Origin of the sequence: Actinoallomurus sp. NBC_01490 (assembly GCF_036227085.1) — a bacterium.
GTDB classification, from domain to species: Bacteria; Actinomycetota; Actinomycetes; order Streptosporangiales; family Streptosporangiaceae; genus Actinoallomurus; species Actinoallomurus oryzae.
Map to the genome: position 1 here is coordinate 1,925,404 of NZ_CP109433.1, position 55,734 is coordinate 1,981,137.

The window sequence follows — 55,734 nt, forward strand, 5'->3', positions numbered from 1 at the left end:
ATAAGGTGCGCGAGGTCGATCCCGACGTGATCACGCTCGACATCATGATGCCCCGGCTCGACGGCTGGGTCACCGCGGTGAAGCTTCGGGAGGATCCCGGCACGCGGGGCATCAGGGTCGTGATGATCACGGCACGGGCGCAGGAGCATGACATTCGGCGGGGGCACGAGATCGGGGTGGACGCCTACGTCACCAAGCCGTTCGATCCGTCCGAGCTGATCCGTACCGTTCGTGAGCTGGCCGGTGCCGGTCCCAGCCCGGACGACGCGAATGACGCCGGTTGATCTCTTGGTCCTCTCCAGTCCACATGCTGGTCAGATAGTCTCGTACGTGTGACCCCGGGTAGCCTCGCGCACGTGAACCCGGGTGAGTTGAGCAGTGCCGTCATCGCCGCCGTACGTGACGCGGTCGCCGATGGCGACATCAGCGTGCCCATTCCGGAGAAGGCGCCGGTCGAGGCGACCGCCACGGGGGACTACGCCACGCCGCTTCCGCTACGGCTCGCCAGGGCCGCGGGGCGGTCCGCACCTGAGGTGGCGGCGGTCCTCGCCAAGCATCTCGCCAAGCGGCCGGGGGTCCGTACCGCCAGGACGACCGGCCCCGGCTTTCTCACGATCACCATGGACACGCCGCTCACCACCCGGATCGATGAGTCGTACGGTCTGATGGCCGTTCCGCCGGCCGAACGCTGGCCCACGCGGCCGCTGACCTTCGACAACCCCGGCTTCCGCGTACGGTTCGCGTACGCACGCGCCTGCGGGATCCGGCGGCACGCCGCCGACCTCGGGCTGCGTGAGGCGGAAGGTCCGCTGGACGACCCTCGCGAGCGGCTGCTGATCGGGCTCCTCGCCGACTTTCCCGGACGGGCGGAGCAGGCGGCGCGGCAGGACGACCCGCGCCCCTTCACCCGGCACCTCGAACGGATCGCCGACGCCTACCACGACGTCCATGAGCAGTGTCCCGCGCTGCCCAGGGGTGACGAGCCCATCGGCACCCGGCACACCGCGCGGCTGGGTCTGGCCCGTGCGGTGCGGATCGTGCTGGGAAACGGCCTGCGGATGCTCGGGGAAATGCCGGACGATCGCCTGTGAGCGACCACCCGCCGATGAACGACCGTCCTGTGAGCGACCGCCCGCCGATGAACGACCGTCCTGTGAGCGACCGCCCGCCGATGAACGACCGCCCGTCTGTGAGCGTTACGGAGAGATCATGAGTCGAGTGCACCCGGCCGGTCCACGGCATGCCGACGTGCTGCCCGAGGACCACCCGCTGCCCCCGCCGCGCGACCTCAACGCGCTCGCGGCCGGTGTCTGGCCGCGCAGCGCGCGGCGCGACGACGGCGCCCTGACGATCGGCGGGGTGGACGTCCGTGACCTCGCGGGGGAGTACGGCACCCCGCTCTACGTCTACGACGAAGAGGACTTCCGGTCCCGGTGCCGCGAGTTCGCCGGCGCCTTCAGCGACGGCGACGTCTACTACGCCGGCAAGGCCTTCCTGAGTACGGAGATCGCCCGCTGGGTGGCCGAAGAGGGGCTGGGCCTGGACGTCTGCACGGGGGGCGAGCTCGCGATCGCGCTGCACGCCGGGTTCCCGGTCGAGCGCATCACCTTTCACGGCAACAACAAGTCCATCGGCGAGCTCTCGCGTGCCCTCGACGCCGGTGTGGGTCACATCGTGGTCGACTCCTACGAGGAGATCGCGCGGCTGGGCTACCTCGCCAAGGAGCGGCACGTACGGCCCAAGGTGATGATCCGCGTCACCACGGGGGTCGAGGCGCACACGCACGAGTTCATCGCCACCGCGCACGACGACCAGAAGTTCGGGTTCGCCCGGGAGACCGCGCTGGAGGCGGCCCGCCGCGTCCAGGACATCGACTCGCTGGAGCTCGTCGGCCTGCACTCCCACATCGGCTCGCAGATCTTCGATACCGACGGCTTCGAACTGGCCGCCCACCGCGTCGTGGACCTCCTGGTCGCGATCCGCGACGAGCACGGCGCCGAGCTGCCCGAGCTGGACCTCGGCGGCGGTTACGGCATCGCCTACCTGGAGGGTGACGACCCTCTCGACCCCAAGCACATCGCCGACAACCTGCGCGGCATCATCGACCGTAACTGCCGGGAGCGGGGCCTGACGGTGCCGCGGCTGACCGTCGAGCCGGGCCGTACGATCGCCGGGCCCGGCGGCATCACGCTGTACGAGGTCGGCACGGTCAAGCCGCTCGACGGCCTCCGCACGTACGTCTCGGTCGACGGCGGCATGAGCGACAACATTCGCACCGCGCTGTACGGCGCGGAGTACACCAGCGTGCTCGCCTCGCGGCGCTCCGACGCGGCCCCGATGCTCAGCCGCCTCGTCGGCAAGCACTGCGAGAGCGGCGACATGGTCGTACGCGACCTGTGGCTGCCGGAGGACCTCGCCCCCGGCGACCTCGTCGCGGTGGCGGCCACCGGCGCGTACTGCCGCTCACTCGCCAACAACTACAACCACGTGCCGAAGCCGGCGGTCGCGGCCGTACGCGACGGACGGTCCCGGCTCATCCTCCGCCGCGAGACCGAGGAGGATCTGTTGCGCCTGGAGGTCTCGCCGTGACATTGAGGATCGCACTGCTCGGGTGCGGCACCGTCGGTACCGAGGTCGTGCGGCTGTTGCGTGAGCAGGCCGACGACCTCGCGGCTCGTGTCGGCGTCCCGCTGGAGCTGGCCGGGATCGCGGTGCGGCGGCTCGACAAGCGCCGTGAGAGCGTCCCGGCCGAGCTGCTCACCACCGACGCCGTGAGCCTGGTGACCAGCGACGACGTGGACATCGTGGTGGAGGTGATCGGCGGGCTCGAGCCCGCGCGCGGGCTCCTCCTGGCGGCCATGAAGGCCGGAAAGTCGGTCGTCACGGCGAACAAGGCGCTGCTGGCCGAGGACGGCGCCACGCTGTTCGGCGCGGCACGGGAGTACGGCGCCGACATCTACTACGAGGCCTCCGTCGCCGGGGCGATCCCGCTGCTGCGCCCGCTGCGCGAGTCGCTGGTCGGCGATCACGTCCACCGGGTCATGGGCATCGTCAACGGCACGACCAACTACATCCTCGACCAGATGGACACCTCCGGGGCCGGGTTCGCCGAGGCCCTGAACGAGGCGCAGGCGCTCGGCTACGCCGAGGCGGACCCGACCGCCGACGTCGAGGGCTTCGACGCGGCGGCCAAGGCCGCGATCCTGGCCCAGCTCGCCTTCCACACACGTGTCACCGCCGCCGGGGTGCACCGCGAGGGCATCGCCGACGTGACCTCCGCCGACATCGCCAGCGCCAAGGCGATGAACTGCGTGGTCAAGCTCCTGGCGATCTGCGAGCGCGTGCCGTCGGCGGAGCACCGCGCCGGTCGCGGCGTGTCGGTCCGCGTGCACCCGGTGATGATCCCGCGCTCGCATCCGCTGGCGAGCGTCCGTGAGGCGTACAACGCCGTGTTCGTGGAGGCCGAGTCGGCCGGTTCGCTGATGTTCTACGGCGCGGGCGCCGGCGGGGCGCCGACCGCGAGCGCCGTGCTCGGCGACATCGTCGCGGTCGCCCGCAACCGCGTGCACGGCACCCGCGGGCCGGCGGAGTCGACCTACGCCGAACTGCCCGTGCTCCCGATGGCCGACACGATCACCCGCTACCACGTGGCGCTGGACGTCGCCGACCGCTCCGGCGTGCTGGCCCGCGTCGCCGACGAGTTCGCCGAGAACGACGTGTCGATCCAGGCCGTGCGCCAGGAGGGGCACGGCGAAGAGGCGCAGCTCGTCATCGTCACCCACCGGGCGCCCGACGGCGCGCTGTCGGCCACCATCGAGCGCCTTCGCGACCTGGAGATCGTCCGCGCGGTCGCCAGCGTGATGCGCGTCGAGGGCGACGACTAGCGGAGTGGGACCTGGCTCACCACGGTCGGTCGTCTTCACTCCTGGCCGCCTCCGCCCGCCGGGCGGCGACGCGCTCACGTGAGCGGCGACGGTCGCGCCACCAGGCCAAGCGGTCGGCGGATTCCTGGGGGAAGACGATCTGCAGGGCGAAGACAGCGAACCCGAGTGCGCCCAGAACGCACACGACCCACGATGGCGCGCCGAACAAGCCGCAACCGATGGGGAGGCCGAATCCCGACACTGGGGGGACGAGCCCTCTAAGCGCTGTGCCCAGGCCCGTTGCCGGAGCGTCGACCTTGCCGCTCGTCGTGTCATCTCTGGCCTCGTCGGCGGTCATGGAAGAGTCACGACGCCTTCCATCAACTGTTCTGCCAGTGTCGCCCGCGCCTGTTCGGAGGCGCGCGCGAAGTTTCGATGCGCCGCGATTTGATCGTCCAGCGCCCGGAGGCTCGCGCCGATCCCGCGTTGCTCGTCGATCGGAGGAATGCTCACCATGAGCCGGCCGAGGGTCTGGCCGGTGATGAAAGGGACGGCCGTGCCGGTCGATCTGTCCTCGATCCACTCCCGCACGGTGGCCAGTGACAGGAAACCCAGCAGGTACCACGGGTCCACCGTCTCAGCGCCAATCCGGCGTAGCCGGAAGAGGTTGGCTCCGAAGAGCCAGCCGTCCTGGTTCGTTTCGACGAGTGCCGGTTCGGTCATGGCCCCTGATCGGACGCAGAGGATGTCGTACGGGGAGAGCCGGAACTTCGCGAGCTTTCGCGCGAGTTCCTCGCTGACGCATTCCGCTCCGGTGGCGACGATGCGACGGTCGCGCAGATGCCGTGGCATCACGACAGGTACCGGGCCGTCCTTGGTGCGATCGTCTGTTCCGAGCCGTGAATAGGACGGCCCGGCCTGGATCAGGCAGATGTCTTCCAGGGCGAGCCGCCGCCAGCCCGAGGGCAAACCGCTTGAGGGCCTGGTAAGGGGCAGAGTCCGCAGCTCCTCGACTCGGGAGTCGGCCGTGCTCACCCGCGATCGCATGTCAGCCAGCTCGGCGAGGCTGACCGCGGTGTCCTCCGACCGCGCGGAGCGCGCGGCCCCGCGCGTGCCCTTCAGGTAGTCCGATGGGTGCAGCGAATGACCCGTGTCGCGAAGCGCGTCCGCACCTGCCACGATCGCGCTGCCGCCGCCCGCCAACTCGATCCGCTCACCTTCGGGCAGGCGGAGCCGGTCGGTGAACAGCTTTGGAATCGACTCAACGGCTTCCCTGGACAAGACCGGGCCGGCCTGGTCCTTGCCGCTCATGGCTCTGGCATCGACGAACAGGATTCGGTGGGGGCCAGGGGCGGGGCGACGAACCACCCACAACATCACGGCGGCGTCGCTCAGCGGGAAAATGTGTGCGGGCAGCGCGACAACGGCTTCAATCGCGCCCTTCTCCACCATCTCCTTGCGGATCCGGCGTTCCTCCTCGTCGGAGCTGACACCGGCCTGAGAGGTCATCAGCACGGCGGCCCTGCCCCCGGATGTGAGTGATGAGACCGCATGTTGGACCCACGCGTAGTTGTCGTTGTGCCGCGGGGGCGGGCCGAACGGCCATTCGTTGTCCGAACGCCTTCGCGCCATCGGGCGCTGCCGGTTGAACGGCGGGTTGAGCAGTACGGCGTCGGCCGGCGAGCGATGCTCATCCGGTTCATCCCATGGCGTGTCCCTTCCTGGGCGGAGCCGGGCCGTCAAACCATGGACAGCCAGGCTCATACCGGCGAGGCGCAAAGTCTCCCGATTCGGGCTCTCACCGCCTACCGTCTGGACCTGGCGCGTTCGGCTCGCGGCGCGCAGCAGTTCTCCTCCGCGAAGGTACGGGTCGTAGACCGTGCCACCCTCGGTATCTTCGGCGATGACCAGGCCTGCCATCAGACGCGCCACTTCCTCAGGCGTGAAGTAGTCCGCGCTTCCCAGCCGCCTTTCGGTGGAAAAACGACTCAGCAGCGCGTCGAAGTCGTCGTCGCCGAGCTGGTCGCAGGCGCGGATCACTTCAATGAGGTCCTCAGCGGCGCGCGGACGCAGCCGCTCGAGGACGGAGTAAACGCCGGACGGGACGCCGCGCGACCGGAGCACCTGGTCCACGCGCTCGCTGACGTGACGGACAAGACCATCGGGGCGAAGCCGGTCCGAGTCTGTTCCGGTGACCTCCATGAGTCTCGCCCACTCGTCGCGGGCGGCAACCCGCACGAAGATGAGGCAGAGCAGAAGAGAGAGGTAGTCGGCCTGGGAACCGGCGCCCCCGCGAACACTCTCCGCCAGCGGTCCGAGCAGGTGGTCGTGGGCCAGGTCGGAACTGCCACCGCCAGCGGGCGTCGTCCGACGCGTGGGCGTCTCAGGGGCATGTACGCGCCTGTGGCGCGCCCGTCGGCCGTAAGTGGCGTCGGCCGGCTCATCGGCCGCACGATTCTTCGCAGGGATCGGACGACGGTCGAGCCACTCGAGGACGCTCGCGAGCGTGAAGTACTCGCCGTCGGCCAGGTGGAGAACCTTGGGGAAGCCTTGAAGCCTCGCCCACTTCGTGATGGTGGGTCGCTTCACCCCCGCCAGCCGGGCGAACTCGTTTCTGGAGAGCAGTCGATCAGCGTTGCCCTGTTCATCCCGCACGGGGGCTCCTTAGAGATCTCGCGGCACGGCGAGCTCGACCGTAGAGCGCGAGGAGCTGCCCCAGCAAGTGAGTACCTCAGGTACTCACACTTGCCACATCAGGTGCGCAGGTGCTCTTGGCTGGGCGATGTTCTCTTGACTGAGGTCCAGTGCCTGGTGGATCGGGAGAACAGGTCCGCCGAAGGCCGCCTCCGTGATGGCAACCCTGTTGCGGCCGTCAGTCTCTTGTCCGTTGACCGACGGTGGTTCCCATCGGTGGCTAGGATGCCGGACGATGGATGCCGGGACTGCGGCGAGATCTACCGGGCTACTGTCCGTCCTGGCGCTGCCGGTCGCGGCGCTGCGCCTCGCGGCCCGGTCGTTCGTGCCGCTGGCCCTCTGGTTCGGCGCCGGGGCGATCCCGCGTTACGTGCTGATCCAGGCGATCTCCGAGCTCGGCCACGGCAGCGAGCCGGGGCTCCGGCGCATGCTCGTCCTGGTGCTGCTCAGCGTGGTCGTGCTGATCTCGCTGGTCGTCACGATCGGGATGATGTTCACGCTGGGCCGGCGCCTCGATGTGATCAAGGACCCCGACGAGCCGTACGCCGCGGCGATCGGCCGCACGCTGTTCCCGTTCGTGCTGATCTACCTCGGCTGGAACCTCTACACCGACGACCTGCGCGAGGTGCTGCGGGCGGACGCCCAGCGGCTCGCCGACGCGGGCGACCACCTCGACATCGGCAAGATCCTCAACGTGCCGATCCCCGTGGCGCTCGTGGTGGCCGTCGTCGCGTGGGGGCTGCGCGTCCTCGCCGAACGCCGGCACGAGGCCAGGCCGGGCCGCGTCCTCGCCGTGCTCGTCGCGTTCCTGGAGGTCAACTTCACGCTCTACGCGCTGTACTCGATCGTCCAGCTCGTACGGGCGGCCCAGCGCTGGATCACCGGCCGCGTCTTCTGGCACGCGCTCACCGGCCGCCTGAGCCTGCCGGACGCCGGGCCGGTCGAACAGGCCCTCGTCCTGCCGCTGGTCTGGCTCGCCATCGCGGCCGTCGTGTACGGCCTCGAACGGCACGATCGCGAGGCGATCGAGGGAACGCCGCTGGAGCGTCTCGCCGACCGTCTCACCGGGCGCCCGCGCCGGCTCGCGGAGCTGGCCGGCCGTGGCGCGCGGGAGAAGTACGTGCCGGTGGCACACGCGGTGCGGCTGGTGTTCCGTGCGGGCGCGCCGGTGTTCGCGTGGTTCTGCCTCTGCTACGTGGCGATCGGCGCGCTCATGGACCGCGCCCAGCGCGGTGTGATCGCGCTCATCGGCACCGACCACACCGTACGGTTCTGGAACCTCGTGCTCGCGCCGGTGGAGTACGGCCACCGGCTGGTGTACGAAATCCTCCGGCTCGCCCTGCTGGCCGCGATGTTCGACCTGGTCATGCGGAGGGCCGGTGGAGGAACACCAGCTCCGGACCGCCCAGCGCCGGTGACAGGTCCCGGTGCCGGTGCCGCATGACGAGTTCGAGCGAGCCGGCCGCCCGGCTCGGCACCAGCCCCATGACGTACGCCGGCTCGTGGGTGCCGTAGTAGATCACCGTGTGCCACTCGCGCGCCGTCCAGCGGTTTCCCGCGCGGTCGCGCAGCGCGAAGTCGATGTCCGAGTCGGCGGGGTTCTTCGTGAGCGGTTCGGCCTTGAGCGTGACGAGGACGAGGGTCTCACCCGGCCGGGCCGGGGCGTCGATGCCGTCCGGGGGGAGATCTCCGGGTTTGAGCACCGCCGGTCCGTACGAGACCAGCGTCCAGCGGATCCGCTGGAAGACGGCGGGCCGTCCGGGGGCGACCGTACGGGTGTGGCCGCCGGGGACGTCCTGGCGGTAGTGCCGCCACTCCGCCCGGAACGGCAGGTAGATCGCGACCATCGTCACGGCCGGCAGGGCCAGGATCCGCGCCGCGCGTTTCACGACGGCTCCGGCAGGCCGTACCCGGTGGCCGCCGTACGGGTCAGCTCGGCGGCGTCGCCGGCGGAGATGCCGAGGTCGACGTGGACCTCGGCGCTGAAGCGCACCGGGTCGTCGCGGTAGTGGCCGAACGCCGCCTCCTCGGTGTCGCGGTCGGACAGCGCGAACCGGGCGCCCGCCAGCGCGCCCGGCGGCACATCGAAGACATAACAGCCCCGGCGCGGCATCCCGGGCTGGAGCCGTACGAACCCCAGCGTGGTCACCGGCGGCCCGAGAAGTCCGCTGGATCCCAGCTTGTCGGTCGGGTAGTAGTGGCCGTACCGCGTGTCGAGCCGGGCCGCCGCGACGAACTCCGGCGAACGCCGCGCCGCGACCGTGGCGATCACGACGAGGAAGACGCCGTTCGCCGGAATGGTCTGCGGCTTGGCGCCGTACGGGCCCTCCGGCACCCGGATGGTGCGTGCGGTGACCACCTGCTCCACCTGGACGGTGAAGCGCGGCTCGGTGACCGTCCGCCCGATCTCTCCGTTCCGCACGAACGGCCCGTACGCCCGCTCGTAGCTCCAGTGCCCGGCCTGCAGGCCCACCGCCGCGCCGGCCAGCACGAGGGTGAGCGGGATCGACCACCGCCGCTTCATCGCTTCACCGGCAGCGTGACGTTGGCGACCAGGACCGGAATGATCCGCGTGACGCGGCCCGATCGGTGCGTGAACGGGTCGCGTTCGACCCTCGTCGTGTAGCGCCGCGGCTGGTAGCCCCAGTAGCCGCGCGGGTCGAGGACGCCCGCGGCGGTGCGCCGGTAGGCGGCCAGCGCGACCTTGATGTGATCGGGCACCATCGTCGTGGCGCTCAGCTCGTACTGCACGGCGACGTACGTCGGCAGCCGCGGCTGGAGCGAGCGGAACAGCGTGTCGCCCGCGATGCCCTGCGCGTCCTTCAACGTGGGCCGGGGGCCGTTACGCGTGTTCCAGTAGAGGAAGATGCCGTGCGCGAAGACGTCGTCGTCCGCCCCGGCCATGGTGCCCGTCGTCTCCCGCGTGGGGTTGACGACCCAGGCGTTGATCACCAGTAACCGGCGGGCGGCGGCGAACTTGGTCTTCGGGACCGTCGTGACGTGCGCGCCGACGAGCCGGGTGCGGAACAGGTGCTGGTCGACCTCCTGCCCGGCGCGTACGGTCGCGGGTGTGTCGGCCGCGCGCAGGCCACCGGTCAGCCAGAGGACGCCGGCCGCCACGACGACGGTCGTAGTGGCGGAGGCGGCGACGAGCGCTCGGGGACGCACGGGGCACAATGATAGATATCCCCTGTTGATCCCAGCATGTGGAACGACGTGAGACGCGAGGCTCCGCCGCCTCTACACTCGGCGTACGGTCATCGCAGGTCAGGAGGGATCACCGTGACCAAGGCATGGCGGGGGATCATCGAGGAGTACCGTGATCGGCTTCCGGTGACGGCCGACACGCCCGTCATCACCCTGCTCGAGGGCGGCACGCCGCTGCTGCCCGCACCACGGCTGTCCCAGCTCACCGGCTGCGACGTCCATCTCAAGGTCGAGGGCGCCAACCCGACCGGCTCCTTCAAGGACCGGGGCATGACGGTGGCGATCAGCCGGGCGGCCCAGGACGGCGCCAAGGCGATCATCTGTGCCTCGACGGGCAACACCTCCGCCTCGGCCGCCGCGTACGCGGTGCGCGCCGGCATGGTGTGCGCGGTGCTGGTGCCCCAGGGCAAGATCGCGATGGGCAAGCTGGCCCAGGCGCTCGTGCACGGCGCCCGGCTCCTGCAGATCGACGGCAACTTCGACGACTGCCTGGAGCTCGCGCGCAAGCTGTCCGCCGACTACCCGGTCGCCCTGGTCAACTCGGTGAACCGCTACCGGCTCGAAGGGCAGAAGACCGCCGCGTTCGAGATCGTCGACACGCTCGGCGCCGCCCCCGACGTGCACTGCCTGCCCGTCGGCAACGCCGGGAACATCTCCGCGTACTGGATGGGATACCAGGAGGTCGACACGCGTCCGCGCATGCTCGGCTTCCAGGCCGCGGGCGCCGCGCCGATCGTGCGCGGCGAGCCGGTGCTCAGGCCGCAGACGATCGCCACCGCGATCCGCATCGGCCATCCCGCCTCGTGGGACCTTGCCGTACGCGCGCGCGACGAGTCGGGCGGTGCGATCGAGGCCGTGACCGACCGGAAGATCCTCGCCGCCTACCGCCTGCTCGCCCGCGAGGAGGGCGTCTTCGTCGAGCCCGCCTCGGCGGCCAGCGTCGCCGGCCTGCTGCAGGCCCGCGAGGAGGAGCTCGTGTCCGCCGGGCAGCGGGTCGTCTGCACGGTGACCGGCAACGGCCTGAAGGACCCCGACTGGGCGATCTCGGGCGCGCCCGCGCCGATGACCGTGCCGGTCGACGCCCACGCCGCGGCCTCGGCGCTGGAACTCACGTGATCCGTGCCGTACGGGTCCGGGTGCCGGCCACCAGCGCCAACCTCGGGCCCGGCTTCGACGCGCTCGGGCTGGCCCTCGGCCTGTACGACGACGTCGAGGTGGAGGTGGCCGGATCCGGCCTGTCGATCGAGGTCAGCGGCGAGGGGGAGGAGACCGCCGGACGCGGCGCCGACCATCTGATCGCGCGTACGTTCCGCGCGACGTACGAACGGCTCGGCGGCGAACTCACCGGGCTGCGGATCCGCTGCGTCAACCGCATCCCGCACGCACGCGGGCTCGGCTCGTCCTCGGCGGCCACGATCGCCGGCATCGTCGCCGCGCGCGCCCTGCATCCAGCGGGAGAGACGTTCACCGACGACGACGTCCTGGCGCTCGCGACGCGCATCGAGGGGCACCCCGACAACGTCGCGCCCTGCCTCGCCGGCGGCCTCACCATCTCCTGGCAGGCCCCCGGGGGAGCCCGGCTGACCAGGATGGACGTGTCGTCGCGCGTACGGCCGGTGGCGTTCGTGCCCGACGAGCGCCTCGCCACCGAACGCGCGCGCGGGCTGCTGCCGGACACCGTGCCGCACGCCGACGCCGCCGCGAACGCCGGCCGCGCGGCGCTGCTCGTCGCGGCCCTGACCGCGACCCCCGAACTCCTCCTCGACGCGACCGAGGACCGGCTGCACCAGTCCTACCGCGCGCCCGCGATGCCCGCCTCGCTCGACCTGGTCGAACGGCTGCGCGCGAAGGGCGTGGCGGCCGTGATCTCCGGGGCCGGGCCCACGGTCCTCGCGCTCACCTTCCGCGACGGCGAAGTTGATTCAATCAGCGCGGAAGTGGGTACTTCGTGGCACATACACCCGCTGGATGTGGCCCCCCATGGCGCACGCGTCCAGCCGATCCATCAGTGACACGCGACATCGACCTCTGGGGAATAGCAGTGTGCCCAGGTGATGTTAGGCTAAGTGCCGCACCAGATGCCCCGCTCGGGGGCGTGGGCTCGTCGGCCACTCCGGCTTATGCCGGCCGCGTGACGCGGATGTGGTTCCCCGGCACCGAAACCGCTCGTCGTTCATTGTTCCGGCAAAGCTTCGGACGTAACGGGATCGGGGATCAGATCCGGCGACCTGCCTCCACCATCTGGCTGTGGCCAGAACTCTTCGCCGATCAACTTCAGATCAGCAGAGCTCGACTGATCCGGCGCCCCCGCCGGCTCGCACTACCGGGTTGCCTGGCCGACGGCGGCCACACCCGCTCCCTGGGAAGGACCCTTAGTGAGCGAATCCACCGAACTCCTCACGGACGCAGCCACCACAGCGCCTGACGCCACCCCTGCCGAGCAGACGGCTCCCGCTCCGCGGCGCCGCCGTAGCGGCACGGGCCTGTCGGCCATGGTGCTCCCCGAGCTGAAGGCGCTCGCCTCCAGCCTCGGCATCAGCGGCACGGGCGGCATGCGCAAGAGCCAGCTCATCGCTGCCATCCAGGAGAAGCAGGCGCAGAACGCCGGCGGCGGTGACCAGGCGACGGCGCCCAAGGCGGCCCCGAAGACCGAGGGTGAGGCAGGTGAGGCCGCCGGCCAGGCCAAGACGGCTCCCGCCGCCACCGAGACGGAGCGCGGCGAGACCCAGCAGCCCCGGCGTGAGCGGGCGTCCCGGCGCGACGACGCCGCCCCGCAGCAGCAGGGTCAGCAGCAGGAGATCAAGACGGAGACGGCCGAGTCCGAGGGCGGCCGCGACGGCCGTGACGGCGGCCGGGAGAGCGCCGGCCGTGAGGGTGGCGGCCGTGAGGGCGGCAGTCGCGAGGGCGGCGGCCAGCGCCAGCGGCAGCGCGGCAACCGCAACCGTGATGGCCAGCGTGACGGCCAGCGCGACGAGGGTCGGGGCGGCCAGGACGGCCGTGGCGGCAACCCGGGCCAGCGCGGCGGCCAGGGCCAGCGGCAGAGCGACGACGACGGCGAGGACGGCGGCGGTCGGCGCCGGCGCGGCCGGTTCCGGGAGCGCAACCGCGGACGCGGCGGCCGGGAGCGCTACGGCGACGCCGACCCGGTGATCAACGAGGACGACGTCCTGATCCCGGTCTCCGGCATCCTCGACATTCGCGACAATTACGCTTTCGTCCGCACCACGGGTTACCTCCCTGGTCCGCAGGACGTCTACGTCTCCCTCGCCCAGGTCCGCAAGTACGGCCTGCGCAAGGGCGACGTCATCACCGGCGCCGTCCGGCAGCCGCGCGAGGGCGAGCGGCGCGAGAAGTTCAACGCGCTGGTCCGCCTCGACACGGTCAACGGCATGGAGCCCGAGCAGGCCAAGGGCCGCGTCGACTTCTCCAAGCTCACCCCGCTGTACCCGCAGGAGCGGCTGCGCCTGGAGTCCGACCCCGGCCAGCTCACCACGCGGATCATCGACCTGGTCAGCCCCATCGGCAAGGGCCAGCGCGGTCTGATCGTGTCGCCGCCGAAGGCCGGCAAGACGATGGTGCTGCAGGCGATCGCCAACGCCATCACCAAGAACAACCCCGAGTGCCACCTGATGGTCGTGCTCGTGGACGAGCGTCCCGAAGAGGTCACCGACATGCAGCGGTCGGTGAAGGGCGAGGTCATCCACTCGACCTTCGACCGGCCCGCCGACGACCACACGATGGTCGCGGAGCTGGCGATCGAACGCGCCAAGCGCCTCGTCGAGCTCGGCCACGACGTCGTCGTGCTGCTCGACTCGATCACCCGCCTCGGCCGCGCGTACAACCTGGCCGCTCCGGCCAGCGGCCGCATCCTGTCCGGTGGTGTCGACTCGACGGCGCTGTACCCGCCGAAGCGGTTCTTCGGCGCCGCCCGCAACATCGAGAACGGCGGCTCGCTGACGATCCTCGCCACCGCGCTGGTCGAGACCGGCTCGCGCATGGACGAGGTGATCTTCGAGGAGTTCAAGGGCACGGGCAACATGGAGCTGCGGCTGCGCCGCGAGCTCGCCGACAAGCGCGTGTTCCCGGCGATCGACGTCGACGGCTCCGGCACGCGTAAGGAAGAGATCCTCATGTCCGCGGAGGAGCTGCGCATCGTCTGGCAGCTGCGCCGGGTGCTGCACGCCCTGGAGATGCAGCAGGCGCTGGAGCTCCTCCTCGAGAAGATGAAGGAGACCAAGTCGAACGCCGAGTTCCTGCTCCAGGTGCAGAAGACGACGCTGAACGACTGATCCCATTCCCGTGAAGGACGCCCCGTGGGCCCGTGCCCCGGGGCGTTCTTCCTTGTCCGGGCCCTGGGGTGGGGCTAGCCCCACCTTCATGAGGCTGGGACGCTCCATGGCATGAGGGGCTCCCGTCCGTGAGGCTTGGGCCGTACGGTGGATGCGGCGCGAAAGGGACCCCGCGGTGAACAGCACGCTCGAGATGGCACCCTCCTCGCGGCGGTCCGGTCCGCTGCGGCTGGCGAGGGAATCGTTGACGTGGCGGTCGGCCGCCTACCTGCTGCTGCACTTCCCGCTGGGACTGGCGTACTTCGTCGGGCTGACCGTGCTGCTGTCGGTGTCCGCGGGCACGGTGATCGTCTGGGTGGGCGTGCTCGGGCTCGCCCTCAGCATGATCCTCTGGCGGACCGCCGCGAAGCTCGAGCGTCACCTGGCGAAGGCGGCCTTCGGCGTCGACATCCCCGACCCGCACCGTCCGCTGCCGCGGGGCGTCAACCTGTTCGCCAAGTGGAAGGCCATGGCGACCGACCCGGCGACCTGGAAGGACCTCCTCTATCTGTTCCTGGCCTTCCCGCTCGGCGTCGTCGAGTTCGCCCTGTCGGTGGCGTTGTGGTCCGCCGCCGCCGGGCTCATCGCGACGCCGCTGACGATCAACTGGAAGAACGACGGCTATCTCTATCTCACCGTCGGCGGCCACGAGATCTGGTTCGACAACACGCTGACGACCCTGCCGGCGATCCCGCTCGGTATCGCGCTGGCGTTCGTGACCATGTACGTCGTCCGGGGCGTCGGCTACGCCCACGGCGCGCTCGCGCGCTACCTGCTCGGCCCGAACGAGACCCAGGCGCTGCGGGCCCGTACGGCCCAGCTCCAGGCCAGCCGGGCGCGTGGCGTCGACGCCGCGGAGGCCGAGCGCCGCCGCATCGAACGCGACCTGCACGACGGCGCCCAGCAGCAACTCCTCGCCGTGGCGATGGACCTCGGCCGGGCCCGGGCCAAGCTGGAGACCGACCCGGCCGGCGCCCAGGAGCTGATCCAGCAGGCCCACGCCGGCGCGAAGGAGGCCATCGCGGAGCTGCGCAACCTCGCCCGCGGCATCTACCCCGCGATCCTCACCGACCGCGGCCTGGACGCCGCGATCTCCGCGGTCGCCGCACGCACCGAGGTGCCCGTGGCGGTCGAGGTCGACCTGCCCACCCGCCCGCCCGCGGCCGTCGAGAGCATCGCCTACTTCATCGTCTCCGAGGCCCTCACCAACGTCTCCAAGTACGCCCGCGCGACCCGCGCCGCCGTACGCATCAGCCGCGACCAGAACTGGATCGTGGTGGAGGTCTCCGACAACGGCGTCGGCGGCGCGGAGGCCACACCGGGCGGCGGCCTGGCGGGCCTGGCCGACCGCGCGGCCGGCATCGACGGCATCCTCACCGTCAACAGCCCTCTCGGTGGCCCCACGGTCATCCGCGCGGACCTCCCGGCGGTCTGGTAACCGGTCCCCCGGAGGCCCGCGGGCAGGCCCGCGTCTCAGCCCAGGCTCTGGCGATCGGGCTCGATGAGGGCGACGACCCGCTCCTCGGCGCGCGAGTAGGGGCCGCCGATGTACTTCGCCGCGATCCGGTCGACGACCTCCCAGGCCGCGTCGCCGTCCAGCCACTCGACGACCCTGCCGCGGATGATGACCGGCTGGAACGGGTTGCCGTCCGGTGTCAGGGAGAGCGCGATCCGCGGATCGCGCCGCAGGTTGCGGGCCTTGCGGGAGCCCGGCCCGGTGAGGATGGCGACGTGGTCGCCGTGCGTGCCGATCCAGACCGGCACGGAGTGGGGAGCGCCGTCGGGCAGGACGCTGGCGAGGTGGGCGATCGGGGTGCCGTCGAGCACGCGGCGTACGTCGGGATCGAGCATCGTGGTCATCTCCTGGGTGTGGGTCAGCGTTCGACTTCGTAGTGGAGGTGGGTGACGCCCGGGGCGGGGACGGCCTCGATGAGGCGGAGCCGTACGTGCCCGGGGAGGGTCTGGAAGAAGGGACGGCCGCCGCCGAGCAGGACCGGCACCTGGTGGAGGATCACCTCGTCGACGAGCCCCGCCTTCAGCGCCTCGGTCAGGACGCCGCCGCCCATGAGGCCGACGTCGCCGTCGCCGGCGGCCTCGCGGGCCGCCGCGACCGCGTCCTCGATGCCGGTGGTGACGAGGGTCTGCCGCTCGGACATCTCCGGGGCCGGCCGGTGGCTGAGCACGAACAGGCGGGCGTTCGGGACGGGGCTGCCGCCTCCGAAACCGTCGGAGTCGTCGTAGGTGTTGCGCCCCGCCACGACCGCGCCCACACGTCCGGCGAAGGCGTCGAAGACCCGGGCACTGGGCTCACTCAGCCTGAACCCGTCGAACACCCGGCTGGGCGTGTCGCCGTCGAAGTACCAGTCGAAGAGCGTCGCCCCGTCGCCGAGCCCGCGGCCGGCGCCGGGGTCGCGCCCGGTGATGTAACCGTCGACCGACACCGCGTGGGCGCTGAAGACCTTGCTCATGCTCGCCATCCGTTCCGAGTTCCTTCAAGAGACTCCATGACCGTAGCATCCGGAGTTCCTTGAGGGAACCCAGATTGCTAAACTGGGTTCCATGCAGCGCACGAACTTCGCGGGGATGGCGTGCTCGATCGCCCGCACGCTCGACGTCATCGGGGAGCCCTGGTCGCCGCTGATCCTGCGTGACGTGTTCGCGGGGTTCCGCCGGTTCGAGCAGATCCAGGCGGACCTCGGCATCTCGCGCAAGGTCCTCACCGAGCGGCTGAACCACCTCGTCGAGCAGGGAGTGCTCGAACGCCGGCCCTATGACCGGCGGCCGCGGTACGAGTACGTCCTGACCGATAAGGGCGCCGAGCTCGTCGACCTGCTCATGGTCATGGTCGGCTGGGGGGACCGGTGGCTCGCGGGCGAGGCCGGCCCGCCGGTCCTCTACCGCCATCACGCGTGCGGTGAGATCGGCAGCGTCGACCTGCGCTGCGCCCACTGCGGCGAGCCGATGCACGCGGGCGACGTCGACCTGCTGCCCGGTCCCGGCGCGGCGGCGGGCTGAGGCCGCGCGCGGAATTCCTCTAAGCTGGGCGACCGTGCGGGTCGTGATCGCGGAAGACGCTGTGATGCTGCGCGAAGGCCTGATCCGCCTTCTCGCCGACGAGGGCATCGAGACGGTGGCCACCTCCGGCGACGGCGCCGGGCTCCTGGCGATCGTCGAGGAGCACCGGCCGGACCTCGTCATCGTCGACGTCCGCATGCCCCCGACGTTCACCGACGAAGGGCTGCGCGCCGCCCTGAAGGTGCGCGAGCGGATGCCCGGCACGCCCATCCTCGTCTTCTCCCAGTACGTCGAGGAGCGCTACGCCACCGATCTGATCGGCGGCGGTGCCGAGGGCGTCGGTTACCTGCTGAAAGAGCGTGTCGCCGACGTCGCCGAGTTCCTCGGCGCGGTCAAGCGGGTCGCCGAGGGCGGCACGGTCATCGACCCCGAGGTCATCGCGCAGCTCCTCGGCCGCCGGCGCCGGGGCGACCGGCTGGAGGTGCTGACCCCGCGCGAACGCGAGGTGCTCGGCCTCATGGCCGAGGGCATGTCCAACGCGGCGATCGCCCGCAAGCTCGTCGTCACGGACGGCGCGGTGGAAAAGCACATCTCCAACATCTTCCTCAAGCTCGGCCTCCAGCACACGACCAGCACCCATCGCCGGGTCATGGCGGTCCTCGCCTACCTCGGCCAGGGCTGACCCCGCTCAGGAGCCGTTGAGGTAGGCCAGCACCGCGAGGACACGACGGTTGTCGTCGTCGGAAACCGGCAGGTCCAGCTTCAAGAAGATGTTCGACGTGTGCTTGGCGATGGCCCGCTCGGTCACCACGAGGCGCTGGGCGATCGCCAGGTTGGAGCGGCCCTCGGCCATCAGCGCGAGCACCTCGCGCTCGCGCGGCGTCAGGTCGCCCAGTGGCTCGTCGCGGGACTTGCGGACGAGGAGCTGGGAGATCACCTGCGGGTCCATCGCCGTGCCGCCGGCGGCCACCCGGCGCACCGCGTCGATGAACTGGTCCGCGTCGAACACCCGGTCCTTGAGCAGATAGCCGATGCCGCCGCTGCCGTCGGCCAGCAGCTCGCGGGCGTACAGCTGCTCGACGTGCTGCGACAGCACCAGCACGGGCAGGCCGGGGACCTCGCGCCGGGCCTGCAGGGCGGCCTGCAGGCCCTCGTCGGTGAACGTCGGGGGGAGGCGTACGTCGACCACGGCCACGTCCGGCTTGATCGTGAGCAGCGCGCGGTTCAGCTCCGGGCCGTTGTCGACCGCCGCCGCGATCTCGAAGTCGTACGCCTCGAGGAGCCGGACGAGGCCGTCTCGCAGCAGGAACAGATCCTCGGCGAGGACGACGCGCATCCCGGCTCCTCCAGCGTCAGGGCCGGGGCGCGGTCAGCGCGCACGGCAGTTCGATGGTCACGATCGTGGGGCCTCCCGCCGGACTGCTCAGCGCGAGGACACCGTCGAATGTACCGAGCCGCCGCTCGATTCCGCGAAGTCCGGTGCCGGCGGACATGTCCGCACCGCCCTGGCCGTCGTCGGTGATCATGATGCGGAGCATGCCGTTCTCGTGCCGGAGGTCCAGCCAGACGCGGCGCGCGCCGGAGTGCTTGGCCGCGTTGGTGAGCACCTCCGAGACGGCGAAGTAGGCCGCCGACTCGACCGGCGCGTCCAGGGTGCCGGGAAGGTCGACCTCGACCTCGGCGGTGAGGGGGAGCGCCATGGCCAGGGCGCGTACGGCGTCGCCGAGCCCGCGTTCGGCCAAAACCGGCGGGTGGATGCCGCGGACCAGGTCGCGCAGCTCGGTGAGGGCCTTGGAGGAGGACTCGCGCGCCTCGGACAGCAGCTTCTTGGCCTTCTCCGGGTCGCGTTCGAGCAGGTGCTCGACCGCGCCGAGGCTCATGCCCATGGCCACCAGCCGGGCCTGCGCGCCGTCGTGCAGGTCGCGTTCGATCCGGCGCACCTCGGCCGCCTGCGTGTCGAGCGCGTCGGAGCGGGTCTCGGTGAGGCGCTCCACACGCATCTGCAACTCGCGCTCGTGCGTGGGGCCCAGCATCGAGGCGTCCAGCCGCGCGTGCACCTTCATGATCTGCGGGGTCAGCCAGACGCCCAGGCCCGCGTACACGAATCCCATTAGGCCGGCCAGCATCGCGCTGCCGAAGCCGGTGACGTGCACGAAGGTGTACCAGTCGCCGCCGCCCGCGTGCACGATCGGGTACCAGACCCCGGCCGCCAGCACCCAGCCGTACGGGCCGTAGAAGATCAGCGTGAAGGCGAGGATCGCCAGGGTGAACCCGGCGGTGGCGTCGGTGATCATCCACAGCAGGTCCCGGTACGTCGCCGGGTCCTTCATGATCCACCGGTACCGCTCCAGCACGCCGAGCACGCCGCCCTGGAACTCCGGCTTCGGCTGGTACGGCGTCTTGATCTCCACGCCGAACCACTGGTGCGCGAGCCGCCGGCGCAGGCCCATGTACGAGCGCGCGGCGGCCGTGACGACCGGCGTCACGAACAGGCCGACGCCGACCAGGGACAACGCCATGAACACGACCGAGAAGATGAAGAACACCAGCGATCCGAGCATCGCCAGCAGGGCCAGGCCCAGTCCGCGTACGGCGGCGAGCGCCGCCCTCCCAATGTTCATCATTCCTCCCGACTCCGTCCTTATCTTGCCGTGTCGAGTCTCGCGAGCGGGACGTTCCCGGTCACTGGGCTCAGGGACCTCACGGGGGTGTCACTGGCACCACCCCCGTGAGGGGGACGAGGCCACCGCGTGAGGGGTGCTGAGCGGCTGGGGAGGGCCACCGCGAATTCCTAGCGTCTCCGTCAGAGCCCAGAGGTCAGGAGACGCTCATGACAAGCAACGTTCGCGGACGCCCCGCACCTCCGTCGTCTTTCGCCGCCCGGATCGGGGGCTGGAGCGTGCGGCACCGCAAGACGGCGATCATCGGCTGGCTGGTGTTCGTCATCGCCGCCAGCGTGATCGGCGGAATGGCCGGCCAGGTCACGATGAAGCCGTACGAGAACGCCGCGGGCGACTCCGCCCGCGCCCAGAAGATCCTCTCCGACGCCGGGATCAAGGACCCGGCCGGCGAGATGGTGATCGTGCACAGCGGTACGCCCGGAGCCTGGCGCGACGCGGCGACGGACGTCTCCGCCGCGGTACGGGCCACGGGCCGCGTCGGTGAGGTCGCGCCCACCGTCGCCTCCGCGGACGGCCGCGGCGGTCTCGTGCGGTTCACCATGACCGGCGACCCGGACACGGCGGCCGACCGGGTCCAGCCCGTCCTGGACGCCGTCGCGCGGGTGAAGGCCGCGCACCCGGAGGTGACGATCGGCCAGTTCGGCGACGCCAGCGCGGGCAAGTGGCTGAACGACGTCCTCGGCAAGGACTTCGCCCGTGCGGAGTGGACCGGGGTGCCGCTCGCCCTCGGCATCCTCCTCGTGGCGTTCGGCGCGTTGCTGGCCGCCCTGCTGCCGGTCGGGCTCGCGCTCACCGCGTTCGTCGCGGCGAACGGGCTGCTGGCCGTGGCCAGCCACGCGCTGCACCTGTTCGACACGACCAGCTCGGTGATGCTGCTCATGGGGCTCGCCGTCGGCGTCGACTACTGCCTGTTCTACATCCGCCGCGAGCGTGACGAGCGCGCCGCGGGTCACGACAAGGAGACCGCGCTGCGGATCGCCGCCGCGACCTCCGGCCGGTCGGTGCTGATCTCCGGCCTCACGGTGATGCTGGCGATGGCGGGCATGTTCCTGTCCGGGCTCCTGCTGTTCAAGGGCTTCGCGCTGGCCACGATCCTGGTCGTCTTCATCGCGATGCTCGGCTCGGTCACCGTGCTGCCGGCGCTGCTGTCGCTGCTCGGCGACAAGATCGAGCTCGGCCGCATCCCGTTCCTGGGCCGCCGCCGTGGCCGCCGCACCGCCGGCGGACGTGTGTCCGCCGCCATCCTGCGGCCCGTGCTCGCCCGTCCGGCGATCTTCGCGGTGCTGGCGGCGGGCGTCATGCTCCTCCTGGCCGCGCCGACCGCCGGCATGCACACCCAGGAGCTCGGCCTGGACCAGGAGATGCCCAAGGGCACCCCGATGCTCGAGGCCTACCAGCGGATCTCCACGACGTTCCCCGGCGGGCCGGCGCCCGCCAAGGTGGTGCTCAAGGCCACCGACATCGGCTCGCCGGAGGTCCGGAAGGCCATCACCGAGCTGAAGAGCCGGACCGGCCGGGGCGGGGAGTTCGGCACACCGGTCACCGTGACCACCCACGCACGGCAGAACGTCGCAGAGATCGCCGTGCCGCTCGCCGGCGACGGCAGGGACGCGACCTCCAGGCACGCTCTGCGGACGCTGCAGGAGCGGATCGTGCCCGAGACGGTCGGGGCCGCCGGGACCGCGTACGTGACCGGTGAGCTCGCGGACTCGGTCGACTTCAACGACCAGCTTCACGCCGACATCGCACCGGTCTTCATCTTCGTGATGGTCGTGACGTTCGTCCTGATGCTGGTCTCGTTCCGGTCCCTGACGGTCGCGATCACCTCGATCCTGCTCAACCTGCTGTCGGTCGCGGCGGCGTACGGCGTCATGGTCGCGGTCTTCCAGCACGGCTGGGGCGCGGGGCTGTTCGGTACGGACGCGGTCGGGGCGATCGAGGGCTGGATGCCGCTGTTCGTCTTCGTGGTGCTGTTCGGCCTTTCGATGGACTACCACGTGTTCGTCGTGTCGCGGATCCGGGAGGCGCGCGACCGGGGCTTGAGAACGCGTGACGCGGTGGCGCACGGGGTGCGCTCCAGCGCGGGCGTCGTCACCTCCGCGGCGGTGATCATGGTGGCCGTCTTCGCGGTCTTCGCGACGCTGTCGATGCAGGACATGAAGCAGATGGGCCTGGGCCTGGCGGTGGCCGTGCTGCTGGACGCGACCGTCGTACGGGCGGTGCTGCTGCCGTCGGTGATGGTCCTGCTCGGCGAGCGCAACTGGTACCTGCCGCGCTGGCTCGGCTGGCTGCCCCGGGTGTCCCACGGCGAGGAGCCGGTGCCGGCCCACGCCGAGGGCGGCCCGGTGCCGGTGGCGCGCTGAACGGAAGGGGGCCCGGCCGGGCGCGGGGGCGCCGGCCGGGCCCCTTCACGCGCGGGGAATGCGTGGTGGCCTCGGCATGTTGTGGTATCTGGCACACTGGTACGCGCTGCGGTACCGGTTCACATCCCCGGATCCCCCGGGCGATGACCCGGCGACCGCCTGAAGCGAGGAGAAGTAGTGAAGCCTGACATCCACCCGAACTACGGCGTCACCACCGTGACGTGCACGTGCGGGAACACCTTCCAGACCCGGAGCACCGCGGAGAACGGCGCGATCCACGCCGACGTGTGCTCGAACTGCCACCCCTTCTACACGGGCAAGCAGAAGATCCTCGACACCGGTGGCCGTGTGGCCCGGTTCGAGCGGCGGTTCGGCAAGAAGGCCACGGGCAACAAGAAGTAGCCAGACGTCTCACGCCGACCGGAGAGGCATTTCTCCGGTCGGCGTCAGCCTGTCTGCCCGTGCTCGTCCAGCGCCAAACCAGGACATGACGTGAACCTCGACGATCTGACCAGCGAATACGCCGACATCGAAAAGCGGCTCTCCGACCCGGCCGTCCATGCGGACCAGGCCGAGGCGCGCCGCCTCGGCAAGCGCTACGCGGAGCTGCGGCCGGTCGTCGAGGCGGCACGTGACCTGACGGCGGCCCGCGCCGACGCGGAGACCGCGCGTGAGCTGGCGGCGGAGGACCCGGCGTTCGCCGAGGAGGCGACCCAGCTCGACCGGCGCATCGAGGAGCTCGAGGAGACGCTGCGGCGGTTGCTCGTGCCGCGCGACCCCAATGACGACAAGGACGTCATCCTCGAGATCAAGGCCGGTGAGGGCGGTGAGGAGTCCGCGCTGTTCGCCGGCGACCTCCTGCGGATGTACCTCCGCCACGCCGAGCGCATCGGCTGGAAGACCGAGATCATCGACGCCCAGCCCTCCGATCTCGGTGGTTACAAAGACGTCACCGTGGCGGTCAAGTCACGCCCGTCCACCGAGGGTGTGTGGGCCCGCCTGAAGTATGAAGGCGGAGTGCACCGCGTCCAACGCGTCCCCGCGACCGAGTCCCAGGGCCGCATCCACACCAGTGCGGCGGGCGTGTTCGTCATGCCCGAGGCCGAGGACATCGACGTCCAGATCGACCCGAACGACCTGCGCGTCGACGTGTTCCGCTCCAGCGGCCCCGGCGGCCAGAGCGTCAACACCACCGACTCCGCGGTCCGCATCACCCACCTGCCGACCGGCATCGTCGTGTCGTGCCAGAACGAGAAGAGCCAGCTCCAGAACAAGGAGCAGGCCCTGCGCATCCTGCGGGCCCGGCTGCTCGCCGCCGCGCAGGAGGAGGCCGACGCCGCCGCGGCGGCCGAGCGCAAGAGCCAGGTGCGCACGGTCGACCGGTCCGAACGGGTCCGCACCTACAACTTCCCGGAGAACCGCATCTCCGACCATCGCGTGGGCTACAAGGCCTACAACCTCGACCACGTGCTCGACGGTGACCTGCACAATGTCATCCAGGCGCTGGTGGACGCCGACATGGAGCACAAGCTCGCCCAAGCGACCTGACCTGACAATGACGTGACATGACCCATCTGCTCTCCGACGAGATCGCTCGCGCGACGGCACGCCTGGCCGCCGCGGGGATTCCGTCGCCCCGGGCCGACGCCGAGGAGCTGGCGGCCTTCGTGCACGGCGTCAAGCGCGCCGAGCTGCACACGGTGCCGGACTCCGCGTTCGACGCGCGGTTCTGGGCGGGCATCGCCCGGCGCGAGGCCGGTGAGCCGCTCCAGCACATCACGGGCCGGGCGTTCTTCCGCTATCTGGAGCTTCGGGTGGGGCCGGGCGTGTTCGTCCCCCGGCCGGAGACCGAGGTCGTCGCCGGCTGGGCGATCGACACGCTGCGCACGATGGACGTCGGCGATCCGCTCGTCGTGGACCTCGGTACGGGCTCGGGAGCCATCGCCCTGTCCATCGCCCAGGAGGTCCCGCGAGCGCGCGTCCACGCGGTCGAGAAGGACCCCAAGGCCTATGTCCACGCGACCCGTAACATCGAGGAGCTGGACGAGCGCGGCCGGGTCCGGCTGCACCTCGGCGACTTCGCCGACGCGCTGCACGATCTCGACGGCACCGTCGACCTGGTCGTCAGCAACCCGCCGTACATCCCGATGTCGGAGTGGGAGTACGTCGCGGAGGACGTCCGCGACTTCGACCCGCCGTCCGCGCTGTGGGGAGGCGGCGACGACGGCCTCGACGCGATCCGCGTGGTCGAACGCACCGCGCGGCGGCTGCTGCGTCCCGGCGGCTGGGCCGCGGTCGAGCACAGCGACCTCCAGGGCAACCCCGTCTACTGGATCTTCGCCGAAGAGCACGGCTGGCGCGACATGCGCAACCACAAGGACCTCACCGGCCGCGACCGCTTCGTCACCGCCCGCCTGGGCACCGAATAAACGGCCTCCACGCACAACGCGCGCGGAACCAATCATGCAAATGTTTTGCTCGTGAGAGAGTAGTTACTTAACGTCATTGCACGATTACTCTCCAAGGGGCGGAAACCCGCGTGCCGATGAAGGTCAATGAGATCATCAAGCTGATAGAGAGGATGGATGGTCGATGGTTCGGATGGCGGGGAGCCACCGGCAGTTCAAGCATCCGTCAAAGCCGGGCTTAGTGACGATCGCCGGCAAACCAAGCCGTACCTTGCCGCCAGGAACCGAGCGGAGCATCCTGAGACAGGCGGGGGTGAGGAGGCCGTGATGAGCAGGTATGCGGTGGTCATCGAGCAGGCCGAAGACGGAGGATATGGGGCATATGCGCCAGATCTGCCGGGCTGTGTTGCGGTCGGAGAGACAGAAGCAGAAGTCATCGCTTTGATGCGGGACGCCGTCGAACTGCATCTTGAAGCCATGCGAGAGGCCGGCGAGCAGGTGCCGGCTCCCTCAACGGTGAGCGTCGCAGTGATCGAGGCCGCGTGACGGGCCGGGACCGGTTCGTCGCCGACGCTCGGTGAGAGTGCCCCTCACAGGCGAAGGGTCCCTCTCGTGGGCGGTCCCGTGCGGTCCGTGCGCGGAGGGCTTCGCGGCGGTGGGAGAATGGCGGCCGTGAGCCGACGCTATGACTGCTCAGAGCCCATGGAGCGCACCCGGGGGATCGCCGAGGCCGTCTCGGCCGTACGCCGCGGCGAGCTGATCGTCCTGCCCACCGACACGGTCTACGGCATCGGCGCCGACGCCTTCACGCCCGCGGCGGTGACCGCGCTGCTGGAGGCCAAGGGGCATGGTCGTGACATGCCCGCCCCGGTGCTGGTCGGTTCCGTACGCGCGGCCCAGGCGCTCGTCGAGGACTTCGGCACGTACGGGCAGGACCTGGTGGACGAGTTCTGGCCGGGCGCGCTCACCCTTGTCTGCCGGGCCAACAGCACGCTCGCCTGGGACCTCGGCGACGCCAAGGGCACGGTCGCGATCCGCATGCCGCTGCACCAGCTCACGCTGGAGCTGCTCAAGGAGACCGGGCCGATGGCGGTGAGCAGCGCCAACCGCGCCGGCGCCCCGCCGGCCCGCGCCGCCGACGACGCGGAGGCACAGCTCGGCGACGCGGTCGAGGTCTACCTCGACGACGGGCCGAGCGGCGATGACGCCCCCTCGTCGATCGTCGACCTGACCGGGGCTGTGCCGCGCCTCCTGCGCGTCGGCGCGATCTCCGAAGCGCGGCTCCGCGAGGTGTGCGGAGTGCTGCTCAGCGACGAGGACGAGCCCGCCGCCAACGACGACGAGCCCGGCAAGACGGATGAGCCTGTCAAGGCCGACGAGCCCGCCGACGCCGAGGAGTCCGCCAGGACGGACGAGTCTGTCAAGGCCGAGGAATCCGCCGACGCCGAGGAGTCCGCCAAGGCGGACGAGCCTGTCAAGGCCGAGAAGCCCGCCGACGCCGAGGAGCCCGCCAAGGCGGATGAGCCCGCCAAGGCCGAGAAGCCCGCCGACGCCGAGGAGTCTGCCAAGGCGGATGAGCCTGCGAAGGCCGAGGCGTCCGTCAAGGCGAGCGAGACGGTCGAGAAAGAGGCGGCGAAGGCGGAGCGGTCCGGCGACGCGGACGGGAGCGCCTAGGCTCTCGAAGCCCCGCCGTCCGGCTGAGTGGGGTCCAGGCGGCGCCTCGGCGCGCTGTCGTGGGCTCGCCCGGCCGGACCGGGCCGACTCCCTACCCCGTCCTGCGGCGCGCCGCCTGGACGCCGCTAGCCACGGACGGGGGCTTCCGGCCAAGCCCTAATAGCGCCGGCGCCAGCCGCCGCACTTCCTGATCCGGAACTTCTTCTTCCGCCACCCGCCGACGCACTCCTGGGCGTACAGGTGGCCGGTGTTCGGCGCGCTGACGGTGCGCCATCGCCGTCTCCGCCCGCCGGGGCCCAGCGCCACGACCCGTACGACGGCGCCGTGCCGCCCGGTGAAGGTGAGACGGACGGCGGGGGTCCGGCCGTCCTTCCTGGTGTCCCTGAGGAAGAACGACAGCGTCACCTTCGCCGGGCGCCTGCGGTAGACGCCGAAGGCGTCCACGCCGCGCAGGCCGGTCGAGCGCCAGAAGCCGGTGTCGGCGTGGGCCGCGGGCGCGACCGGCGAGAGCACGGCCATCAGCACGCCGGCCACGAGAGTCATCGCGACACGCCGCATCGGCCAGGCCCCCCATGGTCGTCTCCTCCGGGCGGAACGGCGCAGGCAGCGGCCCGGACACTCCGGTCCCTTCCCGCGAAGGGCGCCGGTCAGCGGCCGTACGGACACGGCTGGGCGGCGCGTGACTCATTCGTGACCAGGATGCACAAACCAATGGGGTCGTTCACGGGTCTAACCGGTCAGGACGGTACCTCTCCCCGCCTCCGGGGGCCCCGTCGCGGGAAGGCACGGACTGGAGGCGTCGACGCGCTGGAGGAGCGATGTCCACCGTGGAGCCGAACGACCATCCGGGCGACGGTGCCCTCGCGCGCCACCGCGAAGCAGGGGAGACGATCCGTGACTGCCGGTCGGCGTCCGCGCCGGTGGCCGCGCGCCCGCGCGAGGCCGGCCGGGACATCGGCCGCATCGCCCAGATCGACGAGTGGATCGGTCTCGCCGCGGAGCGCGGCGGTGCCGCGCGCGGGGACGCACGCGCGGACCTGCCGGATTCCCGGCGGCACTCCGGCGAGCACCCCTGCTGAACTGCGACGTCACGCGAGACATCGTCGCAACGTGATGTGATGATCGCGCACAGTGATACCCGCGGGACGGCGCCTCCTGGTGGGCCGGGAGCAATAGAGTTGGTGCCCGGTTCGTAACGGGTATGCGGTAGCGCGCGTCGCAGGGAGGTGGACGAGTGAGGGAGTACATCCTCACCTTCCTGACGGGCGCGATCGTCACGTACCTCCTCGTGCCCCTGGTGTTGAAGGTCGCCATCTGGTTCAAGGCCATGACCCCGGTGCGCGACCGTGACGTCCACGCGATCCCGACGCCCCGGATGGGCGGCCTGGCGATGTTCGGGGGCATGCTGGCCGCCCTGCTCATGGCCTCCCGCCTGCCTCACCTGCACAAGGTCTTCACCGAGAGCCCGACCTGGATCGGCCTGTTGTCGGCCGGAGGCCTGCTCGTCGTGGTCGGCATCGCCGACGACCGGTGGGAGATCGACGCGCTGACCAAGATGGCGGGTCAGGTCGCGGCCGCCGGCCTGCTCATCATGAACGGCGTCCAGATCTCCTGGATCCCCAAGCCCGGCGACAACCTCGTGCTGCCCCCGTCCTACGGCATACCGCTGACCATCATCGTGGTGGTCGCCACCATCAACGCGGTGAACTTCATCGACGGCCTCGACGGCCTGGCCGCCGGCATCGTCGGCGTGTCGGCCCTGGCCTTCTTCCTCTATTCCTTCCTGGTCACGGTCGTCGTCCACCTCGACCACCAGTCGGCGCCGGCCCTCATCGCGGCCATCCTGGCCGGCATGTGCACCGGATTCCTCCCGCACAACTTCAGCCCCGCCCGGATCTTCATGGGCGACACGGGCTCGATGCTGATCGGGATGCTGCTCGCCGCCTCGATGATCACCGTCTCCGGGTTCGACCCGGTCGCGCTGCGCGGATCGATCAACCGGTTCCCGACGCTGCTGCCGCTGATCCCGATAGCGATCCTGGTCGTGCCGTACGCCGACATGCTGATGGCCGTGGTCCGGCGTTCCTACGACGGACGGTCGCCGTTCGCGCCGGACAAGAAGCACCTGCACCACCGGCTCCTGGACCTCGGCCACTCGCACCGGGGCGCGGCCCTGGTCATGTACCTGTGGACGGCGCTGTTCTCGTTCGGCGTGGTGGCGCTCTCGGCGGTCAAGTCACCGCTGATCGTGCTCAGCGTGGCGAGTCTCGTGGCGATCGCGACGCTGGTCGTGATGGCCTTCCCCCAGCTCCGCCCGCACGGGCGCCGGCACCGCGGGACCGCGGAGGCGCAGTCCGATCACCGACCGCGACAACCCGCCTGAACTGCGCACTTTGCCATAACTTGACGCGCAAACCGGAGTCTGAGAAGCTTGTGATATCTTTCACGAGCGGCAAGTAGCCAACACGGCATGTAGTTAACACAGTGTGAACACCCCGGAGCACTCATGCAGTCCACCGACGCCCGGATCCTCCGCGGCGCCGCGATCCCCACAGGCCTGGCAGGGCTAGTCGCGATCATCGCCGGCCTCCTGTTCGCGGGAGGCAAGGGCGTGCTGGGCGCGGCCATCGGGGCTGTCCTCGTTCTCGTATTCTTCACCCTCGGCATGCTCGTCGTCAGCTATGTCTCGAGATTGTCGCAACAACTTGTGATGATGGCCGGTCTGCTGGGTTATCTCATCAAACTGATCGCGGTGTTCGCCCTCGTGGCCGCCCTGAACCATGTGACGGCATGGAACGCCCACGTCTTCGGCTGGACTGTGCTGTCGCTCACGATCGTCTGGCTCGCCGCAGAGGTGAATGCCACGATCAACGCCCGCCAGCCGTACGTCGAATCCGGCCGCACATCCCGTGACCTCGGCAAACCGGGCACATGATGACATTGGACTACTCCAATATGACTATGCGGCAGGTAGCCTGCTATCGTCCGGAGCGCGATGACTGGAAATGGGCGTCTGCCCGACGAGTCGCAGGACCGCGAGTTCGCCAACGCCGTGTCGGCCGCCCCCGCCACCATTCTGGCTGGGATGCTGGTCTTCGGCGGTGTGGGCTGGCTCCTCGCTCGCTGGCTGGACGTCACGGCGCTGCTACCTATCTTCCTGGTGCTGGGCCTGGTCTTCGCTGGCTACCTGGTCTACGTCCGCTACGGCCGCTGAGCGCGCCGGGCGGAGCCGTGGCCCACCGAGACGACAGCAAGGTTGCCGCCTTGATGAGCTACGACCGCGAAAGGAACACCGGGTGAGTGCCCCGCACATCCTCGCCAAAGACTTCGAAGCCCCGGGCCTCGGCCTGTTCCAGTGGAAGCCCCTCTTCCACATAGGTCCTCTCGCCGTCGCCAAGCCGATCGTGCTCTGCCTGCTGGTGATGATCGTTGTCGTCGCCTTCTTCTGGGCTGCCTTCGCCAAGCCGAAGCTCGTGCCGCGCGGCTGGCAGAACGTCGGCGAGGTCGCGTACATGTTCGTCCGCGACGAGATCGGCCGGCCGTTCCTGGGCAAGGACGCCGAGAAGTGGATGCGCCTGCTGATCCCGACGTTCTTCTTCGTGTGGATCGGCAATCTGATGTCGGTGGTGCCGGTGGCGCAGTTCCCGGTCAACTCCCGCATCGCGTTCCCGATGGTGCTCGCGGTCCTGATCTACCTGACCTTCTGGGTCGTGGGAGTCAAGCACCAGGGATTCTTCGGCCTGCTGAAGAACGCGACGATGCCGCCCGACCTGCCCTGGGCGCTCTACATCATCGTCATCCCCATCGAGTTCGTCTCGACGTTCTTCATCCGGCCGTTCACCCACGCCGTGCGGCTCTTCGCGAACATGTTCGCGGGCCACCTCCTGATCGCGCTCTTCGCGACCGTCGGCTTCCACTTCCTCTGGGAGAAGGTCACGCCGCTCGGCTTCGGGGTGGGCGTCCTGGGTGCGGTCCTGACGATCGTCATGACCGCGTTCGAGTTGTTCATCCAGGCGGTGCAGGCATACGTCTTCACGCTGCTCGCCGCCTTCTACATAAGCGCCGGACTCTACTCCGACCACTGAGACCCGTCCGCAGAACGTCAACACGTGACCGGCGGAGACGACCGCCGGCCTAGCGAAAAGGAATCCGAATGTCTTTCCTCGCCGCCGCTAGCACCAACATCAACCCCGGCCTCAAGGCGATGGGGTACGGCCTGTCCGCCATCGGTCCGGGCATCGGCGTCGGCATCGTCTTCGGTCAGGGCGTGAACGCCATCGCGCGCCAGCCCGAACTGACGAGCACCATCCGCACGAACATGCTGCTGGGCTTCGCCTTCAGTGAGGCGCTCGCCCTGATCGGCCTGGTCGCGCCGTTCATCTACACCTCCTGACCGAGGTCCGACTCTGACGGAAGGCTGTGCACGCCATGATGTTGGCCGAACACGCCGCCGGGTTCGTCGCCGCCGCGGAGAAGAACCCCAACCCTCTGCTCCCCGACGCGGCTGAGCTGATCTTCGGCACGATCTCGTTCCTCATCGTGCTCTTCGTTCTCGGCAAGATGCTGATCCCGCGGATCCAGCAGACCCTCGCCGAGCGCACCGACGCGATCGAGGGCGGCATCAAGCGCGCCGAAGAAGCGCAGGACGAGGCCCAGCGGGTGCTCGAGCAGTACAAGGAGCAGCTCGCCGAGGCACGGCACGAGGCCGCTCGTCTCCGCGAGGAGGCCCGCGAGCAGGGCGCGCAGATCATCGCGGAGATGCGCGAGCAGGCGCAGACCGAGGCGCAGCGCGTCATCGACCAGGCGCACGCCCAGATCGAGGCCGACCGCCAGCAGGCCTTCACCCGGCTGCGCACGGAGATCGGCGAGCTGGCCGTCGACCTGGCGAGCCGCATCGTGGGCGAGTCCCTCGAGGACGAGGCCCGTCGCCGCGGCACCGTCGACAGGTTCCTCGACCAGCTCGAGGACCGGACGGCACGGGCGGAGGCGTAGTGAGGGGCGCCAGTAGGGCTTCGCTGGCCGAGGCCACCGAGCGGCTCGAGGCCGTGCTGTCGGCGGGTGACGCCGCGGCGCTCGGCGACGAGTTGTTCGCGGTGCTGCGGCTGCTCGACCGCGAGCACGTGCTCCGGCGGGCGCTCGCGGACCCGGCCCGGCCGGCCGACCAGCGGTCCGGGCTCGCCTCGGCCGTGCTCGACGGCAAGGTCTCGCCGGCGGCCGCCGAGTTCGTCGCCGAGGTCGTACGGCTGCGGTGGGCGCGCTCGACCGACCTCACCGACGCGGTCGAGCGGTTCGCCGTGATCGCGGAGGTGGCGAGCGTCGAGGCGTCGGGTCGGCTCGACGACCTCGAGGACGAGCTGTTCCGCTTCGACCGCATCGTCGAGGCGCAGCCGGAGCTGCGCGGCGTTCTCGTCGACCACCGCGTAGCGGGCGAGCGCAAGGCCACGCTGGTCGGTGAGCTGCTGGAGGGCAAGACGACTCCGGCGACGCTGCGGCTGGTCACCGAGGCCGTGACGCACCCGCGAGGACGTAGTCTGGAGCGTGTGCTCGCGGAGTTCGGCCGCATCGCCGCCGAGCGCCGCAACCGGCTGGTCGCGGTGGTCCGCACCGCGGTGGACCTGAGCGAACAGCAGAAGACGCGGCTCACCGCCGCGCTCTCGGCGCAGTACGGCCGCGATGTTCACGTGAACATTGAGGTTGATCCCGCCGTTTTGGGTGGAATGTCCATCCGAGTGGGGGATGAGGAAATCGACGGCACCATCGTGCGCAGGCTGAACGACATCCGCCGGCGTATCGAGCGGGCGAGCTGAACCCCAAGCATCGAACTCACGGAGAGAGACGAAGAAGAATGGCGGAGCTGACGATCCGGCCGGAGGAGATCCGGAGTGCGCTCGAGCGCTTCGTCCAGGCGTACGAGCCGGAGGCCGCCGCGAGCGAGGAGGTCGGGACCGTCGTCGAGTGCTTCGACGGTATCGCCTTCGTCGAGGGTCTTCCCTCGGCCATGGCGAACGAACTCCTTGAGTTCGAGGACGGCACGCGCGGCATCGCGCTGAACCTTGACGTTCGGCAGATCGGTGTCGTCATCCTGGGCGATTTCTCCACTATTGAAGAGGGCCAGCAGGTCCGCCGCACCGGCGAGGTCCTGTCGGTCCCGGTCGGCGACGGCTACCTCGGCCGCGTCGTGGACTCCCTCGGCAACCCCATCGACGGCAAGGGCGCGATCGAGACGACCGGCCGCCGCGAGCTCGAGCTCCAGGCGCCCGGCGTCATGCAGCGCCAGCCCGTGGGCGAGCCGCTGCAGACGGGCATCAAGGCGATCGACGCCCTCACGCCGATCGGCCGCGGTCAGCGCCAGCTGATCATCGGTGACCGGCAGACCGGCAAGACCACCGTCGCGATCGACACGATCCTGAACCAGAAGCAGGCGTGGGACAGCGGCGACCCGAACAAGCAGGTGCGCTGCATCTACGTCGCCGTCGGCCAGAAGGGCTCGACGATCGCGCAGGTGCGGGCCACGCTGCAGGAGGCGGGCGCGCTGGAGTACACCACGATCGTGGCGGCCCCGGCCTCCGAGCCCGCGGGCTACAAGTACATCGCCCCCTACACCGGTTCGGCCATCGGCCAGCACTGGATGTACCAGGGCAAGCACGTCCTGATCGTGTTCGACGACCTGTCCAAGCAGGCGGAGTCCTACCGCGCGATCTCGCTGCTGCTGCGCCGCCCGCCGGGCCGCGAGGCGTACCCCGGTGACGTCTTCTACCTCCACTCGCGTCTCCTGGAGCGCTGCGCGAAGCTCTCGGACGACCTCGGCGCCGGCTCGATGACCGGTCTGCCGATCATCGAGACCAAGGGCAACGACGTCTCCGCCTACATCCCCACCAACGTCATCTCGATCACCGACGGGCAGGTCTTCCTGGAGACCGACCTGTTCAACCAGGGTGTCCGCCCGGCCATCAACGTCGGTATCTCGGTGTCCCGCGTCGGCGGCGCCGCGATGACCAAGGCGATGAAGAAGGCCACGAGCAACCTGAAGCTGTTCCTGTCGCAGTTCCGCGACCTGGAGGCGTTCGCGGCGTTCGCGTCCGACCTCGACGCGGCCTCGCGCGCCCAGCTCGACCGCGGCGCCCGCCTGGTCGAGCTGCTCAAGCAGCCGCAGAACGACCCGTTCCCGATGGAGGAGCAGGTCGTCTCGATCTGGGCCGGCACCAACGGTGAGCTGGACGAGGTGCCGATCGAGGACATCCGCCGGTTCGAGGCCGAGTTCCTCGACTACATCAAGCGCACCGACGGGGGTCTGCTCGAGACGATCCGGGAGACCGGCAAGTTCGAGGACGACACCGTCACGAAGCTCAAGGACCTCATCGCCGAGTTCAAGAAGGGCTTCGAGACGACCAGCCACGGCCTCCTGCTGCAGGAGGAGACGGTCGAGGCCATCGACGCGGATGACGTGGAGCAGGAGAAGATCACCCGCGTGAGGAAGAAGTAGCCGATGGGTGCCCAGCTTCGGGTCGTACGACGCCGCATCGCCTCGACGAAGTCGATGGCGAAGATCACGCGTGCGCAGGAGCTCATCGCCTCGTCGCGGATCGTCAAGGCGCAGCAGCGGGTGCGGGAGTCGGGGCCGTACGCCCGGCAGATCACGCGGGCCATCTCCGCGCTGGTCAGCCACAACGTCGGCGTCAGCCACCCGCTCCTGGAGAAGCGGGCCGACAGCAAGCGGGTCGCGGTGCTGCTGATCACCAGCGACCGCGGCTTCGCCGGCGGCTACAACGCCAACGTCATCCGTGAGGCCGAGGGTCTGATGACCCTGCTGCGCGAGGAGGGCAAGGAGCCCATCCCGTACATCGTCGGCCGCAAGGGCGTCGGCTGGTACCGCTTCCGCGAGCGCGACTACGGCGACGAGTGGACCGGATTCAGCGACAACCCGCGCTTCGAGCACGCCGAGACGATCGGGCGCGCGCTCGTCGAGGAGTTCAACAAGCCGGCCGAGGAGGGCGGTGTGGGCGAGATCCACATCGTCTACACCGAGTTCGTCTCCATGCTGACGCAGACCGCCCAGGTGCACCGTCTGCTCCCCCTGGAGATCGAAGAGGCCGAGGAGCTTCCCGAGGAGCAGCGCTCCCAGGGCGCGCTGCCGGCGTACGACTTCGAGCCGTCGGCCCAGGCGGTCCTCGACGCGCTCCTGCCGAACTACATCGAGAGCCGGATCTGGCACATGCTGCTCCAGGCGGCCGCGTCCGAGCACGCCCAGCGCCGGCGGGCGATGAAGTCGGCGACCGACAACGCCAATGATGTGATCCAGAACCTGACGCGGGTGGCCAACCAGGCCCGCCAGGCCGAGATCACGCAGGAAATCAGCGAGATCGTCGGTGGCGCGAACGCGCTGGCCGAGACGTCCGCGGGGAGTGAGTGAGAGCCACCATGACTGCTTCGGTAGAAGAGACCGCCACCTCCACGGCGACGGGTCGCGTCGCCCGTGTCACGGGCGCCGTCGTCGACGTCGAGTTCTCCGTCGAGACGATGCCCGACATCTACAACGCGCTCCACATCGACGTCACGCTCGGCGACGTCGAGCGCCGGCTGACCCTCGAGGTCGCCCAGCACATCGGCGACAACATGGTCCGCGCCATCTCGCTGCAGCCGACCGACGGCGTCGTCCGCGGCGCCCCGGTGTTCGACACGGGTGCGGCCATCTCGGTGCCGGTCGGCGACGGGGTCAAGGGCCACGTGTTCAACACGATCGGTGAGGCCCTCGACGTGCCGACCGCCTCGCTGGAGGTCAGCGAGCGCTGGCCGATCCACCGGCACGCGCCGGCGTTCGACCAGCTCGAGAGCAAGACCGAGATCCTCGAGACCGGCATCAAGGTCATCGACCTGCTCACCCCGTACGTCAAGGGCGGAAAGATCGGCCTGTTCGGCGGCGCGGGTGTGGGCAAGACGGTGCTCATCCAGGAGATGATCACCCGTGTCGCCCGTAACCACCGGGGCACCTCGGTGTTCGCGGGCGTCGGCGAGCGCACCCGTGAGGGCACCGACCTGCTGCTGGAGATGAAGGAGGCGAACGTCCTCAAGGACACCGCCCTCGTCTTCGGCCAGATGGACGAGCCGCCGGGCACCCGTCTGCGGGTCGCGCTGTCGGCGCTGACCATGGCGGAGTACTTCCGCGACGTCCAGAACCAGGACGTGCTGCTGTTCATCGACAACATCTTCCGGTTCACCCAGGCGGGTTCGGAGGTCTCCACGCTGCTGGGCCGCATGCCCTCCGCGGTGGGTTACCAGCCGACCCTCGCCGACGAGATGGGCGAGCTGCAGGAGCGGATCACCTCGACCCGCGGCCACTCGATCACCTCGATGCAGGCGATCTACGTGCCCGCGGACGACATCACCGACCCCGCGCCGCACACCACCTTCGCCCACCTCGACGCCACGACGGTGCTCTCGCGTGCGATCACGGAGAAGGGCATCTACCCGGCGGTGGACCCGCTCGACTCCACGTCGCGGATCATGGACCCGGTCATCCTCGGCCGGGAGCACTACGACGTCGCCCAGGAGGTGAAGCGGATCCTCCAGCGCTACAAGGAGCTGCAGGACATCATCTCCCTCCTCGGCATCGACGAGCTCTCCGAAGAGGACAAGATCACGGTGGAGCGGGCGCGCCGCATCGAGCGGTTCCTGTCCCACCCGATGCACATGGCCGAGGCGTTCACCGGTCAGAAGGGCGAGGACGTGCCGCTCAGCGACACGATCGCGTCCTTCAAGGCGATCACCGAGGGCAAGTACGACCACCTTCCGGAACAGGCGTTCTTCATGGTCGGCAGCATCGAGCAGGCCGAGAAGAAGGCCCAGGAGCTCCAGAAGTAGCCCAGAGCCGTTCGGAGGAGAACGAAGTGGCAAAGCTACGCGTGGAGCTGGTCTCGCCGGAGCGCGAGATCTGGGCCGGCGAAGCCGATATGGTCGTGGCCAAGACCATCGAGGGTGAGATGGGCATCCTGCCCGGCCACGCGCCGGTCCTCGGCGTGATGGTGGACGGCAGCGTGGTCCGCATCCATCCGTCCGACGGCGGCGAGCCCGTCGCGGCGATGGTCTCCGGCGGATTCTTCTCGGTCGCCTCGAACGAGGTGTCGGTGCTCGCGGAGTACGCCGAGCTGGGCGGCGAGGTCGACGTCCGCGCCGCCCGCGAGGAGTACGAACGCGTGTCGGCGCAGGAGGGTGATGAGGCCGCCGCGGCACAGCGCCGCGCGCGGGCACGGCTGAGGGCCGCCGGCCAAGAAGTCTGATCGGCACCGGTCTCCGCGGGGGAAGCAGGGGGGAGTGGGCGGGCACCTGGCACTCGACGTAGGGGCGGTCCTTGCCGCCGTCCTGCTGGCGGTCATCGTCGTGTTCGCCATGCTCTCGGTGAGGCGCTGGCTACTCGAACGCCGCGGCGGCACGGTGGAGTGCAGCCTGCGCGAGCCGGACGGCCGCGGCGTGTGGCGGCTGGGCATCGGCCGCTACCACGGTGACGAGCTGCTCTGGTTCGCGATCTTCGGGTTTCGGTTCAGGCCCCGGCGGGTGGTTCACCGCCGGGGCCTCGTCGTTTCCGGCCGCCGCACGCCGAAGGCCGAAGAACAGGCCGCCCTCCAGCCGGACACCGGCATCGTCGAGGTGCGCGACGACGGCCACACGGTCGAGCTGGCCATGAGCGGCGCCGCGCTGACCGGCTTCCTGGCCTGGCTGGAGGCCTCCCCGCCCGGTTCCTCACTCAACTGATGAGCGAGGATCTCGAGGACCGGCTCGTCCGGCTCGACCAGCCGCGAGAGGTCGCCAGGCGGCCGGGCTGTGGCTTGCGGCCCGGCTGGCCGACGAGGGCTTCCGGTGGGTGAAGTCACGCCACACGCTGGAACGCCGGACCGGCGGCCGCAGGGAACGCGTCATCCTGCAGAGCTCCATGTCCAACCGGACCGGCGGTGAGGTCAGGATCCGCTCCGTCCTCAACGTACGGGACGACGACCTGCGTGCGTGGCGGCGCGCCAATCCCAGGCTGACGGCTCCCTACGTACCGAGTGGCGGCGTCTCGCTCTGACCGGCCTCCCGGCCTGCCGGGAGGCCTCCTCGCTCAACTGACGTTCTGGCGGCGGAAGGCGCGGCGGTAGCCGTCGGGGGATACGCCGACGGTGCGGTTGAAGTGCCGGCGGAGCGTGGTGGCCGTGCCCATGCCGGTGGCCTCCGCGATGGCGTCCACGCTGTCGCCGGTGGTCTCCAAAAGCTCCTGGGCGCGGCGGATCCGCTGGGTGAGCAGCCATTGCAACGGTGTGGTCCCCGTCGTCGACCGGAAGTGACGGCTCAGGTTGCGTGAGCTCATGTTCGCCTGGCGGGCCAGATCCTCCACTGTGAGCGGCAGGTGCAGTCGTTCGAGCGCCCAGGGGAACAGCGCGCCGAGAGGGCGGTTGCGCCGGTCGGGCATTGGCATGGTGACGAACTGTGCCTGGCCACCGGCCCGGTGGGGTGGTACGACCAGCCGCCGGGCGACCGCGTTGGCGATCGCCGAGCCGTGGTCGCGGCGTACCAGGTGCAGGCACAGGTCCATCGCGGCCGCCTTGCCGGCGGAGGTGAGGACGCGGTCGTCGTCGACGTAGAGCACCTCCGGGTCGACCTCCACCCGGGGGTAGCGGGCGGCGAGCGCCTCGGCGTGAGCCCAGTGTGTGGTGGCGCGCCGTCCGTCCAGCAGGCCGGCGGCGGCGAGTACGAACGCGCCCGTGCACAGGGAGGCCACGCGCACGCCGGCCTCGTACGCCGTGCGCACGGCGTCGACGAGGTCGGCGGGCGGATCCTCGTCGACGTCGGCCCACGCGGGAACGATCACGGTGTCGGCCCGCGCGAGCCGGTCCAGGTCGTCATCGGGCTCAAGCCGGAACGGGCCGCCGGTCCGTACGGGCCCCCGCCCGCAGATGACCGTCTCGTACCAGGGGTCGGCCAGATCGGACCGGTCGGCGCCGAAGACCTCATAGGCCACCGACAGCTCGAAGTGCAGTATCCCGTCGGCGACGGCCAGCGCGATCGTGCCCATGTCCGAAATTGTATGCATAGTGGCGTTCCGGACACTCGTGCGGGATCGTCGCCGTCGGCACGATGGTCCCGTGGATCACTCGAGTGCGGGAGAACCGATGGGTCACATCGTGGCGGTGTACGGCGCCTACGGGCACACCGGGCGCTTCGTGGTTGAAGAACTGCGAGACCGCGGGTTCGTTCCGATCGTCGCCGGTCGGGACGCCGAGAGGCTACGCGCGCTGGGCACTGGACTCGACGCCCGCCCAGCGCGGGTCGACGACCCCGCTTCGCTCGACCGCGCGCTGGCCGGCGCGGACGCCGTGATCAACTGTGCCGGGCCCTTCGCCGCGACGGCCGCCCCGGTCATCGAGGCGGCGCTGCGCGCCGGGATTCCCTATGTGGACGTCTCGGCCGAGATCGAGGCCGACCTCGACACGTTCGCGCACTTCGCGGACCGGGCCCGCGCGGCAGGGGTCGTGGTGGTCCCCGCGATGGCCTTCTACGGCGGGCTGGGTGACCTGCTGGCGACGGCGGCCGTGGCCGACTGGACGGCGGCCGACGAGGTGCACATCGCCTACGGGCTGAGCAGCTGGCACCCGACCGCCGGTACCAGGGCGGCGAGCAGGGTCTCCGGGCGGCGGCGGGACGGCCGGGGCGTCCGCTACACCGGCGGCCGGGTGGAGTACCACGACGACGACCCGCCGACCCTTGAGTGGTCCTTCCCGGAGCCGATGGGCACGCGTGCGGTCATCGGGGAGTTCACCATGGCCGACATCGTCACCATCCCCAGCCACCTGCGCATCCCCGAGGTGCGGACGTACATGACCGTCGAGGCGGCCAGGGACGTGACATCCCCGGACACACCGGCACCGGCCGCGGTCGACGAACGCGGCCGGTCCGCACAGACGTTCCTGGTCGACGTCGTCGTCCGCTCCGGCGGAGTGCGACGGCGCGCGGCCGCACGCGGCCGGGACATCTACGCGGTCAGCGCTCCGCTCGCCGTGGAGGCCGTCCACCGCATCCTGACCGGGCGGGCCGGCGCGGCCGGGGTGGCCTCGGCCGGCGCGATCTTCGACGCGCCCGACTTCCTCCGTGCGCTGGCGCCCCACCTCTCGTTCGAACTCGCGCTCGAGAATTCGCTGGCACCCTAGCCCCCGGCCGGGTGAGGATGCCCGTGTGGAACCCGCTGCGGAAGATCTGCTCGACCGGGCCGTCGAGCTGGCTCGACAGGCCCGGGACGCCGACGACTACGAGGCCGTCTGGGAGATCCTCCGCGAGGTCGCGGCGGACGGACCGGCGTCACTCCTGGCCGGCACGGACCTGCTCGCCTCGTCCGATCCGGTGGTCCGCGCGGTCGGCTGTGACCTGCTGGGCTGCGCCAGTGACCTGCACGAAGCGGTCCGCGCGGACGCCGCGTCCGCGCTGCTGAGGCTCGCGCCGCCGGATACCGACGGCGACCTGAGCTGGTCGATCGCGCACGCCCTCGGCAGCACGCACGACCGGCGGGCCGCGCCCGTCCTGGTCTCGCTGGCGGAGCATCCGGACTCCGACGTCCGCCTCCAGGCGGCTCAGGCCCTGCCCTTCATGCCGCCGGAGGAGGTGGTGATCCGCGCGCTGATCCGGCTCACCGCCGATCAGGATTCGCCGGTACGGAACTGGGCGACGTTCGGCCTGGGCAGCCAGGCCGAGGCCGACACGCCCGCCGTACGGGAGGCGCTCTGGGCACGGGTCGGCGACGAGGAGGAGGACGTGCACGCCGAGGCGGTCTTCGGCCTGGCGCGGCGGCGCGATCCCCGGTCCACGGCCCTCATCGTCGAGCTGCTGGAGGCGGAGCAGGGCATCTACTCCTGGGGGCTCGAGGCCGCCGCGTGCCTGCGCGACCCGGCGCTGCTGCCGCACCTGACCGGGTACGACGCGAGCTCTCCGCCGGTCGCGACGGCACTGTGCGAGTGCGACCCCGCGGCGCGACGGCGGCGGGACGACTTCGCCGCGGCACTGCTCGACGCCGTGTACGAGCGGAGCCCGGACGCGGACCCCGCGGTGTTCTCCACGCTCCTCGAGACGGGGCTCATCCTGCGGACGACCCACGCCGAAGGCACGGACACCTGGTCGGTGGAGGCCCTCATGGAACGCGCCCACGGCGACGCACGGCGGGCCGCACGGGAAATCTAGCGTTCGCCGCCCGGCTTCCACAGGACGTCGCCGGTGTCGGCGTTGGCGATGCGGCCGAGAATGAACAGCAGGTCGGACAGGCGGTTGAGGTAGCGGGCGGTCAGCGGGTTCATGTCCGCGTGGGTCTCCAGGGCCGCCCAGGTCGAGCGCTCCGCCCGGCGTACGACCGTACGGGCCACGTGGAGCAGCGCGCCGCCGGGTGTGCCGCCCGGCAGGATGAAGCTGCGCAGGGTCGTCAGGCCCTCGTTGTGCTCGTCGCAGGCGGCCTCCAGGCGCGTGACGTACTCCTCGGTGACGCGCAGCGGCGGGTACTCCGGCTTCTCCACGACCGGCGTGCACAGATCCGCGCCGACGTCGAACAGTTCGTTCTGGACCCGCCGGAGGACGGCGGCGACCGCGTCGGGGAGGTGGCCGAGCGCGATGGCCGCGCCGATGGCGCTGTTGGCCTCGTCGACGTCCGCGTACGCGACCAGTCGTGGGTCGGTCTTGCCGGTACGGCTCATGTCGCCGAGGTTGGTCGTGCCGTCGTCACCGGTGCGGGTGTAGATCTTCGACAGTACGACCGGCTGGTCGTCACGCTCCTTCGCCATGCCACCAACCCTAGGGCCTGTCTCAAAGCCCCGCTGTCCTACTGCGCGGCGCTCGCTACGGACGGGGACTTTGAGACAGGCCCTTGAGACGGATTCGCCGACGTAGGCAACGTCGGATGGTGTCTGGTGCGTCTTCCCAGGTGACAGCCGTTCCGTGGCCGTTCGTGCGGGCCGGCCTGACAAGTGGCGCCCGGCGGACCTCGGGGGCGTGCCGGGCGCCACGATATCGCGTACCCCCGGCCGCACCGCGCGGAGCGGCCGGGGTACGCCCTGACGACGCGGCCCGGAGCCCGATGCTCCGAGGCGGCCGTCTCAGCTGGTGACCAGGTTCGCGGGCGCGTGCTTCACCTGCGGCAGCAGGGCCCTACGCGCCGTGGCGTGGTCGCCGTTGACCGGCAGCGTGCTTTTGGCGAACACCTGGACGGCGTGTGCGGCGCCGTCGGCGAGTTGGTCCAGGATCGTGGAGTTGTTGTTGGCGTAGGTGTCGCAGGCCTGGTGGTAGCAGCCGTCGTACGGCTTGCCGGCCTCGCCGCCGTAGATCTTGGCCTCCTCGGCGGTCTTGAGCTTCTCGGCGCCGGAGTCCAGACCGCCGGCCGGGATCCCGTTGTCGATGAACGGCCCGTAGTCCGAGCGCCCGTCGAACGTGCTCGGGGAGGTCTGCAGCTTGCGCGTGCCGTAGTAGTTGAGGAAGACCTTCTCGATCGCGCCCGAACCGGCGGGCGGGTTGGTGCCCGCGCCCTCGGAGTCGTCACCGTCGTAGACGCCGCGGCGGCCGTTGGGCGAGCCCAGCATGTCGAAGTTGAGGTTCAGCGCGATCGTGGCCCGCTGTGCGGCACTGAGGTGCGTCACGTAGTAGGTCGAACCGAGCAGACCCTCCTCCTCGGCTCCCCAGAAGGCGAACCGGACCTTGTTCTTGATCTGGTCGCCGAGCCGGGCGATCTGCTCGGCGACGGTGAGGACCGTCGCGGTGCCGCTGCCGTTGTCGTTGATGCCGGGGCCCTTGGTCACGCTGTCGAGGTGGGCGCCCATGACGACGACGTTGTCGGCGCGCCCGCGCTCGGTGTCGGCGATCACGTTGTGCGCGGTGCGCTGCTCATTGATCGTGCTGGTCTTGACGTGCAGCGTCAGCGTGCCCGAGGTCGCGGCCTTCACCAGGTCGGTGCCGAGCTGATAGCTCGGGCCGATGACCGGGATCTGCCAGGCCTGCCCCGCCGTGCCGGAGACCGGCCCCATCCGGTCCGGCGCGGTGCCGTCGTTGTAGATCGCGATGGCGGCGGCACCGGCGGTCTGTGCGTTGCTCGCCTTGTCGGAGAACGTGCAGCCGCCCCGCTTGACCAGCGCGATCTCGCCCTTGGCGAGTCCGGTGAAGTCGGCGGGCTCACAGCCGCTGCCCACCCCGGCACCGTCCGGGTCGATGGCGCGGGCCGTCGCGGTGACGTCGCCCGAACCGGAGTAGTCCAGCGTCTCGAAGTCGGTGCCGTACGTGTAGGACGGTCCGCCGGAGCGCTCGAAGACCGCGGGGGTCTTCTCCTTGTAGTACGCGAACGGGAAGTCCTGCACGGTGGGGTGGTAGCCGGCCTTCTTGAGCTGCCTGACGACGTACTGGGTCGAGACCTCGAAACCGGGTTCGCCGGCGGCGCGTGTGCCGCCGTTGTAAGTGGCGATGGTCTGCAGGTCGTGCTGGTGTCTGCGGATGTCCTGCAGCTTGACCAGTTTGTCCAGGCGAGGATGCCCGGCCGCGTCCGCGGGAGCCGCGGTGGCGACCGAGACGGCGGCGAGGCCGACGAGGGTACCGATGGCGATTCTGCGCACGAGCGCCCCTTCTAACGGTAAAGCGGAGGTAACGCACCTGAGATTGACACCGCAGTCATCCCCCGACCAGATGCTGAGACCTACTCGTTGTGCAGATCGAAATTTGTTTCTCTAGAATCGCGTTCGGTGCACTGACCCCGTACGTCCCGATATCGGTATGGTTTGCCGAGGTTCCCCCAAGCCCCGGAGGCGGCCGTGTACGACTACATCATCGTCGGTGCCGGCAGCGCGGGCTGCGTGCTCGCCAACCGGCTGAGCGCGGACTCCAGCACGCGCGTGCTGCTCCTGGAGGCCGGACCACCGGACGACGCTCCCGAGATCCACATCCCGGCCGGGCTGCAGGCCCTGTTCAAGGGCCCGTACGACTGGGACTTCACGACGACGCCGCAGGAGAACGCGCACGGACGCGGCGTCTACTGGCCGCGCGGCCGCACCCTCGGCGGCAGCTCGTCGACGAACGCGATGATCTACATCCGTGGCCACCGGCACGACTACGACACGTGGCGCGACGAGTACGGCTGCAAGGGCTGGGGGTACGCCGACGTGCTGCCGTACTTCCGCCGTGCCGAGGACCAGCAGCGCGGCGAGTCCGCATACCACGGCGTCGGCGGGCCGCTGCGGGTGGAGGACCTGCGGTACAAGCATCCGCTGACGCGCTCGTGGGTCGAGTCCGCGAAGGCCTTCGGTCTGCCGGCCAACGACGACTTCAACGGCGCCGAGCAGGACGGCGTCGGCTACTACCAGGTGACCCAGCGGCGCGGCCGGCGCTGGTCGGCCGCCGACGCGTACCTGCGGCCCGCCCTCGACCGTCCGAACCTCACCGTGACGACCGACGCGCTTGCCACGAAGGTGCTGGTCGAGAAGGGCCGGGCGGTCGGCGTACGGTACGTTACCGGCGGCCGCGCGGAGGACGCGCGCGCCCAGCGCGAGGTCATCCTGTCCGGCGGCGCGGTCAACTCGCCGCAGCTGCTGATGCTGTCCGGCCTCGGCCCGGCCGACCACCTTCGCTCACTGGACATCGACGTCGTGGCCGACCTGCCCGCCGTCGGCGCCGGTCTGCAGGACCACCCGATCGTCCCGGTCATGTGGCACACGCCGGGCACGAAGGCGATCTGGGAGGGCGTGAACCTGCGGAGCCTCCTGCTCTGGCAGGCGCTGGGCCGCGGGCCGTACGCCTCCAACGTCGCGGAGGCCGGCGGTTTCGTACGGACGTCGCCGGGCCTGCCGGCGCCGGACCTGCAGTACCACGTGCTCGGCACCCCGTACGTGGGACAGGGCCTGGTCGACGTGGCGGAACGCATGATCTCGGTGTTCGTGACGGCGGTCGCCGTGGCGAGTCGCGGCACGATCAGGCTGAGCTCGGCCGACCCGCGCTGGAAGCCGCTGATCGATCCGGCCTACCTGCGGGAGCGCGCCGACCTGGAGGTGCTCCTGGCCGGCGTCCGTCAGGCGCGGGAGATCGCGGGGAACCGTCCGTTCGCGCGGATCAGCGGCGGTGAGGCGCGTCCGGGCGAGGACACCGACGTGACCGACTGGATCCGGCACGAGGTCGTGACGCTCTACCACCCGACCAGCACGTGCGCGATGGGCGGGACCGACGACGCGGTGTGCGACCCGGAGCTGCGCGTCCGCGGTGTCGACGGCCTGCGCGTCGTGGACGCCTCAGTGATGCCGGCCGTACCCCGCGGCAACACGAACGCCCCGACCATCGCGATCGCCGAACGCGCCGCCGACCTGATCATCGGCGGTCCGCTCCTACCTTCCGCCGATCTGACGGCCGGTGTGCCCGGAGCGGCCGGGCCGGCGGAGGCGACCACGCTGCTCGATCTGCCCGGGGCGGCCGCGGAGCCGACGACGGTCCTCGACCGGCCCGGGGCGGACATGGAGCCGACCACGGTGCTCGATCGCGTCGAAACGGACGCGGCGCCCCCGACGGTGATCGAGCCGGTCGAGACGGGTGCCGAGCGGACCAGGGTGATCGAGCCGGTCGAGGCGGACGAGGCGGACACCGAGGAGACCACCGTGCTCGAACCGGTCGACGCCGAGCCCGTCGAGCGGGCCGATGCGGAGCCGCGGCCGGCCGCGCCGGCGAAGCCCGTGGCCGACGAGGACTGAACCGGGCCCCATACGAGAAGTCCCGCCCGGCCGGAGAAACTCCGGACTGGGCGGGACTCGGCGCTCAGACGGCCGCGGCGTCACCGCGCCCGGTCCTTACGGGCCCGGCGGGTGGCCCGTACGTCCGCGCTGAGCTCACGGACGTGCTCGTTCATTAGTGCCTGGATGATGTCGGGGTGCATCGTGGCTCCTCGTGGTGCGGACCGGTCGGTCCGGCCTCGCACTCATAAGGTTCGTTCTAAGCGGGGTGCCCCCGCATCGGGACGATGCACTATCTCCGCCTCCTGACGGGCCTTGCGCGGCCTCAGAAGGACTCAGCCGGCCTTAGACCGCCTCAGACCGTCTTAGACGTCGCTTGCGAATCCTGCGGATCAGCCGCCATCCGATCAGGACGAACACGATCAGGAACAGGATGACGAGCGCCGGGATCAGCACCGCGATGAGGCTCACCGTCAGCGACATCGCGTCTTCGGCCGCGCTCACGAAGGGCGTTCCGAGGCCGACCGTGCCGGCGTTGACGACGGGACGCGCGCCGGCCTTGGTGAGGTGCACGCACAGTGCGACGACGATGCCGAGTACCCAGCCGACCCAGGGATGGCCGGCCATCCACGCGGAGTGGTCGATCCGCGCGGCCGCGTCCGAGGCGGCGAAGACGGCACCGCCGGCCGCGGGCCGTACGAACGTCTGGATCGCGTCGTTGACGTGGTCGACGACGGCGACCTTGTCGAGGACGACTTCCACGGCGAGCAGGGCCGCCACGGCGAGGAGCGCCCATCCGTTGCTCATCCACGCGAACTGGTGCGGCAGCGTGACCGCGTCGGTGAAGCGGGCGAGCAGGCCGACCACCAGGATCGGGATGTAGGCGTTCAGACCGGCCGATGCGGACAGGCCGAGCCCGGTCAGGGTCGCGAACATGCCAGGTAAGACGTCTTCGAGGCGAAGGAAGGTTCCGCCGGGAACCCCGCGCCCTGTCGCGAGCGTCGATTTTACGGGCGTATGTGACAGTCTTTGCGTCGGGAAGGCGGAGGTATGGCAGTGGTGTGGCGCCGGATTCGTACGCGGCGTGGCGCCCTGGTCGCCCTTCCTCTCGCGTTGGTGCTGCTGGCCGCGGTCGTCGCCGTGCCGATCGGGGTGTCGCGGCGGTGCCGGATCTTCGGGCAGGGCTGCCGGGCGCCGCACATCCGGCTCAAGCCGCCGCCCAGGGCACTCACCCCGCTGGAGGCCGCCACGCGCGGCGGGTACGTCGCCCTCGGCGACTCGTATTCCTCCGGCGAGGGAGCCTGGAGTCCCAGCGCCGACCGCGCGTACGCCAACGGCGGTGCGGAGGACTGCCACCGCTCACGGCAGTCCTACTTCCCGACGGTGTCGCAGGCGTACCGGTTCGCCAAGGCAGGCGGCTTCTGGGCGTGCAGCGGCGCGCGTACCGAGAACCTGCTGAACACCGGGGAGCGCGGCGAGCCACCGCAGATCGACCGGCTGGCGGCCGACACCAGCCTCGTGACGCTCAGCATCGGCGGCAACGACATCGGCTTCTCGCAGATCGTCCAGAAGTGCGTCGTGAAGCTGCCCTGGTCGTCGGCGTGCCGCGACCAGAACACCGACATCCGCACGCGGATGGCCGCGTTGCCCGGGTCGCTCCGCTCGGTGCTCGACGGGATCGCTCGGCGGGCACCGTACGCGCGGGTCCTCGTGCTCGGCTACCCGCGGCCGTTCCCGGTGCGGCCACAGCGGTCCATCGACAACATCGGCACCGCCGACCAGGGCTTTCTCAACGGGATCGTGCACGATCTCGACTACACGATCTACCTCGCCGCACGGGACGCGGACCGGCGTCTCGCCGCGGCGCGGAAGCCGGGCAGCGTGGAGTTCGTCGACACGTATCAGGCGTTCACCGGCCATGAGCTCGGCACCGCGCAGCCGTACCTCAACGCCCTCGACCTCAGCATCAGCGAGCTCGTGGCGGCCCGCAGCTTCCATCCGAACTCACTCGGATACCAGAAGTTCGGGGAGCTGATGAACCGTCAGATCCAGGCCGGCCCGGGGCGGCAGATCTACCAGTGGGGTCGGTGACTCCGCCGGCTTACGCGCGGGCCGCCTCGGCGAACGCCTCGAGCTCGCCGGGGACGTCCGGACCGGCCGGAACGTACACGACCTCGGTCACGCCGGCGGTGCCGGCCTCGTCGGACCGGGCGGCGACGGACGCGGCGTCACCGGTCCAGCCGTACTCCAGGATCGCCGGTCCCGCCGCGGTGACGAGGGCGCGGTCGCGTCCGGTCAGCCGGGAGAGGTGACCCTGGTGGACGATGAGGTGGTGTTGGCCTTCGGGCCGCGCCGCCCCGATCGCGGCACGCCACTCCCGGCCGCCGGGCATGGCGTCGACCGCCTCACCGCGGCTCTGCCACGCGGCGTGAACGATGCTCGCGTAGCCGGGACCGGCGGCCTCGATGACGCGCGGGCTGGTGTGATCCTCGCCCGGCCGCAGGACGGTGCCGAACCTGAGCAGCGCACACTCCGTCCATTCGCAACCGGAGCCACGGTCACCTTCCGGTGGCATACCGGTCATGACGACGCGTGGCACGCCGAGCTTCCGTGCCGTGGTGAATCCCTTCGGACCCGAGGCCGCCACCCACAGGGGCACGTCGATCGGCCGTGGGGGTCCGAAGCCGGGCAGGTGCGTCATCTGACACGGTCGGCCGTCGATCTCGACGACCTCGCCGCCGAGCAGCGCCCGCACCTGCCGGACCTGGCGGGCGAGGTCCGCCCATGCGACGGGCCTCCTTCCCAGGGTGTGCCGAGCCGTGTAGCCGGTCCCGAAGGCCACGGTCAGCCGGCCGGGCGCGAGTTCATGAACGGAGCCGATGGCCGACGCGGTCACCATCGGGTGCCGCAGGCTCGGTACGGCCACGCCGGTGGCGAGCCCGATGCGGTCGGTCTCGGCGGCGATGCGCGCGAGCGCCACCCACATGTCGCCGTGAAGCACCGGTGAGTCGAACAGCCGGACACGCCGGTAGCCGAGTCGCTCGGCGAGCCTGGCCCGGTCGACGACATCGGCCGTCGGCGGGAGCGCGCAGGAGTAGCCGGGGCGGTGCGTCATGACCGGCCCGCGGCGGGAGCGTGCTCATTGAGGCGGCCAAGGAGGTTCTGGCCCGCGACGGCCTGGCCGCGTGCACGGCGCGCGCGGTGGCCGACGCCGGCCCGCTGACCAAGAGCGGCCGAAAGCGGCGCTGCTGTGGTTCAGCTACTGGGTGGACGTTGCCGCCCGCGAACTGAACCAGGCGATCACCGAGCCCCGGTACGGACCTGCGCACCGGCGACGAACCCCGTTCCGGCCGGAGGGCGTCCCAGCCAGAGCGGGATTCGACGGCGGTGCGCAGACCTCGTCCGGCCCCTGCCCATCTGATGATCGGGCTAAGGAGGCCACTCCCACATGGGGACTATGCACTATCCCGGCGTCTCAGGTGGCGCCTTAGACGAAGACATGCCCGGATTTGACCGTGCCGGCCGGCGCCCGCCCTTCACGTTGCCGTGTCAGGCGTTCCAGTCGACGAGTTGGACGATCACGCCGTTGGGGTCGCGCACCTGGAAGGAACGTTCGCCCCACTCGTCCACGGTCAACGGCATGGTGATCGGTACGCCCTCGGACTTCAGCCGTTCCAGCTCGCCTTCGAGGTCGTCGACCACGAACGCCAGGATCAGGCCGGACGCGTGGTCGTCCCGCTGGTCGGCGGGCAGCGTGGCGAGGCCGCGCCGCAGGAAGACGACGTTCAGGCCGGCGTCGTCGCGCGTCAGCGACGCGAAGCCGTCGGCGGACATCTCGGTTCGGAACCCGAAGTGCTCGGCGAGGAACGCGCTGGACGCCGCGACGTCGTCGACGTTCAGTGACACGGCGGATGCGGTGATGCGCAAGGCGGCGACTCCCTTATCTCTGTACTTCGTACAATGTACATCGTACAGAGTAAATCCACGACGTCACATCGCGCGGCGCCGATGTGGCGGCGCGCGCTCGAGGGACTTCGTCGACGGGGAGAGGCCGGCGCCTACTTGTAGCGTCGTCCGTGCAGCAGGTTGACCAGTTGCAGTGCCCGGGCCATGTCCTTGTCGGTGCGTTTGAACGACGTCAGGTTCATCGCCGAGAACCGCTGCCGCGTGATCGACTTGGCGCGGGCGAACTCACGGAGGCCGTCCGCGCCGTGGATGCGGCCGAAGCCCGAGTCGCCCACCCCGCCGAACGGCAACGAGGGGACGGCCGCGAACGCGATCACCGCGTTGATCGAGGTCATGCCGCCGCGCAGGCGGCGTGCGGCGTTCATCGCGGCCGACCTGCTGCCCGAGAAGATCGCGCCCGCCAGGGCGTACCGGCTCGCGTTGGCGCGGGTGACGGCCTCCTCCAGGCTCTGCACCCGGTGCACGGTGATGGTCGGGCCGAACGTCTCCTCGCACACCGCCGACGAGTCCTCCGGCACGTCCAGGAGGATCACCGGCTCCACGTACGGCTCCTTCACCGACGCGGGGCCGCCGACGATCGCCCTGCCGCCCTGGGCGACCGCGTCGTCGATGTGGCGCTTGATGATGTCGAGCTGTCCCGGCATGGTGATCGGCCCGTACGACGCGCCGCGGTCCTCGCCCGGGCGCAGGGCGCGTGCCTGCTCGGCCAGCCTGTCGACGAACGTCTCGTACACGCTGTCCACCACGTAGACGCGCTCGACGCCCGTGCAGGTCTGGCCGGCGTTCGACATGGCGCCCCACAGCGCGGCCTCGGCGGCGGCCTCCACGTCCGCGTCGGCGTCGACGATGAAGGCGTCCTTGCCTCCGCACTCGGCCACGATCGGGGTGAGGCGCTCGGCGCAGGCGGCCATCACCTTGCGGGCGGTCGGCGTCGAGCCGGTGAAGGCGATCTTGTCCACGGCACCGCCGGCCAGTGCCGCGCCGGTCTCGCCGAAGCCGGTTACGACCTGCAGGATCGGCTGCTCGGGCACGACGCTCGCGACCATCTCGGCGAACAGCGTCGCGACACCCGGGGTGTACTCCGACGGCTTGCACACCACGGCGTTGCCCGCCGCCAGGGCGTACCCGATCGAGCCCACGGGCGTGAACAGCGGATAGTTCCACGGCCCGATGACGCCGACCACGCCGAGCGGCTGGTACTCCAGGATGGCCTTCTGGTTGACCGACAGCAGGCCGGAGGGCACCCGGCGCGGCCCGAGGACCTTCTCCGCCTTTCGTGCGGCCCAGTCGAGGTGGGTGATGGCCAGGACGACCTCGAGCTGGGCGTCCTCGATCGGCTTGCCGGTCTCCCGGTGGATGAGGGTGGCGACCCGGTTGAGCGACCGCGTGAGCGCGCCCTTGATGTTCAGCAGCCGGATCCGGCGTTCTTTCCATCCCAGATCGGCCCACCACGCCGCCGCGCCGCGGGCGCGTTCGATCGCGGCGTCGACCGCTTCCTTCCCGTGGACCGGATGCTCGCCGACGATCTCGCCGGTGGCCGGGTCGAGGGACTGGAAGCTCTCCGTGGTCTCGGCGTCCATGGTCGCTGTCATCGCCACCACCCACTAGAAGGGGATTCTGTTGCAGGTAAATTACCGCAACCGATACAGCCCGGCCCGGACGTTTCCGGCCCCTGCGGTCGAGGCACCGCAGGCACCAGCGATCACCCTTTTCCCCCTGGTAACAGCGAGGAGTGCCAATGTGGCTCGGATCACGCTCGCATGGCTTCTGACCTGGGCTTTTGTCTTGCTACGTTGCGATAAATCTTGTGGTACACCCCTAAGTCTCCCGCAAGTCCTCGGTTCGGCGCGCCCCTCGTGCCTTAGATCATCTTCCACGCGTCGGCCGGCTCCGGAGCGGCAGGAAGCCAAGGAGTCCCCCCGTGTCCCTTTCCCCTCGATATACAGCGATCCCCTTCCGTGAGCGTCTCACGCTCCCGTTCCGCGAGGGCCTCCCGTTCCGCGGGCGTCTCACGCTCCCGATCCGGGGGCGTCTCGCGGCCGTCGTCGCCGCCGTCATGGCGGTCGTGGCGGCGGCGACCATCGTGATCGGGGTGCTCGTCGGGGTCCAGCGCCCGCTCCCCACCGCCGCCGACGCGCTGAAGGTCGCCCTCTCCCAGGTCGGCACCACGGAGGACGCCGCCGGCGGCAGCAAGTTCAACCAGTGGTTCATGTCCTCGCCGTACGCCCGTGCCGGCGTGGAGCGGGACGGCGGATCGGTCGGCGACTACGCGAACGCCAGCTGGTGCGACATGTTCGTGACCTGGGTCGGCGACAAGGCCGGCGTCAAGGGGATGGGCGGCGACGCCTTCACTCCGTCACACGCCCGGTGGTTCAAGGACCAGGGCCGCTGGGGGACCGTCCCCAAGCCCGGCGCGGTCGTCTTCTTCTCCTGGAGCGGCGGCGGCATCGGCGACATCGACCACGTCGGCCTGGTCATCAGGGACAACCACGACGGCACCATCCGTACGGTCGAGGGGAACACGGACGACGCCGTGAAGATCCGCACCCGCGGCACGGACAGCGTCGTCGGCTACGGCTACCCCGACTACGGTCACTGATCTCCGGCGGGAGCCGGCGCCGCGCGGCCGACCAGTTGCCGTAGGGCCTCGACGTGGCCCTCGAAGGCCGTACGGCCTCGTGGGGTCAGGGTGACCAGGGTGCGCCGTCGCCGGCCGGCGCCCTCCTTGCGAACCTCGGCGTACCCGGCCTCGGCGAGGGTGGAGACCTGTTTGGAGAGCGCGGAGTCGGAGAGTTCGAGGCTTTCCTTGAGGAAGCCGAACTCGGCCCACTCGGTCGCCGAGAGCAGCGCCATCAGGCTCAGCCGCGTCGGCGGATGGATCAGTTCGTCGAAGCCCGCCGGGGTGGTCACGCCGCCCTCCGGTGCAGCAACGTCCGGTACACCGGCTGGACGACCGCGATGTAGGCGATGATCAGCACGCCGATCAGGGTGTGCCCCATCGGTACGTCGATCCGCTCGACCAGCCAGAGCCCGCCGAGGGCGAGGGCGCCGCTGACGGCCGCGACGCCGCCGAGGACGGCCCAGAACCGGCCGGTCAGCTGGGACCGGTGCATGACCGCCTTGGCGCGCCGACCGGCACGGGTGAAGCAGGTCAGGGCGGCGACCACGGCGACGAAGAAGAGGCCCAGTTGCACGGCCAGGGGGCCGGGAAGATCCAGTGTCGCGAAGCCGGCGAGCATCACGACCATGCCGGCGGCGTCCCAGCCGCGGTGCCGACCGCGCGTCGCGCCGTCGATGACCTGGTTGCGGCGCCTGGCGATCTCCTCGAGTCCGGCCTGGGCGTCCTCGATGTGGTTCATGGCGATCCCCTTTCCTTTGACTTGCCTACTAGGAAAGTTAACGCTTCACTTTCCCGGTAGGCAAGTCAAAGGGCGAAAACTTTTCCGCGTGCCTCGCCGGCCGCCTTGCCGGTCGTGGCTCAGCCGCCGGGAGGGGGCAAGATGCCGCGTTCGAGTGCGGCGGTGACCGCGGCCGTACGGTCGGAGACGTCCAGCTTGCCGAACGTCCGCAGGAGATGGGTCTTGACCGTCGCCTCGCTGATCAGCAGCTCGCGTCCGATCTCGGCGTTCGTACGGCCGCGGGCGACCAGCCGCAGCACCTCGATCTCGCGCCGCGACAGCTCCACCGGCGAGCGCATGCGGGACACGAGCTTGGCCGCGACCGACGGCGCCAGCACGGTCTCGCCCCGCGCCGCCGCGCGGATCGCCTGGGCCAGCTCGGCCCGCGACGCGTCCTTGAGCAGGTAGCCCGCAGCGCCCGCCTCGACGGCGCGCAGGATGTCCGCGTCGGTGTCGTACGTCGTCAGCACCACGACCCGGGTCTCCGGCCGCTGGGCGAGCACGCGCGAGGTCGCCTCGACGCCGTCGCCGCCGGGCATGCGCAGGTCCATCAGCACGACGTCGGGCTCGTGCGCGCGCACCGCCGCGACCGCCTCGGCGGCGCCGCCCGCCTCGGCCACCACCTCCAGGTCGTCCTCGGCCGCGAGCATGCCGCGCAGCCCCTCGCGTACGACCGGGTGGTCGTCCACCAGCAGGATCCTGATCACGCCGGTACCTCCACGATGATCGACGTGCCCTCGCCGGGCCGACTGGCGATCTTAAGGGTGCCGCCGACCTGGCCGGCGCGATCACGCATGCCGCGCAGGCCGAAGCCGCTCGCCGCCGCCGGGTCGAAGCCCCGGCCGTCGTCGCGTACCTCCAGGCGCACCGCCGTCTCGCCGTAGTCGAGCGCGATCTCCACGCGACCCGCCTTGGCGTGCTTGCGGACGTTCGCCAGCCCCTCCTGCGCGGTGCGCAGCAGGACCACCTCCGTCCGGGCGGCCAGCCGGCGCGGCTCGCCGGAGACGACGCACTCGGTGTCCACGTCCAGTTCCTCTCCCAGGCGGTCCGACAGCCGGCGTACGGCCTCGTCCAGCGATGAGTCGCCGAGAGCGGCGGGCGGCACGGCGGCCACGAGGGCGCGGGCCTCGGCGAGGTTCTCCCGCGCGGTACGGACGGCCAGGCCGAGCTGCCGCCGTGCCTCCGCGGGATCGGAGCCGATGCGCGGCTCGGCCGCCTGCAACAGCATCAGGATGCTGGTGAAGCCCTGCGCGAGCGTGTCGTGGATCTCGGCGGTGAGGCGTTCGCGTTCGGCCATGGCCCCGGCCTCCCGGCTCACCTCGGCCAGCTCCGCACGGGTCGCCTCCAGCTGCTCGATCAGCTCCCGGCGTTCGCGGCTCTGGTGGATGATGCGCTCCACCCAGAGCCCGAAGAACACCGAGAACGCGATGCTCACGACGGTCCAGATCAGGAACGACATGATCGAGCCGACAGTGTGCGAGCCGCGCAGGAACCGCGCGGCCGGGGCGACGTTGAGCAGCACCATCCCCAGGCACGCCAGCCACCACTCGGCGATCATGTAGCACTGCGGGCAGAGCGCGAACAGGATCAGCGCGCTCTCCGGCGCGGCCAGCGACGCGGCGGAGGACAGCGCGATCAGGCCGAAGACGTACACATAGGGGAGCGGCCCGCTCCGTTCCATCCCGAGCAGCCGCCGCCCGACGAGCAGGTACCAGGGGGCCATGGCGAGAAGGAGAACGCCTGCGACCGTCCCCGTGGGCCACAGGTCGTTCTCCGATGTCACGTAGGTGACGGTGGAGACCAGGACCAGGGCGAAGTAGCTCTCCCAGCGTCCGAGCCCCAGCTCCCACGCGTTGTCCTCGCTCATCCGTCGTCGCGTCGTTTCCAGCGGAAGGTCGTCAGGCACAGGACGAAGCCTGCTATACCCCAGGCCGCCAGGACCAGGGCGGTCCTGCCGTGCTCCCACGAGTGCGCGGGCTCGGCCGGCAGCAGGGTGTCGGGCAGCAGCGCCGACCGCAGGCCCTGGCAGATCCACTTCAGCGGGAACACCGCGCCGGCCTCCTGCACGCCCTTCGGCAGGTCGGTGAAGGTGAAGTACACGCCGGAGAGGAACTGCAGCACGAGGTAGGGCACGTTGAGCACCGCCGCGGCGCCCCGGCCCGAGCGCGGCACGCTGCTGACCGCGACGCCGAGCAGGGTGCAGACGGTCACGCCCGCCACGAAGACCCAGGCGAAGGTGAGCCAGCGCTCGGGCGTGCTCGGCGGCTTCAGCCCGAACATCAGGTTGCCGAGCAGGAAGAGGATCACCGTCTCGGCCAACGACAGCACCAGCGCCGTGATCGTCTTGCCGATGAAGTACGCGGACGGCGGCATGGGAGTGCCGTACAGGCGCTTCAGCGTGCCGTCGTCGCGCTCCTGGGCGATACCGACGCCGAGACTGATGAACGTGGTGGACGCGATGCCACTTGCGATGATCCCGGCGGCGAAGTACTGCCGGAAGTCGACGTTCGTGCCGTCGACCCGGCCCTTGAAGATCGTGCCGAAGATGAGCATGAGGACGATCGGCATCGCGAAGGTGAAGGCCGCCGCCTCCCGCTCACGGATGAAGGTCCTCAACTCCAGCGCGCCGCGCGAGAGCCCGATCCGCAGCGCGGACGGCATCACCTGGGTGGTCATCGGTCCGCTCCGATCATGGTGAGGTAGATGTCCTCGAGGGTGGGCCGGGTGACCGTCAGCCCCGGGACCTCGCCGTCGAACTTGTAGCTCAGCTCGGCCACGACCTGGGTGGGGGAGTGGGTCTCGAGCGTCTGCGGCCCTTCGGGGCCGGTCCAGCTCACGCGGGCCTTCGCCGCGGACCGGCCGCCCAGCTCCCGCGGCGTGGCGACCTCGACGAGCCGTCCGCGCGCGATGACGCCGACCCGGTCCGCGAGGGCCTCGGCCTCGTCCAGGTAGTGGGTGGTCAGCAGGATCGTCGTGCCGTCGCCCGCCAGGCTCTCGATCAGCTTCCAGAATCGCCGCCGCGCGTCCGGGTCGAAGCCGGTCGTCGGTTCGTCCAGGAAGACCAGCTCCGGGCCGCCGATGATGCCGAGCGCGACGTCGACCCGCCGGCGCTGCCCACCGGAAAGCTGCGACAGGCGCGCCCCGGCCTTCTCGGTCAGCCCGACGGCCTCGATCACCTCGTCGGGATCGCGCGGGGCCGGGTAGTAGCCGGCGAAGTGCCGCACCGCCTCCCGTACGGTGAGCTGGGGCCGCTCGTCGGAGGTCTGCGACACGATGCCGATGCGGGCCCGCCAGCGCCGCGTGGGCCGCCCGGGGTCGGTGCCGAGCACCGCGACCTCCCCGTCGGTCCGCCGCCGGTGTCCCTCGAGGATCTCGACCGTCGTGCTCTTGCCCGCCCCGTTCGGCCCGAGCAGGGCGAACACCTCACCACGGGGAATGTCCAGGT

Annotated in this window: 60 protein-coding genes (2 of these 60 cut by a window edge); 37 read left to right on the top strand and 23 right to left on the bottom strand. The window is 70.5% G+C overall.

All coding sequences use genetic code 11. From position 1 onward, the window contains the following. The 4 genes from OG417_RS09515 to OG417_RS09530 all read left to right on the top strand — a co-directional run. A protein-coding gene (locus tag OG417_RS09515; protein ID WP_329262207.1) for a response regulator transcription factor crosses the window boundary here: on the top strand, positions 1–284 show its 3' portion. It extends 106 nt beyond the left edge of the window; the window shows 284 of its 390 coding nt (coding positions 107–390); its start codon lies beyond the left edge, outside the window; the stop codon is at positions 282–284. Positions 285–332: 48 nt separating this feature from the next. Continuing rightward, entirely contained in the window at positions 333–1,091 is a 759-nt protein-coding gene (locus tag OG417_RS09520; protein ID WP_329252770.1) for a DALR anticodon-binding domain-containing protein, read from the top strand. A gap of 118 nt (positions 1,092–1,209) precedes the next feature. Next, positions 1,210–2,589, top strand: coding sequence for a diaminopimelate decarboxylase (gene lysA / locus OG417_RS09525; protein WP_329252773.1), 1,380 nt, complete (start codon positions 1,210–1,212; stop codon positions 2,587–2,589). After that, positions 2,586–3,884: a homoserine dehydrogenase gene (locus OG417_RS09530; protein WP_329252776.1), complete on the top strand. Its 1,299-nt coding sequence runs from the start codon at positions 2,586–2,588 to the stop codon at positions 3,882–3,884. The genes lysA and OG417_RS09530 overlap by 4 nt, the downstream gene beginning before the upstream one ends. A gap of 16 nt (positions 3,885–3,900) precedes the next feature. Here OG417_RS09530 and OG417_RS09535 read toward each other — a convergent pair whose 3' ends face one another. Both OG417_RS09535 and OG417_RS09540 read right to left on the bottom strand, forming a co-directional pair. After that, complete coding sequence (locus tag OG417_RS09535) at positions 3,901–4,221, bottom strand: hypothetical protein (RefSeq protein WP_329252779.1); 321 nt, start codon at positions 4,219–4,221, stop codon at positions 3,901–3,903. Next, positions 4,218–6,518, bottom strand: coding sequence for an N-6 DNA methylase (locus OG417_RS09540; protein ID WP_329252781.1), 2,301 nt, complete (start codon positions 6,516–6,518; stop codon positions 4,218–4,220). The genes OG417_RS09535 and OG417_RS09540 overlap by 4 nt, the downstream gene beginning before the upstream one ends. A gap of 274 nt (positions 6,519–6,792) precedes the next feature. Here OG417_RS09540 and OG417_RS09545 point away from each other — a divergent pair, with 274 nt between their 5' ends. Beyond that, positions 6,793–8,001 (top strand): hypothetical protein, encoded by a 1,209-nt coding sequence (locus OG417_RS09545; protein ID WP_329252783.1) that lies wholly within the window; start codon positions 6,793–6,795, stop codon positions 7,999–8,001. Here the strand turns inward: OG417_RS09545 and OG417_RS09550 are convergent. The 3 genes from OG417_RS09550 to OG417_RS09560 are packed head-to-tail and all read right to left on the bottom strand — an operon-like array spanning position 7,922 to position 9,725. After that, positions 7,922–8,446, bottom strand: a complete 525-nt coding sequence (locus OG417_RS09550; RefSeq protein WP_329252785.1) for a hypothetical protein — start codon at positions 8,444–8,446, stop codon at positions 7,922–7,924. The two genes, OG417_RS09545 and OG417_RS09550, sit on opposite strands and share 80 nt — an antisense overlap. Continuing rightward, positions 8,443–9,081 (bottom strand): hypothetical protein, encoded by a 639-nt coding sequence (locus OG417_RS09555; protein WP_329252788.1) that lies wholly within the window; start codon positions 9,079–9,081, stop codon positions 8,443–8,445. Before OG417_RS09555 ends, OG417_RS09550 begins: the two co-directional genes overlap by 4 nt. Next, positions 9,078–9,725, bottom strand: a complete 648-nt coding sequence (locus tag OG417_RS09560) for a hypothetical protein (RefSeq protein WP_329252791.1) — start codon at positions 9,723–9,725, stop codon at positions 9,078–9,080. Before OG417_RS09560 ends, OG417_RS09555 begins: the two co-directional genes overlap by 4 nt. Positions 9,726–9,839: 114 nt before the next feature. On the opposite strand from OG417_RS09560, the gene thrC reads away from it, so the two are divergent. The 4 genes from thrC (at position 9,840) to OG417_RS09580 (ending at position 15,530) form a co-directional block, all read left to right on the top strand. Next, the gene (gene thrC / locus OG417_RS09565; protein ID WP_442875670.1) at positions 9,840–10,880 is read left to right on the top strand and encodes a threonine synthase; all 1,041 of its coding nucleotides are present in this window, start codon (positions 9,840–9,842) and stop codon (positions 10,878–10,880) included. After that, positions 10,880–11,776: a homoserine kinase gene (thrB, locus tag OG417_RS09570; protein ID WP_329262213.1), complete on the top strand. Its 897-nt coding sequence runs from the start codon at positions 10,880–10,882 to the stop codon at positions 11,774–11,776. Before thrC ends, thrB begins: the two co-directional genes overlap by 1 nt. Positions 11,777–12,139: 363 nt before the next feature. Further along, the gene (gene rho / locus OG417_RS09575) at positions 12,140–14,053 is read left to right on the top strand and encodes a transcription termination factor Rho (RefSeq protein ID WP_329252794.1); all 1,914 of its coding nucleotides are present in this window, start codon (positions 12,140–12,142) and stop codon (positions 14,051–14,053) included. Positions 14,054–14,228: 175 nt separating this feature from the next. Next, positions 14,229–15,530 (top strand): sensor histidine kinase, encoded by a 1,302-nt coding sequence (locus OG417_RS09580; protein ID WP_329252796.1) that lies wholly within the window; start codon positions 14,229–14,231, stop codon positions 15,528–15,530. A gap of 35 nt (positions 15,531–15,565) precedes the next feature. Here OG417_RS09580 and OG417_RS09585 read toward each other — a convergent pair whose 3' ends face one another. Together OG417_RS09585 and OG417_RS09590 are read right to left on the bottom strand one after the other, a co-directional pair. Beyond that, on the bottom strand, positions 15,566–15,952 hold the full coding sequence (locus tag OG417_RS09585; RefSeq protein ID WP_329252801.1) for a PPOX class F420-dependent oxidoreductase: 387 nt from the start codon (positions 15,950–15,952) through the stop codon (positions 15,566–15,568). Positions 15,953–15,966: 14 nt separating this feature from the next. Then, the gene (locus OG417_RS09590) at positions 15,967–16,560 is read right to left on the bottom strand and encodes a dihydrofolate reductase family protein (protein WP_329252805.1); all 594 of its coding nucleotides are present in this window, start codon (positions 16,558–16,560) and stop codon (positions 15,967–15,969) included. A 91-nt stretch (positions 16,561–16,651) separates the two neighbouring features. On the opposite strand from OG417_RS09590, the gene OG417_RS09595 reads away from it, so the two are divergent. Then, a complete protein-coding gene (locus OG417_RS09595; protein WP_329252808.1) occupies positions 16,652–17,107 on the top strand; it encodes a winged helix-turn-helix transcriptional regulator in 456 nt (151 codons plus the stop codon). Between the two features lie 34 nt (positions 17,108–17,141). After that, positions 17,142–17,789 carry a response regulator transcription factor gene (locus OG417_RS09600; RefSeq protein WP_329252812.1) on the top strand — a complete coding sequence of 216 codons (648 nt, stop codon included), beginning with the start codon at positions 17,142–17,144 and terminating at the stop codon, positions 17,787–17,789. 6 nt (positions 17,790–17,795) lie between these two features. On the opposite strand, the gene OG417_RS09605 is transcribed toward OG417_RS09600, so the two are convergent. Together OG417_RS09605 and OG417_RS09610 are read right to left on the bottom strand one after the other, a co-directional pair. After that, positions 17,796–18,443: a response regulator transcription factor gene (locus OG417_RS09605; RefSeq protein WP_329252814.1), complete on the bottom strand. Its 648-nt coding sequence runs from the start codon at positions 18,441–18,443 to the stop codon at positions 17,796–17,798. 16 nt (positions 18,444–18,459) lie between these two features. After that, positions 18,460–19,728: a sensor histidine kinase gene (locus tag OG417_RS09610; RefSeq protein WP_329252817.1), complete on the bottom strand. Its 1,269-nt coding sequence runs from the start codon at positions 19,726–19,728 to the stop codon at positions 18,460–18,462. Between the two features lie 209 nt (positions 19,729–19,937). On the opposite strand from OG417_RS09610, the gene OG417_RS09615 reads away from it, so the two are divergent. From OG417_RS09615 to OG417_RS09645, 7 genes are all read left to right on the top strand, one after another. Next, positions 19,938–22,151, top strand: a complete 2,214-nt coding sequence (locus OG417_RS09615) for an MMPL family transporter (protein ID WP_329252821.1) — start codon at positions 19,938–19,940, stop codon at positions 22,149–22,151. A 177-nt stretch (positions 22,152–22,328) separates the two neighbouring features. Beyond that, the gene (gene rpmE, locus OG417_RS09620) at positions 22,329–22,553 is read left to right on the top strand and encodes a 50S ribosomal protein L31 (RefSeq protein WP_329252825.1); all 225 of its coding nucleotides are present in this window, start codon (positions 22,329–22,331) and stop codon (positions 22,551–22,553) included. Positions 22,554–22,643: 90 nt separating this feature from the next. After that, entirely contained in the window at positions 22,644–23,699 is a 1,056-nt protein-coding gene (gene prfA / locus OG417_RS09625; protein ID WP_329252828.1) for a peptide chain release factor 1, read from the top strand. 17 nt (positions 23,700–23,716) lie between these two features. Next, the gene (gene prmC, locus OG417_RS09630; protein WP_329252832.1) at positions 23,717–24,580 is read left to right on the top strand and encodes a peptide chain release factor N(5)-glutamine methyltransferase; all 864 of its coding nucleotides are present in this window, start codon (positions 23,717–23,719) and stop codon (positions 24,578–24,580) included. A gap of 172 nt (positions 24,581–24,752) precedes the next feature. Continuing rightward, positions 24,753–24,887, top strand: coding sequence for a type II toxin-antitoxin system HicA family toxin (locus tag OG417_RS09635; protein ID WP_329262215.1), 135 nt, complete (start codon positions 24,753–24,755; stop codon positions 24,885–24,887). After that, positions 24,887–25,105 carry a type II toxin-antitoxin system HicB family antitoxin gene (locus OG417_RS09640; RefSeq protein WP_329252835.1) on the top strand — a complete coding sequence of 73 codons (219 nt, stop codon included), beginning with the start codon at positions 24,887–24,889 and terminating at the stop codon, positions 25,103–25,105. Before OG417_RS09635 ends, OG417_RS09640 begins: the two co-directional genes overlap by 1 nt. Positions 25,106–25,231: 126 nt before the next feature. Continuing rightward, on the top strand, positions 25,232–26,233 hold the full coding sequence (locus OG417_RS09645; RefSeq protein WP_329252838.1) for an L-threonylcarbamoyladenylate synthase: 1,002 nt from the start codon (positions 25,232–25,234) through the stop codon (positions 26,231–26,233). Positions 26,234–26,389: 156 nt separating this feature from the next. Here OG417_RS09645 and OG417_RS09650 read toward each other — a convergent pair whose 3' ends face one another. Continuing rightward, a complete protein-coding gene (locus OG417_RS09650; RefSeq protein WP_329252841.1) occupies positions 26,390–26,776 on the bottom strand; it encodes a hypothetical protein in 387 nt (128 codons plus the stop codon). 275 nt (positions 26,777–27,051) lie between these two features. Between OG417_RS09650 and OG417_RS09655 the strand changes: the two genes are divergently transcribed. From OG417_RS09655 to OG417_RS09720, 14 genes are all read left to right on the top strand, one after another. Beyond that, entirely contained in the window at positions 27,052–27,312 is a 261-nt protein-coding gene (locus tag OG417_RS09655; protein ID WP_329252844.1) for a hypothetical protein, read from the top strand. Positions 27,313–27,467: 155 nt separating this feature from the next. Further along, complete coding sequence (locus tag OG417_RS09660; protein WP_329252847.1) at positions 27,468–28,616, top strand: glycosyltransferase family 4 protein; 1,149 nt, start codon at positions 27,468–27,470, stop codon at positions 28,614–28,616. Positions 28,617–28,739: 123 nt separating this feature from the next. Beyond that, positions 28,740–29,168 (top strand): hypothetical protein, encoded by a 429-nt coding sequence (locus tag OG417_RS09665; RefSeq protein WP_329252850.1) that lies wholly within the window; start codon positions 28,740–28,742, stop codon positions 29,166–29,168. A 60-nt stretch (positions 29,169–29,228) separates the two neighbouring features. Continuing rightward, the gene (locus OG417_RS09670) at positions 29,229–29,447 is read left to right on the top strand and encodes a hypothetical protein (RefSeq protein WP_329252853.1); all 219 of its coding nucleotides are present in this window, start codon (positions 29,229–29,231) and stop codon (positions 29,445–29,447) included. A gap of 82 nt (positions 29,448–29,529) precedes the next feature. Next, positions 29,530–30,318 carry a F0F1 ATP synthase subunit A gene (atpB, locus tag OG417_RS09675; RefSeq protein WP_329252855.1) on the top strand — a complete coding sequence of 263 codons (789 nt, stop codon included), beginning with the start codon at positions 29,530–29,532 and terminating at the stop codon, positions 30,316–30,318. A 68-nt stretch (positions 30,319–30,386) separates the two neighbouring features. Continuing rightward, positions 30,387–30,626: an ATP synthase F0 subunit C gene (atpE, locus tag OG417_RS09680; protein ID WP_285579650.1), complete on the top strand. Its 240-nt coding sequence runs from the start codon at positions 30,387–30,389 to the stop codon at positions 30,624–30,626. Between the two features lie 38 nt (positions 30,627–30,664). Next, the gene (locus OG417_RS09685; protein WP_425551002.1) at positions 30,665–31,225 is read left to right on the top strand and encodes a F0F1 ATP synthase subunit B; all 561 of its coding nucleotides are present in this window, start codon (positions 30,665–30,667) and stop codon (positions 31,223–31,225) included. Further along, positions 31,225–32,040, top strand: coding sequence for a F0F1 ATP synthase subunit delta (locus OG417_RS09690; RefSeq protein WP_329252861.1), 816 nt, complete (start codon positions 31,225–31,227; stop codon positions 32,038–32,040). The genes OG417_RS09685 and OG417_RS09690 overlap by 1 nt, the downstream gene beginning before the upstream one ends. Before the next feature lie 38 nt (positions 32,041–32,078). Beyond that, positions 32,079–33,716, top strand: a complete 1,638-nt coding sequence (gene atpA / locus OG417_RS09695) for a F0F1 ATP synthase subunit alpha (RefSeq protein ID WP_329252863.1) — start codon at positions 32,079–32,081, stop codon at positions 33,714–33,716. Positions 33,717–33,719: 3 nt separating this feature from the next. Next, the gene (locus tag OG417_RS09700) at positions 33,720–34,643 is read left to right on the top strand and encodes a F0F1 ATP synthase subunit gamma (protein ID WP_329252867.1); all 924 of its coding nucleotides are present in this window, start codon (positions 33,720–33,722) and stop codon (positions 34,641–34,643) included. 8 nt (positions 34,644–34,651) lie between these two features. Then, positions 34,652–36,091, top strand: a complete 1,440-nt coding sequence (gene atpD, locus OG417_RS09705; protein WP_329252870.1) for a F0F1 ATP synthase subunit beta — start codon at positions 34,652–34,654, stop codon at positions 36,089–36,091. A gap of 26 nt (positions 36,092–36,117) precedes the next feature. After that, positions 36,118–36,507, top strand: coding sequence for a F0F1 ATP synthase subunit epsilon (locus OG417_RS09710; protein ID WP_329252873.1), 390 nt, complete (start codon positions 36,118–36,120; stop codon positions 36,505–36,507). A 34-nt stretch (positions 36,508–36,541) separates the two neighbouring features. Further along, positions 36,542–36,979 (top strand): DUF2550 domain-containing protein, encoded by a 438-nt coding sequence (locus OG417_RS09715; RefSeq protein WP_329252876.1) that lies wholly within the window; start codon positions 36,542–36,544, stop codon positions 36,977–36,979. 109 nt (positions 36,980–37,088) lie between these two features. Beyond that, complete coding sequence (locus OG417_RS09720; RefSeq protein ID WP_329252879.1) at positions 37,089–37,292, top strand: hypothetical protein; 204 nt, start codon at positions 37,089–37,091, stop codon at positions 37,290–37,292. A gap of 33 nt (positions 37,293–37,325) precedes the next feature. On the opposite strand, the gene OG417_RS09725 is transcribed toward OG417_RS09720, so the two are convergent. Continuing rightward, positions 37,326–38,276 carry a helix-turn-helix domain-containing protein gene (locus OG417_RS09725; RefSeq protein WP_329252882.1) on the bottom strand — a complete coding sequence of 317 codons (951 nt, stop codon included), beginning with the start codon at positions 38,274–38,276 and terminating at the stop codon, positions 37,326–37,328. Between the two features lie 97 nt (positions 38,277–38,373). On the opposite strand from OG417_RS09725, the gene OG417_RS09730 reads away from it, so the two are divergent. Both OG417_RS09730 and OG417_RS09735 read left to right on the top strand, forming a co-directional pair. Beyond that, complete coding sequence (locus OG417_RS09730; RefSeq protein ID WP_329252885.1) at positions 38,374–39,408, top strand: saccharopine dehydrogenase NADP-binding domain-containing protein; 1,035 nt, start codon at positions 38,374–38,376, stop codon at positions 39,406–39,408. Between the two features lie 25 nt (positions 39,409–39,433). Next, positions 39,434–40,429: a HEAT repeat domain-containing protein gene (locus OG417_RS09735; RefSeq protein WP_329252888.1), complete on the top strand. Its 996-nt coding sequence runs from the start codon at positions 39,434–39,436 to the stop codon at positions 40,427–40,429. On the opposite strand, the gene OG417_RS09740 is transcribed toward OG417_RS09735, so the two are convergent. Together OG417_RS09740 and OG417_RS09745 are read right to left on the bottom strand one after the other, a co-directional pair. Next, positions 40,426–41,019 carry a cob(I)yrinic acid a,c-diamide adenosyltransferase gene (locus tag OG417_RS09740; protein WP_329252891.1) on the bottom strand — a complete coding sequence of 198 codons (594 nt, stop codon included), beginning with the start codon at positions 41,017–41,019 and terminating at the stop codon, positions 40,426–40,428. The genes OG417_RS09735 and OG417_RS09740 overlap by 4 nt on opposite strands. A gap of 312 nt (positions 41,020–41,331) precedes the next feature. Further along, the gene (locus OG417_RS09745; protein ID WP_329252894.1) at positions 41,332–42,831 is read right to left on the bottom strand and encodes a M20/M25/M40 family metallo-hydrolase; all 1,500 of its coding nucleotides are present in this window, start codon (positions 42,829–42,831) and stop codon (positions 41,332–41,334) included. Positions 42,832–43,026: 195 nt separating this feature from the next. Between OG417_RS09745 and OG417_RS09750 the strand changes: the two genes are divergently transcribed. Beyond that, positions 43,027–44,946, top strand: a complete 1,920-nt coding sequence (locus OG417_RS09750) for a GMC family oxidoreductase N-terminal domain-containing protein (protein ID WP_329252897.1) — start codon at positions 43,027–43,029, stop codon at positions 44,944–44,946. Positions 44,947–45,270: 324 nt separating this feature from the next. Here OG417_RS09750 and OG417_RS09755 read toward each other — a convergent pair whose 3' ends face one another. Next, the gene (locus OG417_RS09755; protein ID WP_329252901.1) at positions 45,271–45,861 is read right to left on the bottom strand and encodes a DUF4126 domain-containing protein; all 591 of its coding nucleotides are present in this window, start codon (positions 45,859–45,861) and stop codon (positions 45,271–45,273) included. A gap of 114 nt (positions 45,862–45,975) precedes the next feature. Here OG417_RS09755 and OG417_RS09760 point away from each other — a divergent pair, with 114 nt between their 5' ends. Then, complete coding sequence (locus tag OG417_RS09760; protein ID WP_329252903.1) at positions 45,976–47,016, top strand: SGNH/GDSL hydrolase family protein; 1,041 nt, start codon at positions 45,976–45,978, stop codon at positions 47,014–47,016. A gap of 10 nt (positions 47,017–47,026) precedes the next feature. Here OG417_RS09760 and OG417_RS09765 read toward each other — a convergent pair whose 3' ends face one another. From OG417_RS09765 to OG417_RS09775, 3 genes are all read right to left on the bottom strand, one after another. Beyond that, positions 47,027–48,040, bottom strand: a complete 1,014-nt coding sequence (locus OG417_RS09765; protein WP_329252908.1) for an LLM class flavin-dependent oxidoreductase — start codon at positions 48,038–48,040, stop codon at positions 47,027–47,029. Between the two features lie 434 nt (positions 48,041–48,474). Continuing rightward, positions 48,475–48,852: a VOC family protein gene (locus OG417_RS09770; protein WP_329252910.1), complete on the bottom strand. Its 378-nt coding sequence runs from the start codon at positions 48,850–48,852 to the stop codon at positions 48,475–48,477. Between the two features lie 131 nt (positions 48,853–48,983). Then, a complete protein-coding gene (locus tag OG417_RS09775) occupies positions 48,984–50,483 on the bottom strand; it encodes an aldehyde dehydrogenase family protein (RefSeq protein WP_329252912.1) in 1,500 nt (499 codons plus the stop codon). Between the two features lie 329 nt (positions 50,484–50,812). Between OG417_RS09775 and OG417_RS09780 the strand changes: the two genes are divergently transcribed. Continuing rightward, a complete protein-coding gene (locus OG417_RS09780) occupies positions 50,813–51,490 on the top strand; it encodes a CHAP domain-containing protein (RefSeq protein ID WP_329252915.1) in 678 nt (225 codons plus the stop codon). Here the strand turns inward: OG417_RS09780 and OG417_RS09785 are convergent. From OG417_RS09785 to OG417_RS09810, 6 genes are all read right to left on the bottom strand, one after another. After that, positions 51,484–51,801 (bottom strand): winged helix-turn-helix domain-containing protein, encoded by a 318-nt coding sequence (locus OG417_RS09785; RefSeq protein ID WP_329252918.1) that lies wholly within the window; start codon positions 51,799–51,801, stop codon positions 51,484–51,486. The two genes, OG417_RS09780 and OG417_RS09785, sit on opposite strands and share 7 nt — an antisense overlap. Further along, positions 51,798–52,250: a hypothetical protein gene (locus OG417_RS09790; RefSeq protein ID WP_329252921.1), complete on the bottom strand. Its 453-nt coding sequence runs from the start codon at positions 52,248–52,250 to the stop codon at positions 51,798–51,800. The genes OG417_RS09785 and OG417_RS09790 overlap by 4 nt, the downstream gene beginning before the upstream one ends. Positions 52,251–52,369: 119 nt before the next feature. Further along, positions 52,370–52,996, bottom strand: coding sequence for a response regulator transcription factor (locus OG417_RS09795; protein ID WP_329252924.1), 627 nt, complete (start codon positions 52,994–52,996; stop codon positions 52,370–52,372). Next, positions 52,993–54,195 carry a sensor histidine kinase gene (locus OG417_RS09800; protein ID WP_329252927.1) on the bottom strand — a complete coding sequence of 401 codons (1,203 nt, stop codon included), beginning with the start codon at positions 54,193–54,195 and terminating at the stop codon, positions 52,993–52,995. The genes OG417_RS09795 and OG417_RS09800 overlap by 4 nt, the downstream gene beginning before the upstream one ends. Next, positions 54,153–54,965 carry an ABC transporter permease gene (locus tag OG417_RS09805; RefSeq protein ID WP_329252930.1) on the bottom strand — a complete coding sequence of 271 codons (813 nt, stop codon included), beginning with the start codon at positions 54,963–54,965 and terminating at the stop codon, positions 54,153–54,155. The genes OG417_RS09800 and OG417_RS09805 overlap by 43 nt, the downstream gene beginning before the upstream one ends. Next, positions 54,962–55,734 carry the 3' portion of an ABC transporter ATP-binding protein gene (locus tag OG417_RS09810; RefSeq protein ID WP_329252933.1) on the bottom strand. Its footprint extends 73 nt past the window's final position, so the window shows 773 of its 846 coding nt (coding positions 74–846); the start codon falls outside the window, past its right edge; the stop codon is at positions 54,962–54,964. The genes OG417_RS09805 and OG417_RS09810 overlap by 4 nt, the downstream gene beginning before the upstream one ends.

Coding starts and splice junctions, on each gene's coding strand:
- OG417_RS09725 (WP_329252882.1), bottom strand. CDS start 38,276: ATGGGCACGATCGCGCTGGCCGTCGCCGACGGGATACTGCACTTCGAG.
- lysA (WP_329252773.1), top strand. CDS start 1,210: ATGAGTCGAGTGCACCCGGCCGGTCCACGGCATGCCGACGTGCTGCCC.
- OG417_RS09610 (WP_329252817.1), bottom strand. CDS start 19,728: ATGAACATTGGGAGGGCGGCGCTCGCCGCCGTACGCGGACTGGGCCTG.
- OG417_RS09700 (WP_329252867.1), top strand. CDS start 33,720: ATGGGTGCCCAGCTTCGGGTCGTACGACGCCGCATCGCCTCGACGAAG.
- prmC (WP_329252832.1), top strand. CDS start 23,717: ATGACCCATCTGCTCTCCGACGAGATCGCTCGCGCGACGGCACGCCTG.
- OG417_RS09605 (WP_329252814.1), bottom strand. CDS start 18,443: ATGCGCGTCGTCCTCGCCGAGGATCTGTTCCTGCTGCGAGACGGCCTC.
- OG417_RS09740 (WP_329252891.1), bottom strand. CDS start 41,019: ATGGCGAAGGAGCGTGACGACCAGCCGGTCGTACTGTCGAAGATCTAC.
- OG417_RS09775 (WP_329252912.1), bottom strand. CDS start 50,483: ATGACAGCGACCATGGACGCCGAGACCACGGAGAGCTTCCAGTCCCTC.
- OG417_RS09585 (WP_329252801.1), bottom strand. CDS start 15,952: ATGACCACGATGCTCGATCCCGACGTACGCCGCGTGCTCGACGGCACC.
- OG417_RS09790 (WP_329252921.1), bottom strand. CDS start 52,250: ATGAACCACATCGAGGACGCCCAGGCCGGACTCGAGGAGATCGCCAGG.
- OG417_RS09765 (WP_329252908.1), bottom strand. CDS start 48,040: ATGACGCACCGCCCCGGCTACTCCTGCGCGCTCCCGCCGACGGCCGAT.
- OG417_RS09670 (WP_329252853.1), top strand. CDS start 29,229: ATGACTGGAAATGGGCGTCTGCCCGACGAGTCGCAGGACCGCGAGTTC.
- OG417_RS09760 (WP_329252903.1), top strand. CDS start 45,976: ATGGCAGTGGTGTGGCGCCGGATTCGTACGCGGCGTGGCGCCCTGGTC.
- OG417_RS09555 (WP_329252788.1), bottom strand. CDS start 9,081: ATGAAGCGGCGGTGGTCGATCCCGCTCACCCTCGTGCTGGCCGGCGCG.
- OG417_RS09805 (WP_329252930.1), bottom strand. CDS start 54,965: ATGACCACCCAGGTGATGCCGTCCGCGCTGCGGATCGGGCTCTCGCGC.
- atpE (WP_285579650.1), top strand. CDS start 30,387: ATGTCTTTCCTCGCCGCCGCTAGCACCAACATCAACCCCGGCCTCAAG.
- OG417_RS09755 (WP_329252901.1), bottom strand. CDS start 45,861: ATGTTCGCGACCCTGACCGGGCTCGGCCTGTCCGCATCGGCCGGTCTG.
- OG417_RS09595 (WP_329252808.1), top strand. CDS start 16,652: ATGCAGCGCACGAACTTCGCGGGGATGGCGTGCTCGATCGCCCGCACG.
- OG417_RS09615 (WP_329252821.1), top strand. CDS start 19,938: ATGACAAGCAACGTTCGCGGACGCCCCGCACCTCCGTCGTCTTTCGCC.
- OG417_RS09545 (WP_329252783.1), top strand. CDS start 6,793: ATGGATGCCGGGACTGCGGCGAGATCTACCGGGCTACTGTCCGTCCTG.
- OG417_RS09640 (WP_329252835.1), top strand. CDS start 24,887: ATGAGCAGGTATGCGGTGGTCATCGAGCAGGCCGAAGACGGAGGATAT.
- OG417_RS09655 (WP_329252844.1), top strand. CDS start 27,052: ATGTCCACCGTGGAGCCGAACGACCATCCGGGCGACGGTGCCCTCGCG.
- OG417_RS09590 (WP_329252805.1), bottom strand. CDS start 16,560: ATGAGCAAGGTCTTCAGCGCCCACGCGGTGTCGGTCGACGGTTACATC.
- OG417_RS09635 (WP_329262215.1), top strand. CDS start 24,753: ATGGCGGGGAGCCACCGGCAGTTCAAGCATCCGTCAAAGCCGGGCTTA.
- OG417_RS09650 (WP_329252841.1), bottom strand. CDS start 26,776: ATGACTCTCGTGGCCGGCGTGCTGATGGCCGTGCTCTCGCCGGTCGCG.
- OG417_RS09685 (WP_425551002.1), top strand. CDS start 30,665: ATGTTGGCCGAACACGCCGCCGGGTTCGTCGCCGCCGCGGAGAAGAAC.
- OG417_RS09535 (WP_329252779.1), bottom strand. CDS start 4,221: ATGACCGCCGACGAGGCCAGAGATGACACGACGAGCGGCAAGGTCGAC.
- OG417_RS09665 (WP_329252850.1), top strand. CDS start 28,740: ATGCAGTCCACCGACGCCCGGATCCTCCGCGGCGCCGCGATCCCCACA.
- atpA (WP_329252863.1), top strand. CDS start 32,079: ATGGCGGAGCTGACGATCCGGCCGGAGGAGATCCGGAGTGCGCTCGAG.
- atpD (WP_329252870.1), top strand. CDS start 34,652: ATGACTGCTTCGGTAGAAGAGACCGCCACCTCCACGGCGACGGGTCGC.
- OG417_RS09730 (WP_329252885.1), top strand. CDS start 38,374: ATGGGTCACATCGTGGCGGTGTACGGCGCCTACGGGCACACCGGGCGC.